The sequence below is a fragment of the Lentzea sp. NPDC006480 genome, from assembly GCF_040611995.1.
Lineage (GTDB): Bacteria > Actinomycetota > Actinomycetes > Mycobacteriales > Pseudonocardiaceae > Lentzea.
In genome coordinates, this window is record NZ_JBEXPJ010000058.1 from 1 (window position 1) to 45964 (window position 45964).

Here is a 45964-nt window from a genome sequence, read left to right on the forward strand (position 1 = left end):
GTTCTACGACCAGCGCGTCGCCCCCGAGGTCGTCTCCGCCCGGCACTTCGACTCCCCGATGCGGGCAACTCCATCGGGGCGCCGAACGTGCTGATGTCGTCCGGGTGCACGGCCTGCACGACGCGGTTCCCGTGTTCGACCACGAACAAGGCCGACGAGGTCGGGTGCACGTTGAAGGCCTTCTGGCTGTCCGCCAACGGTTTCACCGACCGCTTGGCCAAGGTGCCACCGTCGATCCCGATGACGTAGCCGCTGTCGCTGTCGATCGCGTAACCGGTCCTCATGGACTGCGCACTCCCTAAGTGCCCGTCGGGATGGGAGACCCGAACGGTCGCGGACACGCGCGCAGACACACCGTCCACCAGCGTGAGCGCTCCGATGGCCCGTGAAGTCAACCAGGCCGATCCGGCGAGCATGTGCGGCCGGATCGGCGGGACCACGTGGTGCAGACCGGCCAGCAATAGCAGCCCGGCCGCGGCAGCCCCCGCGGCCGTGGCCGTTGTTCGCCTGGAGGCTCGCCTGGGGAGGCGGAATCGGATGGTCACGTTCGTTGCCGCCTCTTCTCGGCGCGCCTCACATAGAGCGGGACCGGGTCGAACCAGGCCCGCAGCCGCCATAGCCGCCGCCAGCCTGGGTAGAGGTCGCGGCGCAGTGACCGCTCCAGCAGCCAGGCCTGTCCGGGTTCGCAGTCACCGAGGAACTCCGGACCGAAGATCGCCGTGGTGGTGGTCTCGGCCAGCGCTACGACGCTGATGGCGGGTTCACCGAGCGTCTCGACGGCGTTCCCGGCCACCTGCCGAGGTGTCCGTGACAGCACGAAGGGCAGCTTGCGCTCCACGAGCCGGTCGACGGCCTCCTCCCATGCACCGGTGACGAGAGCCGGCCCGGTGCGCGCTCGTCGTCGCACCCACCGGCGACGGAGCTTCTCCGCGGGTATCACCAGGACGGACAGCAGCACGACGGCGGCGAGCACGACCAGCACCAGCCAGAAGCGGTCATCGGACGGAAGCGGCGGAGGCGGAGGCGTCGGCGGAGCGGTCGTGGTCGGGACCGCCTGGTTGTGCCCACTTTCGGGGTTCGGGCTGGGTGTGGGCACCACCACCGGCTGGTCGGGTGTGCTGCGCTGCAAGCGATCGGGGTCGGTTGGGTCGTACGCGACCCAACCGTGGCCCTCGAAGTGGATCTCGGCCCAGGCGTGTGCGTCCCGGGTCGTGACCTCCGGACGCACCCGGTAGCCGACCGCGATCCGGGTCGGGAAGCCCAGAGACCGCGCCATCACCGCGAATGCGGCGACGTGCTGTTCGGCGTCACCCTCGTCGTCGTGGGTCTGGGGCGCGGTGAGGAGCTTGTTGATCGCGGCGTAGGAATGTCCCGGTGGGGCCTCGACGTTGTAAGGCAGCCCGCGGAGATGGCTCTCCAAAGCGGCCAGTTTGCCGACTGGGCTCGGTTCCGAGTCCGTGAGGGCGTGCGCGAGCGATGCGACCGGTGCGGGCAGCCCCGGTGGCAGGTCCGTGTAGGCGTGGTCCGCCTCGGTCGTGCTCGGCCGGGCATCCCGGCTCAGGTCGCGGGCGGACTGGAACTCGCCGACGACGTCGTAGGAGGTTCCTCGCGGCAGAGGTTCCTCGACGATCAACGACCCCGAAGCGGGGCTGAAGCCCGTCGAACCGACCGATCTGGCGAAACGCGTCTCCACCGGCCAACCAGCTACGGGCAGGAACGTGTTCGGCAGACTGTCGACGGTGATCGTCGCCCGCACGGTCCGCGACGGGCCGAGCGACCTGTCGCGCCCCAGCCGCTCCCCCGCGACGAGGAAGTCCTCCCGCGAGGTCCACAACGCACCGTCGAACCGGTCCAGGGCGGCCACCCGGAGGCCGATCAGCCCATCCGCGTCGGTGACGCGTGCGCTGAACAGACGCCGGCGCGGCTCTTCCAGCAGCTGGGCTTTGACCGTCGACAGCGGCGTGATCACCTCGGGGTTCTTCAGCGGCACCGAGTAGAGCGGCCTCGGGTCGGCTCTCCCGGCACCGTCCGCGAGCACACCCGTGACGCCGATCGCGATGCCCACCGAGGTGGCCGACAGCACCAGCGCGACAGTTGCGTAGACGCCTCGTGCGCGGGTGGTCTTGGTGGACCGTAACAAGAGCAGCGTGATCAACAGCCCGCCCAGACCGGCTGTCTCGTACCAGTGCACCTGCTGTCGGCTGGCGACCATGAGCAGACCGAGCACGAACGACAGCATCGGCGGGAGGAGCGGCGCGAGCACAGACTTCGTGCACAGCACCATTATCACGGCGCTGAAGGTCGCGATCCACGTGACGAACAGCAGGCCGACCAGGATCTCGTCGTCGACCGGTGACGGCAGCCCGACCGAGAGCATCCTCGCCCACCCGCCGACGACACCCCAGCCGAGCTCCGAGACGGTCCTGGTGGTCGGGCGCCAGCCGTCGAAGGTCGGGCGGAGAGCAGCGGGCACCGCCGTGACCACGAACCCGAGACAGGCCGCGCCGAGGCGGAGTGCGAGCGACCTCTTGTGCACCAGGCAAGCCGCGCCAGCCGCCACGAGGACTGTTGCTCCCGCAGCGGGAACGAACGCCGTCGTGTCGAAGAAGCTGAGGTACAACAGATCCGACATCGCCACGGCCAGCACGCACACGACCACCTGAACCATTCGCGTCATTGCGGCCGTCCGTTCCACTGCTCGACGAACTCGGCGCTGCTGGGCGCGACGAACGAGATCACGTTGGCGGACGGCGCGCTGATCGACGCGGCGTGATCGTCGTGGAGCTGGATCACGGCCGTGGTCCGGGTCTCAACAGCGGTACCCGTGAGCGCCGCCAGCTCGTCGGCATCGAGCCGCCCGGTCACCACGACCACACCGGCGACCGGGTCTTCGCGGGCGAGCGCCTGTTTCCACGAGACGTCATGCCTGCCGCGGCCGACACCGGCGAGGAAGTCGAGCGCGTCCATCTCAGTCGCGCCGAGCGTGCCGTGCGAATCGGGCGGGATCTGGCCGTCGGTCGTCGTCAGCCAGAGCGACGCTCCAGACCGGACGGCCGCGACGCAGAACGACGCCGCGACGCGAACCGCTTCCTCGAAGCTCACCTCCATGTAGCGGCCGGCGAGAGTGTCGAGGACCACGAGGTAACCCGACTCGTCGGGCATGGTGTTGTGCCGCACCATCAACTGGCCCATCCGCGCCGTCGAGGGCCAGTGGATCAGCCGCCGGTCGTCGCCGGGCACGTATTCGCGCAGGCTGTAAAAGGCGACGCCGTCCCGTTGCGCCGACGTCGCCTCGCCGTCGATGTCGCGCAGCCCGCCGGCTCCGAACAGGGCGAGACCCTGGTGCCGCGGGTGCACGAAGTACCGCTCGGCCGGACCGATGTGCTGGACGCGCCGCACCAGCCGGGCCGGGTCCAGCCGGTCGATCGAAGGCGGCGGCAGCACGTAGACGCCGCGTGACTGGGTCGCTATCTCGTACTCGTAGCGAAGGTACCCGTGCGCCACGAGCCGCCCCAGGTGGAACCGCTGCGGCCGGTCCGCGACCAGCTCGGTCAGCTCGAACTCCGGGCTGGTGCGACCGCTCTCGTTCCACACCTCGAGCTCGCACGTGATCGGCTCGCCCTCCGGCACCCGGCTCGGGGTGATCGACCGCTGCGCCCGGATCCGCGGCCGGGTCAGGACCCGAGCCCAGGCGAACGCGACCAGCGCCGTCGCGGACAGGCCGAGCGCGACGAGCTCCGGGTAGTCGGCGACGATGCCGGGGACGAGGAGGGTCACCGCCGCGATGAGGACGATCCAGCCTGTTCGAGTCGGCTTCATGCGCATCCCGCCTATGCCCGGCGGGGAACGGTGACGGACTCGAGGAACGACTCGACGAGACCGGCTGCGGACTGACCGTCCATTTTGGCTTCCTGCTTCACCAGAATCCGGTGCGCCAGCACGGGAACCGCCACCCGGTGGACGTCGTCCGGCGTCGCGTACTGACGCCCGTTCGACGCGGCGACCACCTGTGCGGCCACGGCAAGAGCGATGACACCGCGCGGGCTGATACCGAGACGCACGCTCTTGTGGCCGCGGGAAACCTCGGCGATGTCGACGAGGTAGCTCGTGAGAGCCGGGGACGCCTGGACCCGCCGGGCGACGCCCATCAGCTCGGCCAGTTCGGCGACGTCCATCACCTCACCAACTGCGCTGGGCTGAGTGCCGGCAACGCCCTGGGCCACGACCTCCATCTCCGCGGCGTGGTCGGGATACCCGACGGCGAGCCTCATCAGGAAGCGGTCGAGCTGGGCCTCGGGCAACATGTACGTGCCCTGGTGCTCGATCGGGTTCTGGGTCGCGACGCAGAAGAACGGCTTGTGCGCGGGGTGCGTCGTCAGGCCGACCGTCACCTCGTTCTCGGCCATGATCTGCAGCAGCGCGGACTGCGTCTTCGGCGACGCGCGGTTGATCTCGTCGCCCAGCAGGACGTTCGTGAAGGCCGGGCCTGGCCTGAACTCGAACTTCCCTTCGCGCTGGTTGTACATGTCCACGCCGGTCACGTCGGACGGCAGGAGATCGGGGGTGAACTGGATCCGGCGGAACGTGCCGCGGATCGACTCGGCGATCGCCTTGGCCAGCGAGGTCTTGGCCACGCCCGGGACGTCCTCGATGAGCAGATGTCCTCCGGCGAACAGGCACGTCAGCGCCAGCTGGACCACGTCGGGTTTGCCGCGGATGAACCGCTCGACGTTGTCCTGCAAGTCCTGGAAGCGGTCGCGAAACCTCGGCATCGGGTTCGACATCGGGAACTCCCCGCGTTGTGACGATGGTGGCTATGAACAAGTGACGCCGCGGCAGCCGGAAGGATTACCGGACGAGGTGTTCCCGCCGCCGTCCGTCACCGTGCCGGGAATGGCCTCGATGCCGAAGTCGGCGTTCCCTCTCGTGATGTTTCCGGTTATCTCGACCGGGCTGCCGGGCGGGGAGTTGATGTGAATCCCGTCGTTGATGCTGTTACCGGCGCTGTCGATTCGCCCGCCGGACCGCTTGCCGTTCGACTCCAGCGTGTTGCCCTCGATCCGCGCGAAGGCGCCGGTGCCCACCACCGACGATTCGAGCGAGATTCCGGCGACCGCATTATCCGTGAACGTGTTCCCGGAAATGGTCATCCCGTCGTCGAACCCGGTGAGCCTGGCGGAGGCGTCCACGCCTATCTGATTTCCCGTGAAAGTGTTCTCAGTTATCCGCACGCCGGTCGTCGACTCGGGCTGGTTAAAAGATATGGCTCGATCACCGTTGCTGAAGCGGTTCTTGGTCACGGTGACGTTACGGCAGGCGTTGAGGATCAACATGGTGCTGGCTTCGAGCGTGTTTCCGGTCATCATCAGCGCATCCGCTTCGCGCATGAAGATCTGAGCCCGGATGAACTTGCTGCCTGTCAGCGATCCGTTGTTCGCGTTGGTGTGATACGAGAGGTTGGAGTCGATGAAGGTCGATCCCGAGACGACCGGAGTGCTCCTGCCGTCGAGGCCGAGGCTGGAGTTTCTGAACTCGGTGTCGGTCACGGTCAGGTTGGACGAGGTCCTGATCAGAATCCCCGCGCGAACCAGTCGGCAGTTCGTGACTTTGATGGTGTCGGTGAGATCGTTCGTGTACACGCCGTCCCCGGCACTGTCAGCGATCGTCAGGGCGATCAACTCGACATCGATCACGTGCAGGAGTTGCAGACCTTTGTTGAAATGTTCGATCGTGCCGTTCCGCACGGTGATGTTGAGCTGGTCGCGAACGTCGATGCCGACGTCCGTGTCCGAGCCGGCGATGGTGTGGCCGTTGAGATTGATGACGATGTCGTTGCCTTTGACGATGAGTCCCGGCCCGGTGCAGTGCAGATCGACGTTGAGCTTGACGTCCGCGGTGACGATGTCGCCACACCGCACGGCAGGCGATGGCGTGACCACGACGAGCGCCCGGTTCTGCGTGTCCTGAAAGCCACCGGTGGTGACCGTCAGCCCTACGTCGTACTTCGCCGCGGACCCGAAGACGTGCTTGAAGGTCGCGGTCGACGCGGTGCTCTCGACCTCCCCGCCGGGGCGGCGGACCGTCCACCCCCACGAGTCGGGAGCCGCGCCGGCCACCTCCGCGGTGAACGTGACCTCCTGCCCCACCTCCGGGGCCTCGGGCGAAGTGGTGATCTTGACGATGCGCGGCGGGCCGGCCGTGGGCTGCCCGACGGGGGCGGGCTCGGAACCGGAGATGCCCCCTGGGCCGGTGCCGCGGCTGACGCTCTCCCTGTTGGTGGCTGGGCTCGGTGACGGGGTCGGGCTGATCGTGGTCCGGCTGGTGTTCGTGACCGTCGCGCTGGTGGTCGGCGACGCGGTCGGCGGCTTCGTCGGGTCGTACTTGTTGATGCGCCTGATGCGCCCCGCGACGTCGATCACGCCGGCTTTCTCACTGCGCGGATCGTTGAAGTACACGATGTCGTCGTGCACGGACAATTCGAAACGTCTGTCGTCGTCGAAGAGGCGCGCGGTGTCGATGACCGTGCTGTTCGACAGATCGACGACGTGGACCGTTCCACTGGTGTGGTCTGGCACGAAAGCGTGATCGAGCGACTCGACCGGAGGTCCTGAATCGGCGTCCGGCTTGCCGAGAACGACGCGCGCGGTGCAGGAATCGGCGGTGAGCGGGCAAATCGCCATCGTGCCACTGGCCCGTTGCACGACGAGCAGTCGCAGGTCGTCGGGCGATCCGCTGACAAGATCGCGATCGCCGATCTGGACGGGGTTTGATCTCACCACCTCGCCGGACACCGGACTCAACACCGTCGCGCTCTGATGTGTCCGGTCAACGAGCACCGGATGCGCACCGGAGAAAGCGAGTTCGATCTTCGCGTCAGCCGGGTAGGTGTTCTGGTGAACCGCGCGGTTCGGCGTCCCGGACGAGATGTCGTACGAGATGAGCGTGCCGGATCCGTCCGCAGCCCAAAGCATGTTGTCGCCACCCGCCAAAGCCGCGACCGGCGCCGGCAGGCTCATCGGTGACCCGATTCTCGTGCTGCTGTCGAGGCTCACCGCTTGGACAAGACCCCGTTCCCGGCTCGCCACGAGCAACCCGCCCGAGGTGAGGTGCACCGCCAACTTCCCGACGCCGTCCGCCATCGGCCTGATCGACGACTTCGCCAGCGTTCCCCCGTCGATTCCGACGATGTACCCGGAAGCCGCGTCGACCGCATATCCGCTGTGCGCGGACTGCACTGCGATGAAGTCACCTGCGGGGCCGGAAACCTCGACGTTCGTGGCAACCCGCGCGGAAACGCCGTCCACGAGCGTCAACATCCCGATCGCCGTCGAAGGCAGCCACGCGGTTCCCGGCAGCATTCGCGGCCGGATCGGCGGAATGACGTGGGTCAATCCGACGATCACCAGTCCGGCGACCAGAACACCGACCGTCAACGCGGCCGTGAGACGTCGGCGAGCGACCTTCGGCCAAATCCTCCTGACCCAGCCCATCGAGACCAGCCGCGAGACGCGCATGACTCATACCCGCAGATCTCTGCGCATGGTCGAGAATCCTCCGGCCTACCGTCATGGTGGCGTTCTAATCAGCCGGTTTATCGCCCTGCCGGACGCCGCGTTACAACTTTCTGGCGGACGGGACGGCACGTTGTTTCGACCACGGCGATTCCATTCAAGATGGCATGAATCAGGCTGGCCGTCGCTTTCGAAGACGGTGGTCATGCGAGGGCTTCCGCGATACGCCTGCCGATCCGGGCGTGGAAATTCGGCTGCTTCAGATACGCCGTGTGCGCCCACGTGGCGCGCGACGGGTAACCGTAGTCATCGGCGCCCGCGAAGATCGGAGCGACGCGGAACGACAGCGGGTCGGCCAGATCCACGACGTTGACCCACTTGCCGATTCCGGGCGGCAGCGGAACTTTCCCGGCCTCCGGGTCGGTGGAACTCTCCCGGAACAGGCTCAGCTCCTCGAACAACCCGACCTGCGAGCCCACCGTCACGAACACGTCCACGCGCAGGTCTGGACGGTAGTGACTGAGCAAGTCGTAGACGATGTTCCCGCCCATGCTGTGCGCGAGCACGATCCGCGGTGCCGCGGCCTCCTCGATCGCCTTGCCCACCAACGAGATCACCTCGCCGGGCTCGTCGCGGGTGCCGCGCAACGCCGTGTACTGCAGCACGTCAGCGAGGAGCAGCGCGGTGTTCGCACTCACCAAGCGCCGGCCGGCACCGACGACCAGAGGCGTGGGGTTGAACCGGCGGGCGGCGGAGACGAGCAGGTCGCGAATCGGACTGCCGGCGCCGAGCGTCTCCCCCTCGGGCGGCCAGACCTCCGCGACCAGGCGGTCCACGAACTCGATGTCGGTGCGCACCTCGTTCAGCCACGGATACCGCACGTTCTCCGGCACATGAGGGTAGAGACTCTCGCGCAGCCCGATGTAGCGCACGAAGTCTTGGGCCTGCGCCAACAGGTTCTCCTGCCGGTACTGTGCATCGATCATCGTGTACAGGGCGTCGAGCGCGTCGGACACCGACTGCCGCGCGATGATCAGCAGCGACGGTGCCTGCTCCACCAGGGCGTCGCGCTCGTCAGCGTCCGGCCCGAGCCGCTCGGTGCCCTTGTGCGGCAAGGACGCCAGGCCCCAGCGCGGCGGCCGGGTCAGACCACCCCAGCACGGCATGACGACTGGCGCCCCGGTGAGCCCGGCGGCGGGCAACAGCACGGTGCGGAACAACACTTCCCGGCGGTGCGCAGCTTCGTCATAGCTGCGGCCGGGGCGGTTTCCGATGCCGTGGACGTACACCAGTGCCATGTCAGCTCCCGTCACCCGTCACACGACGCTGGAACAGCCGTTCGCCTGCTTGATCCAACTCATCACCACCTCGCCGGCCGGACGACTGCCGAGGCTTGTCGCACGGCACGACATCCGCTGTTACAGCGCGGTCACTCCACGCCCTCCAGCAACGCCCGAACTCGTGGTGCCCGACGGTCGCGCAGACCTTCGAAAATCGCCAAGGCGGAAGCCCACGCTTCCCGTGGATCCTCGCCCAGGTCGCGCACCCTCTCGCCCAGCCCTTCCAACGTGCAGGCTTCGTTCCAGTGATCGCCGGCAGCGCGCTGGACGGCCAGCGCTTGTTCGAGGCTGCGGCGGGACGAGGCGAGATCCCCGAGCACGCGCTGCACCACCCCCCTCGTTGCGCAGCGCGGAGCCGACACCGCGCACGTCGCCGAGTTCCTCGAAGAGCTCGCGACACCGCCGGAACGCGTCCAGTGCGTCCCGGTCACGCCTCAGGTCGCGGTAGACCAGACCGAGGTTGCTCAGTGTCCACGCTTCGCCGCCGCGGTCGCCGGTCACGCGCCAAGCCGCGAGCGCACGTTCCGAGAACCGCACGGACTTGTCGTAGCTGCGCATGTCGCGGTAGGCGTCGCCGAGCCGGGTGAGCGACGAGCTGACTCCCCACAAGTCGCCGACGTGTTCGAAGGCGGCGTGCGCCTGGTCGAACAACGCCACCGCGGCGGTGAAGGCGCCCTGGTCGCGCCGGGCGGTGCCGAGGTCGAGCAGCATCAGTGCGGTGCCGAGCTGGTCGTGGCATCGACGGGCGCTCGCTAGGCCCTCCGCCAACATCTCCTCCCACACGCCGAACGACTTGCGCAGGTCGAAGTACGCCCACAGCACTCCCACGAGCCGCCAAGTGAGGTCGGGCATACCGAGAAGGACGTGATCATCCGCGGCGGCTACAACATCTATCCCCGAGAAGTCGAAGAAGTGCTGCTACGGCACCCGGCCGTCGCGCAGGTCGCGGTGATCGGCCTGCCGGATGCCCAGCTCGGCGAGGAGGTCTGCGCGGTCGTGGTGCCGGCAGCCGGGAGCCCGGGCGACGACAAGCTCGCCGTGGAGCTCCTCGCCCACGGACGCGACGAGCTCGCGAGCCACAAGTACCCGAGGCGGATCGACTTCACCGATGAGCTCCCCCTCAGGACGAGCGGCAAGGTGCTCAAGCGGGGACTGGCCGCCCGGCTGCGCGCGGCGTCGCACGACCACTACGTCTGCCGGATGCTGGCCGGACTGGCGGCCGCGCCCGGCCGGATCTGCCTGTGGCGCAAGGACGACCAGCTCACCGCGCGGCAGTTCCGCGAGACGGTGCTCACGGCGGCGGACGTTCTGCGCCGGCAGTTCGCCGGAGACCCGGCGCCGGTCGTCGCGGTGCTGACCGTCACGAACAGCCCGGCGACGATCATCCTGCGCTACGCGGCCAACCTCGCTGGTGCCACCGTGGTCCACCTGCACTCCACGAACGCGGTCGACCCCACCGACCAGCTGGCCGCCGACGCCCGGCGGGAGATCCTCGGCCGAACCGGAGCCACCCTGCTCGCGGTCGACGAGGAGAACGCCGACGCCGGCCGCGAACTGTGCGGCAAGTTGCCCGAGCCACCACGGCTCGCCGCACTCGGCCTGCTCGGCCCCGACGTCCTGGACCTCTCCTCGGGAGACCCGGACGCCTTCGACCTCGACACCGTCCAGGTCGACCCGGACCAGCCCGCCGTCGTGATCTGCACCAGCGGCACCAGCGGCAGGCCGAAAGCCGTCGCGATGCCCTACCGCGTGCGCGCCCTGCACCTGGAGGCCGGTCGCCGGGGGGAGTTCAAGTCGCCGGAACCCCTCGTGTATCTCGCGACGCTGCCGGTGTGCAACTCCAGCGGCGCCGTCGTCGACCTCGCCCTCGCCTCGGGCGACCTGTCGAGCATCACCAACATCACCTACGTTGGCTCCCCCGCTGCCCCGGCCCGGCTGGCCGAGGCGCTGAACGTGTTCGGCCCGGTGCTGACCCAGATCTACGGCACCACCGAGGCCAGCCCGATCAGCGTCCTCGGCCCGGCCGACCACCTCGACCCGCAGTTGCTCGCCACAGCCGGCCGCCCCACCGCCGAAGTGCGCATCCGCTCTCTGGACAGCGACGAGGACGCGCAGCCGGGCGGGATCGGCGAGGTGTGCGTGCGAAGCCCCTCGATCATGCTCGGCTACTGGGGCGAACCGGAGCTGACCGCGGCCACCGCGCGCGACGGCTGGTTGCACACCGGCGACCTCAGCTCACTCGACGCGAACGGCGTGCTGCGGTTGCACGGCCGGATGGGCGAGGTGGTGAAGACCAACGGCATCAAGATCCATCCGAGGGACGTCGAGCACATCCTGCTGATCCACCCGGAGGTCGCCCAGGCCGCGGTGTACTGCGTGGTCGACGACGACCACGTCGAGCACCTGCACGCCGCCGTCGTGATGCGGCCGGACAGCACCGCCGATGCCGGAGCACTCATCCGTCAAGTGGCCGCCGAGCTGTCTGCGAAGCACGTACCGGCTTCGGTGGTGTTCCACGACGTGCTCCCCCTCACCGGTATGGGCAAACTCGACAAGCAGTTGCTGGCAGCACTGCACAATCTTGAGACGTGTTGATCACCGCTGGCAGGCGCTCAAATTTGACCGGCCTCGACCAGTTCGGCCAGCATCATGTCGAGCGCACCGATCGCGAGCGACAGGTGGCCTTCGCCGGTGAGGAGGTGTGCCGTCGCACCCGGCACGTTGCGGGCCAGCCATTCACCGTGTGTGTACGGAACGAACAAGTCTTCGGTGCCGTGCCAGATGAAGGTGGGGACTGTGACGTCGGACACGGCGAAACCCCACAGGCGGACGAAGGCGAGGTCGTCGTCGACCCAGCCGTCGACACCGGGACGCAGTCCCTCAGCGAAGCCGGCGGCCAGATCTGCGGCGTACTCGCCGCTGATGACCGCGCGGTCGACGTCGGGGAGCAGCGTGCGCCACCCTCGCATGATCGCGGCACTGTCGTTGGCGCCAAGGCTTTTGGCGTGGTCTTGCAGCGCCGGACGAAGGTCGTCCTCACCGCGCAGGGCAAGGCCGAACAACTCGGTGTTCAACTCGCCCATACCTGCGACGAAGTCCAGATCGGCCATGCCGCAGGGCGCGAAGCCGGCAATCACGAGTGCGCCTGCCACTCGCTCGGGCAGCAGCGCTGCGGTGGCCAGGCAATGCGGACCGCCGCCGGACCGGCCCGCGACGAGACAGCGCGCGGCGCCGATGTGGTCGAGGATCGCGACGACGTCCGGCACCACATCGGCGATCGAGCGGCCCGGCAGTCTGCTGGACTGACCGTATCCGGCACGCGAGTACCGCACCAGGCGAAGACCGTGCTGGTGAACCGCCTGCTGGAAACCGGTGAACCGGAGCACGGAGCCAGGAGTGCCGTGATGAAAGATCAACGGCATGCCCGACTCCGGTCCAGTGACCTCGATGTGGAGGTTCCGGCCGTCCTGCAGCGCTATGAGGCTCACCTACGCATTGTCCAGCCGAAACTCCCCAACGGGCAGCGGGTGGCGCACGCTCGGCCGGTCGGCTGGCAGTTCCACCGGGAACGGTGTCAACACGACACTCGTATTCGTGCGCGATCACATCGGCAAACCGGCGGGTGCGAAAAAACAGGTTGCGAGGGCGCAACAGCAGGCCCCGCCACTGGCCTGGGTGGAGCGCCTGCAGCGTCAGGTGGGCAACGCGAGTACCACCCTCGCGGTACAGCGGGCGATCGCACGGATGGACGAGGCTGCCTCCCGGTCGCTGACCGATATCTCGCCTGCCGATGCCACGAGACTGGTCGCGGAGCTCGGTGGTTCGCCGACGTCGTTGGCCCAGTTCGGGCCGCGCAGATGTTTGCTGCACCTCATGCAGGAGGTGGCGGCCGGAACGCAGACGGTCACCCGAGAGCAGCTCGACCGGCGCAGTGACCGGTACGCGCCGCTGGTCGTCGTGCGGCCTGACGGGTACTGGGCCAACGCGTTGACGGGGCAGGCGTTGCAGCGCGCCTTTTCGGCCGAACGTGCCGCGAGTCCGCCGTATGAGATCGGCCGGTTCTACTACTCACGCGGCGGCGTCATGTACCGGACGGACGATTCGCTGCAGGCCAGTGGCCAGCCGATCGCCGAGCTCGGACTGGAGCACGACGTGGCCGGAGCGGCGCTCGACGGCGTGGAGGACGCCGCTGTCGCGATGGCACGCGGACTCGTCCAGTTGATCACTCATCCGGTCCGCACCATCGCGGGGCTCGCGAACCTGCCTGCCGCCGTCGCCCAGCTGATCACCCAGAGCCCAGAGTACTGGGAGATGTTCCGGGCGATGCCGCTCAACGACCAGGTGCGCAGCGTCTCCGAGCTGGTCTCGACCCTGGTCCTGATGTACGGCACGGCGGCCGGCTCGGCGACCGCCATCGCCGCGGCCGCAGGTGACGCCGGTGAGGTCGCCATCAACGTGCTTCGCTTGCAGAGCAACGGATCACTCGCCGTCGCGCAGGTCACCGTGCCGGTGGGCACCGTCGCCACGGCCATGTCCGGCGGGCCGGGCGCGATCTACGTGCTGGCGATGGCCAACTCCGCGGCCGGAGGAAGCGGAGGCGGAGGCGGAGGCGGAGGAAACCCGCCCGAGTTCATCGAGGCCGTCAGGGCGCTCGACAAGGGCGACGCCGCGGCGCGGGTCACCGACGTTCAACGGGCGGCGCTCGAATGGAACGCCCGTCAGATCGCTTCCACGACAGGGGTTCCGCTGACCAGCGGACGCATCGCGTGGCGCTCGTTGTGGAACCAGCTGTCCAGGCCGCGATGGCGTTTCCTGGACCAGGTACCGGAGGCCGCACGAACTCTGCGGGACATGGTCAACGGCCTGCCGGACGGTCCGTACGCCGCGGCGGACCCGACGAAGGCGCAACTGGCCGCGAAACTCGCGACCTGGCTACCCTAGCCGTGCTCACCGACGTCCGTGGACGGCAGCGCCACGCCAGGGTCTCCCAGGATCACCAGTGATCGCCGATCCAGGAAACTGAGCCTTGCGCGCAGTGCGTCGTCCGGCTCAGCCCGTCCCCCAAGCACGTCGAGGCGCAGGTCGTGGTGGCTGGCAGCGTCTGCCCCGGCACGGCCGTGGAACTTCTCGAACGCCCAGCCGACGGGCTTCCCGAGCATCAGCTCGTCGTAGAGCGCGGCGATGAGGTCACTGGTCGTGGCGTGCCTGGAGGGCCCGTGCCGGATCGTCCAGTCGAACGTGGGCTCGACGTGACCGATGAACGCCCGCAGCGGTTTCGAAGCGCCCAGCAACGCCGTCGGAAACGACGCGACGACGTCACCGAGGCCTGCCAGGTCGGTCACCATCGTGTCCAGGTCCGAGCCCTGCTCGAACACACCCTCGAACGACGTGCGCGCGCTTGTTCCCGCGCCACAGCACGCATGGGCGTACCAGATCGCCCCGTCGGGTTGCCAGCTCCCGAGCACGCCGGAGGGATCGACCTCGCACTCGTCCGCGTCGACGAGCCAGCCGAGCCGTTCCCGGTCGGGCGCCCCAACCGGTCCGGTGGATCCGTGGCTGGTCGTCACGACCATGCCCGTGCCGTCGGTCAGAGCGCTGGTGAGCGCCCCTCCATTCGCGGCGTCGCCGTTCACGTAGGTCACGTCGATGTCGGCATCGGCCGAGTACTTCTGGTTCACCTCGTCGGCGATCACCCGGCGCATCAGGTGGCTCATGTCCCCTGGCGCGTGATCGGTCGCCCACACCACCGTCTTCGCCCTCGCCGGCACGAGCCGATCCGGGCTCCAGTCGGTCAGCAACGCGGTGACGTAGCGATCGAGCGCCTCGCCGATCAGGGGCAGGCGGCCGACGTACAGGCGGGGATCCAGGTTGAGCGAGTACTGGAGCCGCCAGGGCAGCTTCTCCAGCTCTCCCCACAACATGAGGAACGACGGAATCGCTCCTTCCACGACGCCGCGTGGTGTCCCGCCGATCGGAATCGGCTCAGGTTCCGCGTAACCCTGGTAGTACCGCAGCAGACGATCCTGCCGACCGGGATCCCAGCGCAGGACAGGTGCTTCCCGCTCCGCCACCAGTCGTCGCAGGGGTTCGGGCGCGTCCTTGCCGGCGGCCTTGTCCGACGACGACACCGCGTCGGTGTCGGGCAGCACCAGACCCCAGCCGACCGCCGCGTGCCGCCAGTCCCAGGGCTCGGGTGGGTGCGGAGCGAGCGCGACAACTCGCTGTTCGACGGCACCCACACCCCAACGGTGGGCTCCGAGGCCGAACACGCCTGTCGCCGGCGCACCCCGCCAGCCGTTGCTGAGCACCGTCGTCACCGTCGACTCCTATCGGTAGAGGTGCGATAGAGCCAACGCGCGCAGGCTGTCGGCGCTCTCCTGTGGAATGTTCCTGCTGGCCAGCAAGCTCTCGAACACGCTGAGAGTGATGATCTCCTCCTTCGCTCTGGCATCGCTGATGTCCGTGGTCGGGGCACCACGCAGCTCGAGCCGGGGAGTCGACAGGTACAGCACCGGCATCGTCCATTCCTTCTGCCTGCCCGCGACGTCCGCCGGGGTCCCGTGCATCGCGCTCAGCCGCCGGCGCGGTTCGTGCAGCACGGCAGCCCAGTCCAATGTGGATACTTGCCGTCCGCGTGGCGAGATCCGCGCGAGCTCGGCGAGTGCGACGCGGTACAGGTCGGCGCAGAACTGATCGGCGACCGTCTTGTCGATCATCCGGCGCATGCCGATCACGGCGGGCATCCCCGCGCGAGCGAGTCCCGAAGCGAGCGAGACGGCCTGATGGCCAGGGGTCGCCCCTTCACAGCAGTTCAGCATGACGAGCCAGGGAGCCGGCGAGGGCCCGTTCGACAGCCCTTCGAACGCCGTGACCCCGACCTCGAGCACACCGAGGTCGTTCAACTGGGACACCATCAGTCGCGGCCCGTCCGCGGTGCCGTGGCAGAAGACGTGCAGCAGATGCGGCTGGATCTCCTTCAACCGCACCATCAGCCCGTCCGTGGTGCCCGGCACCGGCTCCGCCGTCCAGCCCGGCTTCGCGGCGGTCGTCATCTCCGCGATGATCCCCGAGCAGTTCGTCAGGACTGTCACCTCGACGCGGAGGCCAGGTGCGGCGTCGCAGGCCTGCCGCAACCCGGTCAGCTGCTTCCTCGGGTCTGCGCCTTCGGCAGCGAGCACAGCGGCGATCCGCACCGTGCGTTCCATCGTGAAAGGTCCTGCGGGCTTCACGGCGTCGGCCGGGATGCGGGCGATCGGCCATCGTGCGTCCAGACCGATGAACGCGCTGACGTGATCGTCCCAGATCGCCTCGAACGGCACCGTTTCCACCGCCGGCTCCGCGCCGAGCTGGAAGTACAGCGGACGTACCGCCTGCCCGTTGGTGGCGAACGTGTCGATCAGGGCTTTTGTGAGCGCAGGCGCCGCAGCGAACTTCGCGCGCAGGAGCTGTCCTGCCGCCAGTACGGCTTGGGGCTCGCTTGCCTCACGCGGCCCCCACGGCACCTGGTCGATCGCGTCGAACACGCTCCGCTCGTCATGGGGGCAATGCCACGAGTCGAGCGCGGCCGAGCCCTGCAGACTGATGAAGACCTGAACCGGGTTGCCCATCTCCTTGAACTCGACGATGACGTTCATGACGGGCCGCCCTCGTTGCGGTTGTCCCGCATGATGTCGTCCACGCGCGACTTCGCCAGTTCAAGACCTGCACGGACGGAGTCGACCTGCGCGACGTCCGAGCGGAACGACAGGTGGGTCTCCCACTGCGCGATCTGGCGCTGTGCGCCGACCATCCAGCCGGGCACGTCCTCGCCCTTGTTCACCAGGTCGGCCAGCTCGGTGCGCACTGGTTCGTAGTTCGCGCGGCGGGTGGGAACCCCGAACCGGCCGGGGTGCATGGTCAGCGCGAGCCCAGTCGTGCTGGGCGGAGGTTGTTGGGGATGGTTGAGCAGCAGTTGGTAGATCTCGCTCAGGCCAGCGTTCGGCGACCGGAGCCGTGCCACGTCGTGCAGTCCGGTGGCCGCGGCGCGCAACGAGGCCACTCTCGTCGCGAGCAGGCGCAATCCGGCGACCGAGTAGTTGTGCGGCACCGCCGTGAACACCACTCCCCACGCGCCGATCGATGTCAGCAGCGCGGCCAGCTGCTGGGGCCACACGAAACTCGCCGTCTTGCGGTCGAAGTCGCGGGTGGGCGACTCGGCACACGCGAACGCCCCTTGGCAGTTCGCCGACAGGTAGCCGTGGCCGATGAGGTGCAGGACGTCCACGCTGGTGTCGCCGAGCGACTCGGCGATCCATTCGGACCAGGGCACCTGCTCGTCCGGGCCCTTCCGCTTCGGACGGTGCACCACCACGTGGGAGCCGAAGTCATGCCGCAGCAGGTGTTCCACGAGTCTGGCTTCGGAGAAGACATGCACGTCAGGCAGCTCACCCGAGTCCGATGTCTCCCGGATCGCCTTCAACGTCCCCTCGACCAGACCGATGGCGTCGAAGGCCGCCTTGACGACCGGCATCGTCACCCACAGCGCGACGCTCGGTGATCGGGGCGACGGGGTCGGGGCTCCCAGTATTCCCGGCATCCGCAGCACGGGCACCCTGAGCGAGGACAACGCGCGCTCCCAGTCGACGGCGGGTAGGAGCGGATGCTCGGTGGAGATGTCGAGCCAGAGCGGCTCCTTGCGCGTGCGGAGGTCGCGGATCGCCGGAGTGGAGTCCAGGAACTCCCACGAGCGCTCGACCTCGTGCAGCAGTTTGTCGAGCCGGCCGCGGGCGAGCGCGGTGGTCGGCATGTCCTTGCTCGCCGACCGTCCGCCAGGACCGCTGAGCTCGCAGGTGACGAAGTCCGAACCGCGTCTCGTCTGCTGACAACCGATGCGCAACCCAGTGAGTCCGTATGTCTGGATGGGTTCCACGGCTCACCCCGCACTGACGATGTTGTAGAGGGCCCAGCACGTCGCGTCCTTCACCACGTCGCCGTGGCCGGTGATGATCTTGTGACTTTCCAGCGCCAGCACCTCGGTGTCGGTGAGTTCATACGAACCGTCGCGAGGCAAGCGAATCGTCTCGTTGCGGACGTCGTCCGACGACGCCGGACCCCAGCCACCCATCGCGGCGAACCTGCTCGGCGGTGTCACCAGCCCGGCCGCGCCGATGTCTTGTTCTCCCATGTCACTGCGGCGCCGCACGGCAAGCTGGAACAACTTGCGCAACGGGGTGTCCTTCTTGGTCCAGGTCACCACGATCGTCAACTCGCTGCGCGCCTTGGCTGCCTGGTAGCCACCAGAGCGATCCAGCCCACGCATCTTGTCGGCAAACGCGAGATAGGACAGCGCCGGCTGCATGAGGAGCATCGACCGCACGCTTCTCGGCAACTCGCCCGCGCACACCGCTGACAGCAACACCTTGCAGCCGTACGAATGACCGATCAGGTGAACGCGCGCGGTCCGCGGTGACGTTCCCAGGATCCGCGCGAGCACCGGGGCGACTCCCTTCGCCCCCACCACCCCGGCTCGGTCCTTCATCAGCAGAACGGTGGCCAGGCGGACGACGTTGCGCGGGTCGAGCATCGAGCCGATGCGTCCCGCCGCGATCGGCTGTGCGTTCGGCACAGGCTCCGCCGGACCTTGCGGACCGCTCACCACCAGCTCCGCGTCGGCCGTTTCGTCCTCGATGGCACGCCACAACTCGATGGTGCTGTCCACGTCGCACGAACCGGGAAGCCCGAGCTCGTCGTCATCCTGGTGGTAAAGCGGGTGCAGCAACTCCGCCAGCCGACGAACCTCGTCCTCGTTCAGCTGATTCCGGCCGGCGAGCGCTTTCAACTCGTCTCGATCTGCGTCGTGCACGACGGCCTCGGCGAGTTCGCGTGCTTCGGTCTCATCGCGTTGGCCCGCCAGCAGCGGGGCGGGGTGCGACGACAGCGCGATGCTCGGCCAGCTGATTCCCACCAGCAAGGGCTTGATGCCCGCGCGTGGCTGACCGTGGGTACGCACCAGATCGCCGTAGGTCGTCATGAACCGTCGATAGAGCCGGGTCGCGTCAGCGAAGTCGTTGTTCCAGCCGTGGCAGAACAGGAAGATGTCGGTGACACTTCTGACGCCTTCAGTCGCCAGGTCCTCGAAGGTCTGTTCAGCCTGCAGCTGACCGTGCTTGTCGAACGGCAACATGTAAACGGGAATTTGCATCTCGCCGTTGACGATGGGATCAAATCTTCCGATCGGCCGTTCTTCCGTCATGACATCGCTCCGCCCCGTTCAACGGCACCCGGTACATGTGCCGGTAGAGCAGTTCAGAATCACACAGCCGGGAGTTACACCAACAGAGCACTTCGACCTTGGACAAACTTCAGCCATATGCGGAGCTTATCGCTGAGCGCCCAGTCGACCAGCAATCCGAAGGCGAACACAACGGCGAGACCGTGGTATAGACCGATCCCAGCGAACGGGGTGGCGAGGCGGGAACGCACTGGCGGCCCCGACAACTCGATCAGCACATCCCCCGTTCGGGGCATGACCCTCTCAGCTCCTCGGTTGGACTGTTTCCAAGCGGTACCAAGAGTTCCCGAAGTGTGCTCGGGTGAGCACCATGACGAGAGGATCCCGTGTCCGAACAGCTTGACCAGCCATCCGTGCTCGACCTGAGCGAAACCGCCGCTCGATTCCGGGAGTGGATGCACGAGAACCTCAGACACGCCGCCGCCTACTTCGGAGTCACCCTTGCCGGGCCGACCCGCCTCGGTTGGATGGACCGATCAATGCGCCCGTACACAAAGCCGGCGAGCAGTTCTGGCTTCGAGTGGTGTCCGAGAACAAGCGGCGGGCGGGCGGCGACTTCTGGAGCGGGAACCTCGACACCAAATGTGTTCACCACGCTGTCCAAGCCGCGGGTTATCGGCGTCTACGGGTGGAGCGGGAGGAGTGACGGCTGCAGCGCGCGGAGTTGATGACCTTAGTTCCAGGCTCACCGTGTTCTTCCACCGCCGTTCTGCGCGCCAGGTCGACCTTTCCGACCAGTGGTGGAAAGAACTCCGCAGCACGATCGAGGCGGCCGGCGGCCTGCACTGGGCGAACCTGATGGGACCGGACTTCGGCCTGCTGGACTGGAAACTGCGGGGCCGCGGCCGGCTGGGACAGACGCGGCAGCGCTGCTGTGCCACATCGTTCTCGTGCCAGAGAGAGCAGAAGAGTGCGCGGCACCTTCGCCCACGTGCTCAACACCGACGCCGGGCAGCTCCCACTGCTCTACGCCTCCGCCCGGCTGCCGCGCCGAATCGACAAGGGCCACCCAGGCCTCACCATTGCGCTCAGGAAGCTGGTCGAGGCGTCCTGTACTCATACTCGCTTGACGGAGTGAGCACTCACTCCGCACTATGGGCGCATGACACCAGCATCCGAAACCCGGCGAAGAGCGCCGAGCATGAGCGCCGAAGACCGGCGCGCCATGATCGTGCACGCCGTGCTGCCGCTCCTGATCGAGCACGGCGCGAACGTCACGAGCAGCCAGATCGCCCGCGCCGCCGGCATCGGCGAGGGCACCATCTTCCGCGCGTTCAAGGACAAGGACGAGCTGTTCGACGCCTGCACGGCCGAGGCGCTGCGGCCCGACCACGTGCTCGACGCGATCGCCGAGATCCCCGTCGACCAGCCGTTGGCGGACCGGCTCGTCGAAGCCGCCGAAGCCCTCGGCGCGCACCTTGAGCGGATGGGCGCGCTGATGGGCGCGCTGCACGCGTCGGGCCGCGTCAAGCACCGCGACCCCGAACAGCGCCTCAAGGACCAGAAGAGCACGTGGAAGGGCGGACGCCGCGAGTCGATGGCCGCCATCCGCGCGGCCATGGTCGAGCTGTTCACACCCGAGAAGGACCGGCTGCGGCTGCCGCCCGAGCAGCTCGCCGCCCTGTTCCTGACCTTGCTGTTCGGCGGCCGCCGGTTGGCGTCCGACGTCGACGCGCCCACCACGCGCCAGGTGGTCGACTTCTTCCTGCACGGCGCCGTGGAGGCTGAGTGATCCCGGGCGGCGGGGGCGGCATGGAGTTCATGCTGGGCCGGCGTGGTCGGCGGCGGCGCGCCACGACGGTGCCGGAGAGCGGGCTCACCGGGCCGGTGGACATTCCCGAACCGAAGCCGGACGACGAACCGAAGGACCTGCGCTCGCGGCTGAAGCGCGCGAGGACGTCCGTGGCGGGCACGGTCCGCGGCCTGCCGAAGGTCGCGAAGCTGACGTGGCAGGCCAGCCCGGTGCTGACCGTCCTGCTGGGACTGATCACGCTGTTGTCCGGCCTGCTGCCGACGGTGACCGCGTACATCGCGAAGCTGCTGCTCGACTCCGTCGTCGCGGCCATCCAGCACACCGGCACCACGGGTGACATCGCGAGAGTCGCGTTGCTCCAGTTCGGCGTGCTGGCCGCGACCGCGCTCAGCAGCGCGCTGACGTCGATCGCGCAGTCGCTGCTGCAGGAACGCATGACGCTGACGATCCGCCACCGGGTGATGGGCCACGCCAGCGACCTGCACCTCGCCTACTTCGAGGGCTCGGCGTCGTACGACATGCTGCGCCAGGCCGCGCAGGAAGCGCCGACCCGGCCGTTGTCGATGATGAACTCCGCGCTGGGGCTGCTGCGGACGCTGATCACGTTCGGCAGCATGGTCGCGCTGCTCGTCTCGATCAGCCCGCTGCTCGCCCTGGTCGCGCTGCTGGCGCCGATCCCGGCGTTCATCTCGCAGTCGAAGTACGGCTCGCGCGCGTTCTGGCTGACCTTCATGATGTCGCCGATCAAGCGGCGGATGGACTACCTGTCCTCGCTGGTCACCACGGACACCTATGCCAAGGAGACGAAGCTGTTCGGGCTCGGCCCGTACTTCGTCGAGCGGTTTTTGCGGCTCGGCACCGTTTCCTATGAGCGGCAACGGAAGCTGACCGTCAACCGCAACATCAGCTCGACGTCCTGGGGGCTGCTGAGCACGCTCGCGGGTTCGGCGATCACGTTGTACATCGCACTGGAAGCGGTCGGCGGACGGCTCACACTGGGAGACCTGGCGCTGTACACGGCCGCGGCGGCGTCGGTGCAGACGTCGGTGTCCGGGCTGTTCACGGCGTTCTCGGGGATGTACGAGAACAACCTCTACCTCGACACGTTGTACAAGTTCCTGGACACCAAGCCGGAGATCACGGCACCGGCGTCGCCCCGGCCGATGCCGTCCACGGTGGAGGGTCACATCGAGTTCGACTCGGTGACCTTCAGCTACCCCGGCGCCGAGGAGCCCGCGCTCGACGACGTCAGCTTCGAGATCCGCCCCGGCGAGACGGTGGCGGTGGTGGGCCGCAACGGCGCGGGCAAGTCGACGTTGTTCAAGCTGCTCTGCCGGCTCTACGACCCGACCGGCGGCCGCATCCTGCTCGACGGCGTGGACATCCGCGAGTACGACCCCGTCGACCTGCGCACGCGGATCAGCGCGATGTTCCAGGACTACGTGACGTACCAGGGCACCGCCGCGGAGAACATCGGCCTCGGCGACCTGACCCGGCTCGAGGACCGGCCGCACATCGAGGACTCGGCCCGCCGCGCCGGCGCGGACGAGCGGATCGAGCGGCTGCCCCAGGGCTACGACAGCCCGCTCGGCCGCTGGTTCGACCAGGGCGTCAGCCTCTCGGGCGGTGAGTGGCAGAAGATCGCGCTGGCCAGGGCGTTCCAGCGGGAGGCACCGCTGCTGGTGCTCGACGAGCCGACGTCCGCGCTGGACGCGCAGGCCGAGCACGACCTGTTCTCGCGTCTGCGGGAGCTGTCGGAGGGCCGCACGACGCTGTACATCTCGCACCGGTTCTCGACGGTGCGGCAGGCGGAGCGGATCTTGTTGCTGGAGCACGGGAAGGTCGCGGAGTACGGGACGCACGAGGAGCTGATGGCGGCCGAGGCCGGGTATGCGGAGTTGTTCACGCTGCAGGCGAAGGCGTACCTGGACGAGGTCCATTAGGGTCCGCGCCCGGAGCCTCGGCAGCGGCTCGCTGTCGGGTACCGGCCCAACGGCCGACCGTCACGCACAAGGAAATCGGCCGGGATGTAGACGTGGCGTGCCCGGCTCCGACGTCTCGGGTGAGGATGGGTCAGCGGGGCCCGATCCGCTACGGCGTTCGAAGGAGCCGACGGTGAAGTACGTGATCATGATCCACTCCAACCCCCAGCCGTGGGGGCATCCGACCTCCAACTACCTGCCCGACTACCAGGACGTGCCGCCGGAGCAGCGGGAGCGGATGAACTCCGAGTTCGAGAAGATGCTCGGCGAGCTGCACGAGAAGGGGGAACTGCTCGGCGGCGAGGCGCTGGGGGCGCCCGAGTCGTCGCGGCTCTACCGGTGGAGCGACGGGAAGCCGCTGCTCACCGATGGGCCCTACTCGGAGGCCAAGGAGCACCTGGCCGGGTTCTTCCTGATCGACGTGGAGGACCACGCGCGTGCCGAGGAGATCGCCGCGCGCTTCTCCGGTCCGGGTGAGACGGTCGAGCTGCGGCCCACCATGTGGGCCGGCGGGCCTGCCTAGTGAGCGTGGTGGAGGACGTGTGGCGGCGTGAGTCGCCGCACGTCCTCGCCGCTCTGCTGCGCAGGTACGGCGATCTCGGCGACTGCGAGGACGCGGCGCAGGAGGCCGCCGAGGCCGCGGCACGGCAGTGGGATCGCGATGGCGTGCCGGACAACCCGCGTGGCTGGCTCATCCGGGTGGCTTCCCGGCGGCTGATCGACAGGTTGCGTGCCGACGGGGCGCGGGCGGGGCGGGAGAAGGCGGTGGCGCAGGCCCGCGACGGCGGGCTCGTGCCACCCGCGGACGACCCGCACCACGACGACGCCGATGACACGCTGCGGTTGCTGCTCCTGTGCTGTCACCCCGGCCTGAGCCGCTCCTCGCAGGTCGCGCTGACCCTGCACGCCGTCGCCGGTCTGGGCACGGCGCAGATCGCCGCCGCGTACCTGGTGCCCGAGCGGACGATGACGCAGCGCCTGACCAGGGCGCGGGCTGCCTTGCGGGCGGCGGGCGCGGTGTTCGAGCTGCCCACCGAAGCCGAGCTGCCCGCACGCGTCGCCGCGGTGCTCGACGTCTGCCACCTCCTGTTCACCGAGGGGCACACGCGCGCCGGTGGTGACGCGCTGGTGGACTCGACGCTCGCCGACGAGGCCATCCGCCTCACCCGGCAGCTGCACCTGGCGATCCCCGACCACGACGAGGTCGCGGGTGCCCTGGCCCTCATGCTGCTCACGCACGCCCGTACGCCCGCGCGCACCGATCGCGGGCAGCTGGTGCCGCTGGCCGAACAGGACCGTTCCCGGTGGGATCGCCAGTACATCGCCGAAGGGGTGCGCATCCTGGAACGGGTGCTGCCTCGCGGGCACGTGGGCAGGTTCCAGCTCCAGGCCGCGGTCGCCGCCGTGCACGCGGAGGCCACCACCTGGGAAGGCACCGACTGGCGGCAGATCTGCCTGCTCTACGGCATGCTCGCGCGGGTGGCGCCCAGCCCGGTCGTCACGCTCAACCAGGCTGTGGCGGTCGGGATGGCGATCGGCGCCGAGGAGGGTCTGGCCCTGATCCGGCCGTTGCTCGACGACCCGGCGATGCGGCGGCACCACCGCACCTACGCCGTGCGCGCGCATCTGCTGGAGATGACCGGCGACGTCGCGGGCGCGATCGACGGCTACCGGCAGGCTGCCCGGCTGACGACGAGCATGCCCGAGCAGCGTTACCTCAACGCGCGGATCCGCGACCTGGAACCGCGCTGATGCCGGTCTCGGTCCGGGACGTGCCCGCGGCCGAGCCTGGTCCGCGTCGCGCCCTCCCCACCCGAGTGGTTCCCGTTCGCGGGTCGCGAGTGGACCCGGGTTCCGGCCCTGAACGGGGTTAGCTTCGGAACCATGCTCAGCGCCTGTCAGAACAGGACCTCGTCATGAAAGCCATCACCGTCAAGGACCAGGCAGCCGGTCTCGACGGCCTGACCCTCACCGACCGCCCGTACCCGCACGCCGCGGAGAACGACGTCATCGTGCGGGTGTGCGCGGCCGGCTTCACGCCCGGCGAACTGGACTGGCCGGGAACGTGGACCGACCGGGCCGGCCGTGACCGGACGCCCAGCGTGCCCGGTCACGAGTTGTCCGGTGTCGTGGCGGAACTCGGCTACGGCACCACCGGGCTCACCGTCGGGCAGCGGGTGTTCGGGCTCGCGGACTGGACCCGGGACGGTTCACTCGCCGAGTTCACCGCGGTCGAGGCCCGCAACCTCGCGCCCCTCCCGGCCGACGTCGAGCACACCGTCGGCGCCGCTCTGCCGATCTCCGGCCTGACCGCGTGGCAGGCTCTGTTCGACCACGGACGGCTCAGGTCCGGGCAGACCGTGCTGATCCACGGCGCGTCGGGCGGCGTGGGGTCGATCGCGGTGCAGCTCGCGCGACGAGCGGGAGCGAGGGGCATCGGCACGGGCCGGGCCGGCAGCCGCGAGGTCGCACTCGGCCTGGGCGCCCACGCGTTCGTCGACCTGGAAAACGAGCGCCTGGAAGACATCGGCGAAGTCGACCTGGCCTTCGACGTGCTCGGCGGCGAGATTCTCGAACGCTCCGCCGGGCTGGTCCGCGCGGGCGGCACCCTGGTCACCATCACCGAGCCCACCGAGGCCAGGCCGCGCGACGGCCGGACGATCTTCTTCGTCGTGGAGGCGGATCGAGCCCGGCTGACCGAGCTGGCGCAGCTCGTCCGAGAGGGAAGCCTGCGGGTTCTGGTCGGATCGCGGTACCCGCTGGACGAAGCGGCGACGGCTTTCGGTGCGGGCCGCGGCGGTGGCGGAAAGTCGATCATCGTGTTCGACCAGGCCAGCCGGTGGCGCCCTTCGGATGGCTGAGAACGTGAACCAGCTGCCGTCGCGGCACAACAGCGGCGCGGTTCGCCGTGGTCAGACCACGTTGTCATCAGCAGGTTTCACTGCAACTCGGCCCAGGCGGAAGCCGGTCCGCGGGCAGCGGCGACGCCGAGAGATCCCGCGCAGCCGACAGATGGTGACGGAACGTCGCAGACCAGCCCGCACAAGATGGAAAGCCTCACCACTTGCCGGTCCGGTCTACACCTCTGCTGACTGACCGATGTCGCGGCGGAGCGCCTGCAGCACCTCGAGCTCACGGTCGATGTCACGCCGCTTGCCCTCGAGCCTGCGCACCTCCTGCGCCAGGAGCACTTCCATGGCGCCGGTCCGTTCCTCCGCGGTCGCCTCCAGGCAGGGCAGCAACTCGCCGATGGTGGCGCTGGACAGTCCCGCGGCCAGCAGGTGCTGGATCATCACGACACGCTCGACCGCGGACCGGTCGAAATCCCGCCAGCCGCCCGCGGTCCGCGCGGAGCGAATGAGCCCTTGGCTCTCGTAGTAGCGCAGGGAGCGGGTGCTGACGCCACTTGCCTCCGACAACTCGCCGATGCGCATTCGCCCAGTCTTGCACTTGACACCGGTGTCAAGTTCGACGCTGACGGGGAGCAATTCCGCACTCGGAAAGGAACTCCCGTGTACTGGCTCCACCTCGCCGTCGCCGTCGCCTTCGAGACGGCCGTGGCGATCTGCGCCGGCAAGGCCCGAGGTTTCGCCCACCGCGGCTGGACCATCGCGACGCTCGTGACCGGCGGGCTCGCCACCTACTTCCTCAGCCGAGCTCTGCTCACCTTCGACGTCGGGGTCGGCTATGCCCTGTGGACGTCGCTCGCGGGCGTCTGCATCACGTTGCTCGGCGCTCTGGTGTTCGGCCAGCGCCTCACCTGGCGAAAGGCCGCCGGCATCGCACTCGTCATCAGCGGAGTCGTCGGCCTGCAGCTGACGGGCGTCGCGTGAACCCGGCAACGGAACGTGACGTGACTTCTCCCGACTCGCGCGCCGCCTGGCTCACCCTGCTCCTGGCCGGAGCCTTCGAGGTCGGGTACGCGCTCTCCGTCGGAGGCAGCCAGGGCTTCACCGTCCTGTCCTGGTCACTCGTGGCCGTCGTCTTCTTCCTGCTCACCCTCTGGGCGCTCAGCCTGGCCCTGCGCGTCATCGAGGTCGGCATCGGGTACGCCGTGTGGGCGGGGATCGGTGCCGTCGGCGCCGCGCTGCTCGGACCGATCTTCTTCGACGAGGCCCTCACTCCCGCCAGAGCCGGGTGGTTGGCGGTGATCATCGCCGGCGTCGTCTGGCTCAAGCTCGCCGACCGTCCCCGACCCAGCTGATACTTTCGCTACGGATCGTTGCGAAAGCCTCTTCCGGAGTTCCGCTACACCTTGTAGCTTTACCGGCCATGTACCTGACGCAGGGCCTGCACCGGGCCGCGCAGCAGACGCCGGACGCGGAGATGACCGCGTGCTCCGGGCGGCGGCGGACGTGCGCGGAGGTGCGGGACCGGGTGGCGCGGCTGGCCGGTGGCTTGCGCTCGCTGGGGGTGAGCGCGGGCGACCGGGTGGCGATGCTGGCGTTGAACTCCGACCGCTACCACGAGTACCTGCTCGCGGTGCCGTGGGCGGACGCCGTGCTGAACCCGGTCAACACGCGGTGGAGCCCGGCCGAGATCGTCTACTCGCTGCGCGACTCCGCGACGACCGTTCTGCTGGTGGACGACGCGTTCGCGCCGATGCTGCCCGTGTTGCGCGCGGAACATCCCGATCTTCGGATCGTCGTGCACACCGGGAACGGGCCCGCACCGGAAGACGTGATCGGGTACGAGGAGTTGATCGCCGGTTCGGCGCCGGCGCCGGACGTGCGGCGCGGCGGGGACGCGTTGGCGGGGTTGTTCTACACCGGTGGCACCACGGGCTTTCCCAAGGGCGTCATGCTCTCCCACGCGAACCTGATGACGTCGGCGCTCGGCCTGGTCGCCAGCGGACGGGCGTTCCGGGCCGGGGCGCGGCTGCTGCACACCGCGCCGATGTTCCACCTCGCCGACCTCGCCACGTGGGGTGCGGTGCTCGCGCTGGGCGGCGGTCACGTGTTCCTGCCGGGATTCGACCCCGCGACCGTGCTCGCGACGCTCGAGCGGGAGCGGGTCACGGACTGCCTGCTCGTGCCGGTGATGATCCAGCAGCTGGCCGATCACCCTTCCGTCGGCGCGCACGACCTGTCCAGCCTGCGAAACGTCCTTTATGGAGCGTCGCCGATTCCGCAGGCCGTGCTCGAACGGGCGATGCGGGCGTTTCCGAACGCGGATTTCGTGCAGGCGTACGGAATGACCGAGCTCGCGCCGGTCGCGACCGTGCTGGGCCCGGCCGACCACCGCGACCCCGCGCTGTCGCGGTCGGCGGGACGGGCCGCGGCGCACGCCGAACTCCGGATCACCGACGCGTTCGGCCACGAGGTGCCGCCGGGCACCGTGGGTGAGATCCAGGTCCGTGGCGGGCACGTGATGCTCGGGTACTGGGACAAGCCTGCGGAGACGGCCGAGGCGTTGCGCGATGGCTGGATGCGCACCGGCGACGCGGGTCACCTCGACGAGAACGGCTACCTGTTCATCGTCGACCGGCTCAAGGACATGATCGTGTCCGGCGGCGAGAACGTGTACTCGTCCGAGGTGGAGAACGCGATCGCGCGCCATCCCGCGGTGGCCTGCTGCGCGGTGATCGGAGTGCCGGACGACGAGTGGGGCGAGCGGGTGCACGCCGTGGTCGTTCTGCGGGACGGCGCGGCGCTCGGCCACGACGAGCTGCGGGCGCATGTCAAGACGATGATCGCGGGCTACAAAGCACCGCGCAGCACCGAGTTCGTCGAGTCGTTGCCGGTGTCGGGCACCGGCAAGGTCCTCAAGCGCGATCTGCGCGCCGCGCACTGGGAAGGGCAGACCCGCCAGGTTCACTGAGCAGAAGGAGCAGCCATGCCCAGCACCACCCGTCCGGCCATGATCGTCCTGGCCGCCCTGGCCGTCACGATCGGCGCGCTGGAGAGCATCCCGTTCCCCGCTTTGCCGCTGCTGCAACGAGAACTCGGCCTCGACCCCGCCCAGGCCGGCCTGCTGTCCACCACGCTGATCATCACGTCCGCGATCACCATGCCGGTCGTCGCGAAGATCGCCGACGACCGCGGTGGCCGGCGGATCCTGCTCGTGCTCACCTGGTGCATCGTCGCCGGGGCCGTGCTGTCGGCGTTCGCCACGACGCTCCCGGTGATCCTGCTGGGCCAGTTCCTGCAGGGACTCGGCGGCGGCATCCTGCCCGTCTCGTTCGTCGTGGCGCGTCAGCTGTTCACGGACTCGACGCCGGTGGCGGTCGGCTGGCTCACCGGCCTGTTCACCGTCGGCACCGGCCTGGGCGTGCTCACGTCCGGGCCGCTCGCGGACGCGTGGTCGCGCCAGTGGATGTTCCTGCTGCCCGCGCTGGTCGTCGCCGCCGTCGCCCTCGTCGCTCCTCTCGTGCTGCCCGGCGGCACTCGCATCCGGACCGCACGACTGGACTGGCTTGGTGGTGTGCTGCTGGCGTTGACGCTCGCGACGCTGATGCTGGCGCTCTACGCCGGTGCGCCGGTGTTGCTCGCACTGGCCCTCGTGTTCGGCGCCGGGTGGGTGCTGGTCGAGCGACGGGCCGCGCATCCGCTGGTCGACCTGAACGTCTTGCGGACACGCGGGGTGTGGACCGCGAGCGTCCTGGCCGGTGCGCTGGGCGCCAGCTACTCGGCGACGTACTTCCTGGTGCCCCAGCTGCTTTCGACGCCGCGCTTCGGTGCCACTCCCAGCGACATCAGCCTGTACCTGTTCCCCACCGTGGTCGTGGCGATCGTGGTCGGGCCGGTGTCCGGGCTGCTCGTGCGCCGGGCCGGTGCCCGCGTGGCCCTGGTGGCCGGTCTGGTCCTCACCGCCGCGGGAACCCTGTTCCTGGCGCTGTGGCACGACCTGCCGTGGCAGATCGTGCTGGGCATGCTGGTGACGCTGGGCCTCGGCGTGGGCACCGCGTCGACCGCGACCTACACCAGCGTGATCGCTTCGGTGCGGGAGGAGAACACCGGCGTCGCCGCGGCGACCTGCGGCATCGCTCGTGCGATCGGTGCGGCGCTGGGCGTCCTGGCCGCGGCGGCGCTGCTCACTTCCTCGCCGTCGGACGACACGTTCCGGCTCGGTTTCCTGCTCGCCGCGGTCGTGGTCCTGCTGCCGCTCGCGCTCGTGGGCGGCGCTCCGGGCTGGGTGCGGCCCAAGCCGGTCACGACAGTTCCGTGATGATCTTCTCGATGCGTCGGGCGCGGGTCTCGGGTTGTTTCGCCGCCGCCACCGCCTCGGCCCGCTGCCGCTGGTTGCTGTAGGAGAGCGCGGTGAAGGCGGAACGGGCGGCGGGGTGCTGGTCGAGTGCCGCCGCGAGGTCCCCTGGCAGCTCGACGTTGCGTTCCGCGAGGTCCAGCTCCAGCGTCACCTCGACGGTGTCGCCGGCGCTCACGCCCGCGGCCTCGCGGTTGGCGGCGCTCAGCGGCAGCATGAAGTCACCGTCGTACACCGCCACCGTGCTGCGACAGGTGTGGGCGCCGATGGTCACCAGCACCCTGGGCTTCTTGCCCTGCCCCAGCGCTGCCACCACGTCCGCGGGGACGGGCAGGCCGGTCGGCGTCTTGCCGTTGAGCTGGATGTGGGTGGTGAAGTTGTGGCGCGTCACGCCTCGGACTTCAGGCGCTCCAGCCGGGCAGGCACGTGCTTGTGCCACGGCGTGCCCGCCCACTCGTCGCGGTCCTCGGCGGCGGTGAGCTCGTTCGGGGCGACGCCGGTGCGCTCCTGGACGGTCAGGCCGAAGCCGTTGGGCAGCGAGATGTGGCCGGACCGCATGGACTCCGTGACGTCCACGAACACCTCGGCGCTGCCCCGCCGGGTGGTGAGCCTGACCTGGTCGCCGGTCGTGACGCCGAGCTGGGACGCGTCGGTGGCGCTGATGCGCAGGCGGCCGTCCGGGTCGCGCCGCCGCCAGCTCGGGTCGCGCATGATCGTGTTGGCCGTGAACGCCCGCCGCTCCCCCGCGGACAGCACGAACGGCCAGTCCGGATCCTGTTGTGGCGCAACCCGGTCACGCAACGCGGCCACCGCGGCGAGCAGGTCCGGCACGTCCAGGTTGATCCGGTCGTTGGGCAGGCGCCCCCACGACGCGTCGTAGTCGTCGTGGGTGATCTCCACGCCGTGGGTGCCGTGGATGATCGCCTCGAAAAGCCGTTCGCCCGCTTCGAGTCCGGTGCCGTAGCCGGCCTTCTCCACACCGGCCGGATTCTTGCGGGCGCACTCGTGGGCGGCCATCCACAGCACGGCGGCCGCGGAGGCGTCGTGCGGCAGGGTCGGGCCCAGCGTGCGGTACAGCAGGACCGAAGCGAGCCGCCGTTTCACCGGATCCGCCAGCGCTGCGAGGAAAGCCTGCGCGAACTCGGCCCGTCCGGCCGCCGCGGCTGCCCGCAGCGGCGCGTAGTCGTCTTCGGACAGCGCCCCCGACGCTTCGACCAGCCGGGCGTGGATCTCCGGTTCGGGCAGCACTCCCTCGGGCACGGGCACGACCGGGTGCCGCAGGTGGAAGATGTTGCGCGGGAAGTCGAAGTTGAAGAACGTGGCCTCGAACTTCTCGAACTGGGTCGGCGCGGGCAGCACGTAGTCGGCCAGGCGCGCGGTCTCCGTCATCGCGACGTCGATGACGACCACGAGTTCCAGCGCCCCCAACGCCTCCCTCATCCGCGCTGAGTCGGCCAGGGAGTGCGCGGGGTTCGCGCTCTCGACCAGCATCGCCCGGTAGCGCGCGGGGTGGTCGGTGAGGATCTCCTCGGCGATCACGTTGCAGGGCACCAGACCGCTGATGATCCGCGCGCCCGCGACCGGGCTGCGCGGCCCTTCCTCGCCGGAGTGGCCGCGGTCCCGGCCGATCGGCACCAGGCTGGAGGGCACGTACTGCGCGCCCGGTTTGCCGAAGTTGCCGGTGAGCAGCCAGACCAGCTTCTCGACGTAGCTCACGAGCGTGGAGTCGCGGTTCATCTGCACGCCGAGGTCTTCGAACACGGCAACGGAGTCGGCGGCGGCGATGCGGGCCGCGACCGTCCGCACGAGCGTTTCGTCGACGTCGGAAACGGCGCAGTAGTCGGCAACCGGCACCTGCTGCAGCACATCCACCACGGCGTCGAGGCCAGACGTGTGCTCGGCGAGCCAGTCCGCGGCGACCAGGTTCTCCTGGACGAGCACGGCGGCGAGCGCGGTCAGCAGGTAGAGATCGGTACCCGGCCGGACCTGGAGGTGGAAGTCCGCCAGCTCCGCCGTCTCGGTGCGCACCGGGTCGATCACGATCATCGACCGGGCCGGGTCCTTGCCGATGTCCTTGAGCACCGAGCGGGCACGCGGGAAGCCGTGCGACTGATAGGGGTTCTTGCCGACGAACAGCGCGACCTCGCAGTGCTCGAAGTCGGCGCGGGTGATGTTGCCGAGCATGCGGGCGTTCACCCAGAACTCGCCGGTCTTCTCCTGGGCGAGCGCGGACGAGCGGTAGCGGGCGCCGAACGCGGCCAGCGTGGCCGGTGAGTACGCGCCGCCGAGGTGGTTACCTTGGCCACCGCCGCCGTAGTAGAAGATCGTCTCCCCGCCGAAGGTGTCCCGGACCTCGCCCAGGCGCGCCGCGATCTCGCTGATCGCGGTGTCCCAGTCGATCTCCTCGAACGTGCCGTCGGCCCGCCGGCGCAAGGGATGCGTGATCCGGCCGGTCTTGCCGTTCTGGTGCAGGTCGAGGCGCAGCGCCTTGTTGCACGTGTAGCCGGCCGAGGCTGGATGGAGCTTGTCGCCGCGGATCTTCTCGAACGTGCGGCCGTCGTCACCGACCAGGATCTCGATCCCGCAGTTGCACTCGCAGAGGATGCAGGCGCTGGGTTGCCACATCGGCAGGCTCCTAGTCAGCTCGTTCGAGAAGGGGCGCGATCTCGATCAGCACGTCGTCGAGCGGGCCCAGGTCGCGGTTCGCGCGGCAGAGGATGACCGCGCCCTCGATCACGGACACGATCAGGGTCGCCAGCCGCTGGGCACGCGGTGCCGGGAAACCACTGGTGGACAGGACATCCGCGAGACTCGTGTGCCACTGGGCGAAGATCTCCCGCACCACCTCACCGGCGTCGGGAACGAGGTCGCGGCTGTCCATCGCCATCGCCGCGACCGGGCAGCCCGCCCGGAAGCCGGTCTTGGTCAGAGCGCGCTTCCAGAAGCGGACGAGACCTTCGACCGTCCGCTGGACGTCACCCTCGGCCGCGGAGTCGCTGACCATGGCGGCGATGTAGTCCCCTGCCTGGCGGACCGCGCCCAGCACGATCTCGTTCCGGCCGCCGGGAAAGTGGTGGTAGACGGACCCCCGGGGCGCCCCGCTGTGCGCCAGCACGGCGTCGACCGTCACGCCGGCCGCGCCACGTTCGCGCAGCAGGAGCACGGCGCTGTCCAGCATCCGTTGCCTGGTGCCCCGCCGGTCAGGTCCGCTCATCACCAACTCCCTCGACTCGGGAGTATGACAGAGACCATAATCCGTGTCACGGCCGAACACGACGAGTGGACCCGCGCACGAATGCCCGAGTCCACTGTGGATGATCGCTAGTCCAGCGCCCGCAGGATGTTCGGCTCCTCTTCCGCCTCCGGGCCGAGCAGGTGTCCGGCCAGGGCCCAGCCTTCCAGGTCGGTCATCTGGTGCGGGATCAGCAGCTCGACGTCCGGTACTTCGGGTTCCATCGCAGTCGTTCCTCCTCGGTCAGGCCACCAGCGCCCGTTCCCGCAGCTCACCGCGGATGGCGCGGGCGAAGATCCGGTAGGTCGTCTCGGTCGGCTCGACGTCCAGGTCCTGCTGGAGGCGGCGCAGGCAGATGTCGTACCAGGTCTGCACCTGGCCGAGCTCGCCTTTGCGGCCGTGCACGACCATCAGCGTCTGGTAGAGCTCCTCCTGGTACGGGTCGACCGCCAGCAGGCGCTGGCACATCCGCACCGCGGCCAGGCGGTCCCCCCTGCGCAACGCGTCGGCGCGCAGGTAGTGCAGCGCCTGCAGGACCAGCGCCTTGCTGCACGCCCGCTGCTCGTCGATCCAGTCACCGGACTCGGTCGCGAGGAAGTCGCCGGGACACAGGTCGACCGCGCGGGAGTAGTGCCGCAGGGCGGTGGCGTGGTCGCCCGCCAGCTCGGCCGCGCGAGCCGTGTCGATCGCGGACGAGAACTCGTCCAGGTCCAGCCACACGTCGTCGGCCTTGAGCAGGTAGCCGTGGTCGCGGTTGACGATTTCCACGGCCGGCTCCGCGGCGTCGGCCGTGGACAGAACCTGACGCACACCGTGCATGGCGACCTTCAGGGAACTGCCCGTCGGCGACCATTCCTGGGCCGGCCAGAGCACCTCGTACAGCTTGTCCTTCGTCACCACGCGGCCGCGGTTCACCAGCAGGTACTGGAAGAGGCTGCGGGCCTTGCCGGCCCGCCAGCGCTCGACCGGACGGCCGCACACGTGCACCGAGAAATCGCCGAAGAATCGCGCAGTGACAGCGGCCTCTGTGGTTTCTCGCAGCATTGGCGTAGCCTTTCCTGCCGACCGGGTTTGGTATTTCCGACCTTATGACTCCCGGTACCCGCCCTCAAGTGGGGTGCACCGGGAACGACGACAATGTGCGGAAGGTCGTAGCACCACTACCACCTTGGTCGTAGTGGTAATTGCCGAATTCGTGCCGCGCCGGGCAGCCCCCAGGTCGATAGGCTCGGGACATGTACCTGACTCAGCGGTCCGATGACCGCCGGCTGACCATGCCCACAAACCTGCGCCTGTGTTGGAAGGAAGCCCGTCCGATGGTGCAGGGAATCTTCGCACTGCGATTCTGCTGCGCGGCACTGCTCGCCAATCATCACACAAATGGAGCAGTTTGGGCCAAGGTGGCCGGGGTGCTGGGCTGCTGGGTGGCCGCCACTTGGGCCATCTATCTGCTCAACGGCATCGCGGACGTCGTCGAGGACCGGGAGAACGGGTCGATCCGGCCGATCGCACGGGGAGCGCTCCCAGTGGACCAGGCCAAATCCGTGGTGGTCGCACTGGCCGCCGGCGCGGTCGGTGTCGCCGCGCTGATCTCGCCGATCGTGTGCCTGCTGGTGGTGCTGCACCTGGCGGCCGGCATCGGGTACTCGACCGGACCGCGCCCGCTCAAAGGAAACGTACCGGGATTTCTCGGCGCCGTCGTCGCATTGGGCGGGCTGACTTATCTGTGCGGCTGGTATGCCAGCGGCGCGACCGAGATCGGCGCGCCGCTGCTGCTGTTCGGCGGCGCGATGTCGCTCTGGATGGCATTCGGCGGCGCCACCAAGGATCTTTCCGATGCCGCCGGGGATCGCTTGGCGGGACGGCGCACTCTGCCGGTCGTGCTCGGCGATCGCGCGGCCCGTCTCGCGATGGCGATTGGCGCGAGCGCGGTCGGCTGGGGATTTCTCCTAACCGCGCTCGTTTGGGCACCATCGGTCGTGCCGGTCGCCATCGTCGTGTGCGCGGGTTCCATCGCGCTGGCGATCGTCGTGACCGGCAACATGAGCCGGGGAGAGCGGTTCTGCCGCCGCCGTCCGTACGGAACCTTCATGATTACCCAGTATGCCGCCCATCTAACACTCCTCGTCTCACTGGCCTTCCGGTAACGGAATGCGGTGTTAGTGTCACAGCGGGGCGGACACAACTGAATGTCACGCACGGTAAGAGAGTGGACACGGACCGCTTTTTCGGGGAGGGACAGCGGTGACCGACGGACGATTAGCGGGGTTCCGCGACGAAGTGCGCCGAGAAGTCGTGGACGCATTCGGCGCGAGACTGCGTGCTGATCGAAGTCCACTCATAGCGTTTTCCGATGTTCGCGAGCAGCTCGACCGGCAGGTGGCCACCGTCCTCGCGGACGTCGAGGCCGCGGTCACCAGCTGCCCCGCGGAGTCACCGCTGCCGCTGACGGCCGAGATCGGCGTCAACCGCGCGCTGCACGCCATCCACCCGGTCGAGTCGGTCAAGGCCGCGACGGCGTTGTTCGAGGTCGCGCTGCCGACGGTGGTGAACGAGCTGCGCCGCACCGGCTACGGCGACACCGAGCTGATCAAGGCGAGCACCGCGCTGCACCGGTCGATCATGTCCCGCATCGCCCAGGGTTCCGTCTCCTACGCGAGCTACCTGCTGAAGAAGGTCACCAGCTCGCACGAGGACGAACGCCACCGCATCGCCCGCGAGCTGCACGACCGGGTCGCGCACGCCGTCGGCAACGCGCTGCAGCACCTGGAGCTGCACGACGCCTACCTGGCGAACGACCCGGCGCGGGCGCAGGCGAAGCTCAAGCTGAGCCAGGACGTGCTGCACGACGCGTTCGACGTGATCCGCCACCTCGCGACCGAGCTGCGCACGTCCGCCGTGCTGGCGGGAGGTCTCCAGGTCGCGCTGTCCGACTACCTCGACGCCCACGCGCCGTTCGGCGTGCTGCACCACGTGACGGTCGAGGGCGACGTGCTGAGGCTGCCCTCCGAGGTCGTCGAGGAGCTGTACCTGGTGCTGCGTGAGGCAGCCCGCAACGCGTTGCTGCACGCCGCACCGCAACGCGTGGGCATCGAGATCTCGGTGGGCGGCAACCAGGTGCGGGCGAGCGTGGGCGACGACGGCTGCGGGTTCGACCTCGCTCAGCTGGACGGCTCGACCGGCGGGATCGGCCTGGAGTCGATGCGGGAACGCGTCGAGCTGCTCGGCGGCACGTTCATCGCGGCGAGCAGCATCGGCGAGGGCACCACGGTCACCGTGACGTTGCCCTGGCTGGACGCCGCATGACCGTGCGCATCGTCCTCGCAGACGACCACACGTTGTTCCGCGAAGGCCTGCGCGAGCTGCTCTCCACCGACCCCGACTTCGACGTCGTGGGTGAGGGTTCCAGCGGCGACGAGGCGATCGCGCTGGCCGAGCGGCACCGCCCGGACGTGGTGCTGCTCGACGTGGAGATGCCCGGTCCCGGCGCGAAGGCGGTGATCCTCGCCCTGCGCGCCACGATGCCTGACCTCAACGTGATCGTCCTGACCATGCACGACAGCCCCGGGGTCGTCCGCGACCTGCTGCAGAGCGGTGCGGCGGCCTACCTGGTCAAGAACATCGCGCGGGATCAGCTCGTCGCCGCCGTGCGTTCCGTGAGCCGCAACCGGGAGAACGTCGTCCTGTCGATCCCGCGCGAGACCATGGACGCGCTGGAACCACCGGCGGAGCGGCCGAGTCCGTTGTCCGCACGGGAGCTCGACGTGCTGCGGCTGGTGGCCAAGGCGATGAGCAACGCTCAGATCGCGGCCGCGCTGTTCATCAGCGAGGGCACCGTCAAGCGCCACCTGACCAACATCTACGGCAAGCTCGACGCCGTCTCCCGGGTCGACGCGATCAAGAAGGCCGCCGCCGCGGACCTGATCACCGGGCTGGAACAGGCGTAGTGGCGCGCATCGTCCGTCCCGCCGCGGCACAGGCGTGGCCGAGTTTCTCCATCAACGCCGGCAGCTCCCCCACCGGCAGGGCCTGCGCGCCGTCGCACAACGCGGAAGCCGGATCGTGGTGGCTCTCCACGATGATCCCGTCGGCACCGGCGGCCGCGGCGGCCAAAGCCAGTGGCACCACCCGATGCGTGGCACCGGCGGCATGGCTCGGGTCCACGATCACCGGCAGGTGCGTGCGCTCCTTCAGCACCGGCACGGCGGCGACGTCGAGCGTGAACCGGTAGCTCGTCTCGAACGTGCGGATCCCGCGTTCGCACAACACCACCTGCTCGTTCCCGCCGTCCAGCAGGTACTCGCAGGCGAGCAGCAGCTCGTCGAGCGTCGCGGCCAGCCCGCGCTTGAGCAGCACCGGCACGCGCGTGCGGCCCGCTTCCCGCAGCAGCGTGTAGTTCTGCATGTTGCGGGCACCGATCTGGATCATGTCGACCGAGGACGCCATGACCTCGATGTCGCGCACGTCCACGCACTCGCTGACCACCGGCAGGCCGGTCACCTCACGTGCCTCGGCGAGCAGCCGCAGTCCGGGCACACCCAGGCCGTGGAACGCGTAGGGCGACGTGCGCGGCTTGAAAGCGCCGGCCCGCAAGGCATCCGCGCCGGCTTCGCGCACCGCGTCGGCGATGGTGAGGAGCTGGCTGCGGTTCTCCACCGAGCACGGTCCGGCGATGACCGTGAAGTCCGGGCCGCCGATCGACGCGTCGCCCAGTGCGACCGGCGTGCAGTCGGGACGGCCGCGCAGCCGGGCGGAGCGGGGGTAGGCGGCGGGCAGCTTGGCGACGTCGAGCACGCACGGTTCGTCCGCCAGCAGCGCGCGGATCGCGTTGTGGTCACCGGACAGCGACAGCAGCTCCGGGGTGTGCACGCGCAGGCCGTTGCCCGCGAACTGCACCAGGTCGATGATCCGGCGCCGGTCCGCGGGCGTGCACGCCTCGCTCAGCATGATGACGATCATGTGGTCAGACCCTTCAGTAGACGGGCGTAGTCGCGCAGCACGCCGTGGGGCGCGCCCTTCGGGTGGTGTGCCTCGATCACGTAGCCGTTGGCGTCCGGCTTCACGTTCACCACCAACGAGAACTTCGACGTGCGGTACTCGGGCTCGACCACCGCCGCGCCGCCCGTGTCGAACACGAACATCACGTCGACCAGCGGTGCCGCGGCCAGGTACTCGGCCGGGAACAGCCGTTCCACGACGTGTTCGAACGGAACGGTGGCGTGCGCGAAGGCCTCCACGGCGGTCGTTCTGGCGCGGCGCACCAGGTCCAGGTCCTCGCCGCGGGTGTTCATGCGCAGCACGACGCGGTTGACGAAGTAGCCGATCGTGCGCTCCTCGTCCGGTGCGCGGCCGGACACCGAGGTGCCGATCGCGACGTCGTGGCTGCCGGAGCGTTCTCCGTGCAGCTTCGCGAAGAGCGCGAACATCGTCATGAACGGGGTGGCCTTCGCCGCCCTGCCCAGCTGGCGCACCTTCCCGGCCACCTCGGCGTCGACATCGACTCGCTCCACTGTGGACTCACGGGACCTGCCGTTGCGCGGTTCCAGCCCGGTCAGCCTGCGCCGCCAGTACGCCATCTCCTGTTCCGCGCGGCGGGACGCGAGCCAGCTGCGTTGCCTGGCGGCGTGCCGGTGGTACGGCAGTCCCGGCTCCGGCAGGTCCTCGCCGCGGTACGCGCGGGTCAGCTCGTCCACGAGCACGCGCATCGACCAGCCGTCGCTCGCGATGTTGTGGACGTTCACCAGCAGCACGTCGTCCGGGAGCAGGCTCATCCGAAGTGGCGGCTCCGAGCCGAGGTGGAACGGTCGCAGGTTGTCCTCCCGCAGCGCCGTCTGCACGTCCGTGTCGACGACTTGCAGTTCGGGACGGGGAGCGTTGACCTGCCACAGGTTTCCGTCGTCCCAGTCGTAGGCGGAGGTGAGGATCTCGTGCCGGTCCAGCACGACGTCGAGCGCGCGCCGCAGCCGGGGCTCGTCCACCGGGCCCGGCAGCCGCAGCGCCCACGGCCAGCTGTACGCCGGGTCGGCGGGATCGGCCTGGTTGAGCCGCCAGAAGCGCTGCTGACCCGGCGTGGTCGCCTTTCTGGCGGCCAGCAGGGCGAGCAGCTCGCGGCGTTCGTCGGACAGAGTCACGCGCAAGACGATGGCGGGCCGCGGTTCGCCGCCGGTTACGTAACCGTCGTCGGATACACCCGCACGATGAACCTGTTGACACCACAGGAGAACCCGGACGCGCCGGTGCGCCTGGTGTGCTTTCCCAACGCAGGCTCCGGCGCCGCGAGCTACCGGGCGTTCGCGCCCCTGCTCGCCCCGGTCGCCGAGCTGACCGTCGTGCGACTGCCGGGACGGGAGGCCCGGATTGCCGAGGAACCCCATCGCAAGCTGTCCGAGCTCGTGCCACAGCTGGCCGGCGAGCTCGCGGAATGCCTCGACGTCGGCACGCGCGGGCTCGCGTTCTTCGGGCACAGCATGGGCGCGCTGATCGCGTTCGAGCTCGCCCGGCACCTGCGCCGCTCCGGTCTCCGGGTGCCCGACCAGATCGTCGCGTCCGGCCGGCCCGCGCCGCACGTGCCGTACCCGCCGGGCTACGAGTTCGTGCACAGCCTGCCGGAACAGCGGCTCGTCCAGCGGTTGCGCGGGTACAGCGGCACGCCGGACGAACTGCTGGCCGATCCGGATCTGCTGGCCATGTTCCTGCCGACGCTGCGGGCCGACTTCGAGGTCGTCGAGACCTACGAGTACTACCCGGAACCTCCGCTGCCGTGCGCCATCTCGGCCTACGGCGGGATGGCCGACGAGGAGGTGCCGGCGGCGACCCTGGCGAGCTGGGCCGAGCACACCGCGGGGGCGTTCCGGCTGCGGCTGTTCGACGGCGGCCACTTCTACCTCGACGAGTCACGTCCCCGTGTCGCGCGTGCGGTGCTCGACGATCTGCGAAGCTGGAGTGCGTGAAAACGATCACCTGGAAGCAGGTGGCCGCGTGGCGTGCCCGGCGGCACGGCCTGCACACGTTGCGCCCGGCCACGGAAGCTCTCGACGTCGCGAGCTCGTTGTGCGGAGTGCACGCGCAGCTGATGTCCTCGGCCGGGCTGACGTTGCACGCGCGGCTGGACGGGTTCTCGGCGGCCGAGGTCGATCGGTTGCTGTGGCAGGACCGGGCGCTGGTCAAGACCTGGAGCATGCGCGGCACCCTGCACCTGCTGCCCGCCGCCGAGTACTCGTTGTGGCAGGCCGGTCTGAACACGTACGAGCACTACCGCAAACCGGTGTGGCTGCGGAACTTCCACATCACCGTCGAGGAACAGGACCGGCTGCTCGACGCCGTGCACGCGGCACTGGACGGTCAGGTCCTCACCCGCGAACGGCTCGCCGACGAGGCCGCGCGGCTCAGCGGAGATCCCGGCATCGGCGACCGGCTCAGGGAGAGCTGGGGCGCGCACCTCAAACCCGCGTCGTTCCAGGGGAAACTGGTGTTCGGCCCCAACGAGGGCCAGAAGGTGAGCTTCGCTCGTCCGGACCAGTGGCTTCCCGCACAGGAGGCACCGGCGGAACCGTTGCGGGAGATCGCTCTCCGGTTCCTGAACGTGCACGGTCCCGCGACGCGCGAGGACTTCGCGCGGTGGTGGGGAGTCACACCCGTCGAGGGCGCGAAGATCCTGGCCGGGATCGAGGCGGAGCAGGCCTCGCTCGACGGCCAGACGTGGTGGGTCGCGGACCTTTCCGGCCTGCTCGACGCCGAACCGGTGCGTGGTGTGCGGCTGCTGCCCGCGTTCGACCAGTACGTCGTGGCCGCGACCCGGCATGCTCAGCACTTCCTGCGCGGTGGTTCGACCGGGCTGATCTACCGGCCGCAGGGGTGGTTGTCCGCGGTGGTGGTCGTGGACGGGATGTTCGCCGGGATCTGGCGGCATCAGCGCAAGGGCAAGCGGCTCGTGGTGGAGGTCGAGCCGTTCAAGGCCTTGTCCGTCAAGGCGCGCAAAGGCGTCGAGGCCGAGGGCGACCGGCTCGCGGATCACCTCGGTGGCATGCCCGAGCTCGTCTGGGGCTAGTACTGGATGTAGCGCTTGACCTCCGCGGCCCGGTCGGGGCTCGCCAGGCGTGACACCAGGTGCAGCGCCATGTCGATGCCCGCGGAGACCCCCGCCGCCGTGATCACGTCACCGTCGTCGACGAACCGGTCGTCCTCGCGGACCTCGATGGTCGGGTCGATGAACTCCAGGAACTCGACGGTCTCCCAGTGCGACGTGGCCGGACGGCCCGCCAGCAGACCGGCCGCCGCGTACACGAGGGAACCCGTGCACACGCTGGTCATGAGCGCGGTCCTGGCCCGCTGGGAGCGCACCCAGTCGAGGTGCTCCTCGTCCTTCACGAGCAGTTCGGTGCCCTCGCCGCCGGGATGGATCAGCACGTCCCACTCGGGCGCGTCGGCGAACGAGTGCTGTGGTGTCAGGACCATGTCCTTCGCGCACGTCACGGCCTTGCCGTCGCGCGAGACCGTGGCCACCCGGTAGCCATCGTCGGGATGGCGGCGGGTCCACGAGGCGAGCACCTCCCACGGGCCCACCACGTCGAGCTCCTCCACGCCGTCGAACAGCAGAATGCCGATGTTCATGCCGCCAGGGTGCGGTCTGCCGGTTACGTAACCGGTCGTTCCTAGCCTCGACTGCATGAGCAGCCCGAAGATCGTCGCCATCCACGGTTCCGAGCGCAACCACGGCAACACCGCCGACGTGCTGGAGTACGTCGGCAAGGTGCTCGCGGCGCGCGGGGTCGAGCTGGAGATCGTCCGGCTCGCCGACCTCCGCATGTCGCCGTGCGGGCCGTGCGGGGACTGCAACTCGCGCACTGTCCCTTGTGAACTCAAGGACGACATCCCGGCCGTCGTGGAACAGATGGCGCGCGCCGACGGGATTCTCTACACCGCCCCGGTGCACGGGTTCGGCACGGGCGCGCTGATGCAGGCGTTCATCGAGCGCTCCGGTGTCGGCTTCATGCGGTTCGACCGGCCGCTCACCAACAAGGTCGGCGGCGTCATCGTCGTCGGCAGGCGCTACAGCCACACCGAGGTCTACCACCACCTCACGGCGAACGTGCTGCTCAACCGCATGATCATGATCGGCAGCGGCTTCCCGGCGATCGTCTACGGCAACCAGCCGGGCGACGTGCTGCACGACGACGAGGGCCTGCAGATGGTCGAGCGCATGGTGAACCGGATGGCCGACCTGATCCACGTGCTGCGCGAGCACCGGGAGCTCACCGGGCGCGACGGTCTCGACACCGAGCTGGCCAACGAGCGCGACGACAAGTGGTTCGCCGCGCGCCATTCCCCGATCGGATGAGCTGATGGACTACCACGAGCTGTGCCGCCGGTACTACGCGGGCGAACTGTCCGAAGTGGACATCGAGGCGTGGCGGCTGGAGCGGCTGGACGTCGTGCTGCGGCACGTGCGGGAGAAGTCCGGCTTCTACCGCCGGCACCTGCCGCACGACGTGCCGTTCACCGAGCTGCCCTTCACCACCAAGGCGGATCTGCGCCGGGAGATGCACGCCGTGCTGAGCGGCGGCGTCGACGAGGCCGCGATCTACTACGAGACCACCGGCACCACCGGCGCGCCGACCCCGTGCCCGCGCAGCGCCAAGGACATCGAGTGGAGCAACCTGCACGTCGAACAGTCGTGGCGGCACATGTTCGCGCGGCACTTCGGCGAGCGCATGCCGGTCGTCGGGCTGATGGGGCCGTCCGAGCTGTACGCGTTCGGGGACACCTTCGGTGATGTCACGCAGAACATGGGCGCCTGCCACGCCAAGATCTGGCCGGAGTCGAGCCGGGTCGGGTTCGCGAAGGCGTTGCGGCTGCTGAAGGAGCTGAACGCCGAGGTGATCGCGTGCGCGCCGACGTTGTGTCTCAACCTCGCGAAAGCCGCGCTGTACCACGGCTATCAGCTCAGCGACTTCAACGTGAAGATGTTCCTGGTGCTCGGTGAGATCTGCACACCCGAGTTCGCCGCGAACGTCAAGTCCATCTGGGGCGCCGACGTGTTGCCCGGCCTGTACGGCTCGCAGGAGGCGTTGGCGATCGCGACCGGATGCGTCGAGAACCGGCTGCACCTGTCGGACCCCAACTACCTGGTCGAGGTGCTCGACCCGGACACGCTCGAACCGGGCCACGACATCGGCGAGCTGTGCCTGACGATGCTGATCGACGGCATCAAGCCGTTGATCCGCTACCGCACGGGTGATCTCGTGCGCGTCGGCGGAACCTGCGGGTGCGGTCTGCCCGGCACGCCGATCGAGGTGATCGGCCGGGTGGACGACCGCATCGCGCTGGGCGGCGGCCAGGTCCAGCCGGCCGAGATCGAGGCCGCGATCCTGCACGGCGTCACCGGCTGCCTCGGCTACCAGGTCGAGATCGACCCCGGCGACCGCGTCACGGTGCGGCTCGACCTGCTCGACGGCGACGAAACCTCGATCCGGCAGGGCATCGTCGAACGGCTGCGGGACAGGTTCGGCGTCGGCGCGGACATCGCGGTCGACGCCGAGCTGGACCCGATCACCAACACCGGCGCGTTCGTGAGCTGGAAGGCCGCGCGCATCAAGGACAACCGCACCGGGCCCGACCGAATCGTCGAGGCCGCCCGCACGGCGGCGGCCCGGCACTCGTACACCACCTGACCTGGAGGCCGCGATGGTGACGACCGAGCGCCGGGCGCTCCCGGCAGCCGACCCGCTGACCACCTACCTCGCCCTCGCCGAACGGTTCGGCACCGACGAGGTCTACCTGCTCGAGTCCCCGTCCGGCCCGGAAACCGACTGCCGCCACGCGGTGGTCGGTTTCGGCGTGCTGCTCACGCTCTCGGTGTACGGCGGCGAAGTGCGGCTCAGCGGTGTCCCCGCCGTCGTCGAGGCCGTGCGGTCCAAGCTCTCGCTGCCCTTCGACGACCTGTGGGAGATGCTGCGCGAGGCGCAGAGCGCGTTCCCGCCTACGCCGGGCTTCGGCTTCCTGTCGTTCTTCGGCTACGACACCGCGCACCACGTCGAGGAGTTGCCCAGAACCATCCCGCGCGACCACGACGAACCGGACGTGTGCGTCGTGCTGCATCAGGGCCGGTTCCGGTTCGACCTCGCGACCGGTGAGGCGGAGCTGCTCGTGCACCACAGCGACCTCTGGCCCGATCTCGACCCGGACGCCGTGCTCGACGCGCTGCGAACCGCTCCCGAGATCCCCGCTCCCCGGCTCCCACCCGCGGACTGCGTCGACGAGACCGACGAGCAGACGTTCCGCGACAACGTGCGCCGGGCGCTCGACCACATCGCGATCGGCGACATCTACCAGGTGCAGATCGGCCACGAACTGCGCATCACCAGCACCCTCGCGCCGATCGACGTCTACCGGAGGCTGCGCGAACGCAACCCGTCGCCGTACATGTACCTGGCGCACTTCGCCGGGCACACGGTGATCGGTGCGAGCCCCGAACTGTTCGTCAGATACACCGGCGGCACCGCCACCATGCGCCCCATCGCGGGCACGATCCCGCTGGACGCCGGACCCGAGGCGGCGGCCCGGCTGCGGGCCGACCCCAAGGAGATCGCCGAGCACGTAATGCTGGTCGACCTGTGCCGCAACGACATCGGCCGGGTGTGCGATCGTGACACGCTCGACGTGCCGGACATGCTCGTCGTCGACCGCTACTCGCACGTGGCACACCTGGTGTCCACCGTGGTCGGGCATGTGTCCGATGTGGACGCTTACGAGGTGGTGCGCGCGTTGTTCCCGGCCGGAACGATGACCGGCGCGCCGAAGATCCGCGCGATGGAGATCATCGAGTCGATCGAGACGAGCCGCCGCGGTCTCTACGCGGGCGCGCTCGGCCTGGTCGACTTCGACGGCACGCTGAACCTCGCGCTGTGCATCCGCAGCCTCACCCACTCCGGGTCCACCTACCGCACCAGGGCTTCCGCGGGAGTGGTGGCGGATTCCGATCCCGGCCAGGAGTGGCGGGAGACGCTGGTCAAGATGAGCGCCGCCTACTGGGCGGTCACCGGAGAGGAGCTCGCCTCGTGAGGACGCTCGTCGTCGACGCCTACGACAGCTTCGTGCACATCATCCGGCAGTACCTCGACACCGTGGACGCGGGACCGGTCGTGGTCCGCTCGAACGAGCTGACGCACGCCGCCGTGACACGCATGCGACCCGACCTCATCGTGCTCGGCCCCGGCCCCGGTCACCCGGCGGCCTCTGGGCACGTCGAACTGGTGCACCGGTTCGCCGACTCGACGCCGATGCTGGGCGTGTGCCTCGGCCACCAGGCCATCGGGCTCGCGCACGGTGCCGACGTCCGGCCGGCGACCCACCTGGTGCACGGCAAGACCAGTCCGGTGCGGCACGACGGCCGCGGGGTGTTCCGCGGCCTGCCCAGCCCGTTCGAAGCCACGCGGTACCACTCGCTCATCGTCGTCGAGGACACCGTGCCGGACGTGCTGGAGGTGACGGCGTGGTCCGAGGACGACGGCTACGTGATGGGCCTGCGGCACCGCACTCTGCCGATCGAGTCCGTGCAGTTCCACCCGGAGAGCGTCACCACCGGCCACGGGTTGCGGCTCCTCGCCAACTTCGTCAGAACCTGGGCGGCGGCGAAAACCGCATGACAGAAGGGGGGGCTCCCGCGGGCGCCGCC

42 protein-coding genes are annotated in these 45964 nt (G+C 69.2%); 21 read left to right on the forward strand and 21 right to left on the reverse strand.

From position 1 onward, the window contains the following. The 7 genes from ABZX92_RS22895 to ABZX92_RS22925 all read right to left on the reverse strand — a co-directional run. The coding region (locus ABZX92_RS22895) for a hypothetical protein (protein WP_355562753.1) at positions 1-284 on the reverse strand (284 nt) is incomplete at its 3' end. Between the two features lie 257 nt (positions 285-541). Next, positions 542-2677, reverse strand: coding sequence for a transglutaminaseTgpA domain-containing protein (locus tag ABZX92_RS22900; protein WP_355562755.1), 2136 nt, complete (start codon positions 2675-2677; stop codon positions 542-544). Further along, positions 2674-3819, reverse strand: coding sequence for a DUF58 domain-containing protein (locus ABZX92_RS22905; RefSeq protein ID WP_355562758.1), 1146 nt, complete (start codon positions 3817-3819; stop codon positions 2674-2676). The genes ABZX92_RS22900 and ABZX92_RS22905 overlap by 4 nt, the downstream gene beginning before the upstream one ends. A gap of 11 nt (positions 3820-3830) precedes the next feature. After that, positions 3831-4784: a MoxR family ATPase gene (locus tag ABZX92_RS22910; RefSeq protein ID WP_355562761.1), complete on the reverse strand. Its 954-nt coding sequence runs from the start codon at positions 4782-4784 to the stop codon at positions 3831-3833. A 30-nt stretch (positions 4785-4814) separates the two neighbouring features. Next, positions 4815-7514 (reverse strand): NosD domain-containing protein, encoded by a 2700-nt coding sequence (locus ABZX92_RS22915; protein WP_355562764.1) that lies wholly within the window; start codon positions 7512-7514, stop codon positions 4815-4817. A gap of 200 nt (positions 7515-7714) precedes the next feature. Next, positions 7715-8809: a hypothetical protein gene (locus ABZX92_RS22920; RefSeq protein WP_355562767.1), complete on the reverse strand. Its 1095-nt coding sequence runs from the start codon at positions 8807-8809 to the stop codon at positions 7715-7717. A 120-nt stretch (positions 8810-8929) separates the two neighbouring features. Continuing rightward, complete coding sequence (locus tag ABZX92_RS22925; RefSeq protein WP_355562769.1) at positions 8930-9703, reverse strand: tetratricopeptide repeat protein; 774 nt, start codon at positions 9701-9703, stop codon at positions 8930-8932. Between the two features lie 12 nt (positions 9704-9715). On the opposite strand from ABZX92_RS22925, the gene ABZX92_RS22930 reads away from it, so the two are divergent. Continuing rightward, entirely contained in the window at positions 9716-11446 is a 1731-nt protein-coding gene (locus ABZX92_RS22930; RefSeq protein ID WP_355562772.1) for an AMP-binding protein, read from the forward strand. Between the two features lie 17 nt (positions 11447-11463). Here ABZX92_RS22930 and ABZX92_RS22935 read toward each other — a convergent pair whose 3' ends face one another. Further along, entirely contained in the window at positions 11464-12339 is an 876-nt protein-coding gene (locus tag ABZX92_RS22935; protein ID WP_355562774.1) for an alpha/beta hydrolase, read from the reverse strand. Positions 12340-12445: 106 nt separating this feature from the next. On the opposite strand from ABZX92_RS22935, the gene ABZX92_RS22940 reads away from it, so the two are divergent. After that, entirely contained in the window at positions 12446-13792 is a 1347-nt protein-coding gene (locus ABZX92_RS22940; protein ID WP_355562776.1) for a hypothetical protein, read from the forward strand. Here the strand turns inward: ABZX92_RS22940 and ABZX92_RS22945 are convergent. The 4 genes from ABZX92_RS22945 to ABZX92_RS22960 are packed head-to-tail and all read right to left on the reverse strand — an operon-like array spanning position 13789 to position 19031. Then, positions 13789-15168 carry a hypothetical protein gene (locus ABZX92_RS22945; RefSeq protein ID WP_355562779.1) on the reverse strand — a complete coding sequence of 460 codons (1380 nt, stop codon included), beginning with the start codon at positions 15166-15168 and terminating at the stop codon, positions 13789-13791. The genes ABZX92_RS22940 and ABZX92_RS22945 overlap by 4 nt on opposite strands. 9 nt (positions 15169-15177) lie before the next feature. Then, entirely contained in the window at positions 15178-16485 is a 1308-nt protein-coding gene (locus ABZX92_RS22950; RefSeq protein ID WP_355562782.1) for a CHAT domain-containing protein, read from the reverse strand. Then, positions 16482-17759, reverse strand: coding sequence for a hypothetical protein (locus ABZX92_RS22955; protein WP_355562785.1), 1278 nt, complete (start codon positions 17757-17759; stop codon positions 16482-16484). Before ABZX92_RS22955 ends, ABZX92_RS22950 begins: the two co-directional genes overlap by 4 nt. A gap of 3 nt (positions 17760-17762) precedes the next feature. After that, positions 17763-19031 carry a hypothetical protein gene (locus ABZX92_RS22960; protein ID WP_355562787.1) on the reverse strand — a complete coding sequence of 423 codons (1269 nt, stop codon included), beginning with the start codon at positions 19029-19031 and terminating at the stop codon, positions 17763-17765. Between the two features lie 1000 nt (positions 19032-20031). Here ABZX92_RS22960 and ABZX92_RS22965 point away from each other — a divergent pair. From ABZX92_RS22965 to ABZX92_RS22990, 6 genes are all read left to right on the forward strand, one after another. Then, positions 20032-20199, forward strand: a complete 168-nt coding sequence (locus ABZX92_RS22965; protein ID WP_355562789.1) for a hypothetical protein — start codon at positions 20032-20034, stop codon at positions 20197-20199. A 63-nt stretch (positions 20200-20262) separates the two neighbouring features. Beyond that, on the forward strand, positions 20263-20853 hold the full coding sequence (locus tag ABZX92_RS22970) for a TetR family transcriptional regulator (protein ID WP_355562792.1): 591 nt from the start codon (positions 20263-20265) through the stop codon (positions 20851-20853). A 20-nt stretch (positions 20854-20873) separates the two neighbouring features. Next, positions 20874-22817: an ABC transporter ATP-binding protein gene (locus tag ABZX92_RS22975; RefSeq protein ID WP_355562794.1), complete on the forward strand. Its 1944-nt coding sequence runs from the start codon at positions 20874-20876 to the stop codon at positions 22815-22817. Positions 22818-22989: 172 nt separating this feature from the next. Further along, positions 22990-23379: a YciI family protein gene (locus tag ABZX92_RS22980; RefSeq protein WP_355562797.1), complete on the forward strand. Its 390-nt coding sequence runs from the start codon at positions 22990-22992 to the stop codon at positions 23377-23379. Between the two features lie 5 nt (positions 23380-23384). Continuing rightward, positions 23385-24608 carry a DUF6596 domain-containing protein gene (locus ABZX92_RS22985; protein ID WP_355562800.1) on the forward strand — a complete coding sequence of 408 codons (1224 nt, stop codon included), beginning with the start codon at positions 23385-23387 and terminating at the stop codon, positions 24606-24608. A gap of 164 nt (positions 24609-24772) precedes the next feature. Continuing rightward, positions 24773-25717 carry an NADP-dependent oxidoreductase gene (locus ABZX92_RS22990; protein ID WP_355562803.1) on the forward strand — a complete coding sequence of 315 codons (945 nt, stop codon included), beginning with the start codon at positions 24773-24775 and terminating at the stop codon, positions 25715-25717. A 216-nt stretch (positions 25718-25933) separates the two neighbouring features. Here the strand turns inward: ABZX92_RS22990 and ABZX92_RS22995 are convergent, their stop codons facing one another. Beyond that, positions 25934-26290, reverse strand: coding sequence for a MerR family transcriptional regulator (locus tag ABZX92_RS22995; RefSeq protein ID WP_355562806.1), 357 nt, complete (start codon positions 26288-26290; stop codon positions 25934-25936). Between the two features lie 78 nt (positions 26291-26368). Between ABZX92_RS22995 and ABZX92_RS23000 the strand changes: the two genes are divergently transcribed. The 4 genes from ABZX92_RS23000 to ABZX92_RS23015 all read left to right on the forward strand — a co-directional run bounded on the left by ABZX92_RS23000 (position 26369) and on the right by ABZX92_RS23015 (position 30023). Beyond that, complete coding sequence (locus ABZX92_RS23000) at positions 26369-26689, forward strand: SMR family transporter (protein WP_355562809.1); 321 nt, start codon at positions 26369-26371, stop codon at positions 26687-26689. 20 nt (positions 26690-26709) lie between these two features. After that, positions 26710-27060: a multidrug efflux SMR transporter gene (locus ABZX92_RS23005; RefSeq protein WP_355562812.1), complete on the forward strand. Its 351-nt coding sequence runs from the start codon at positions 26710-26712 to the stop codon at positions 27058-27060. A gap of 68 nt (positions 27061-27128) precedes the next feature. After that, positions 27129-28676, forward strand: a complete 1548-nt coding sequence (locus ABZX92_RS23010) for a long-chain fatty acid--CoA ligase (RefSeq protein ID WP_355562814.1) — start codon at positions 27129-27131, stop codon at positions 28674-28676. A 15-nt stretch (positions 28677-28691) separates the two neighbouring features. Continuing rightward, on the forward strand, positions 28692-30023 hold the full coding sequence (locus ABZX92_RS23015) for an MFS transporter (RefSeq protein WP_355562816.1): 1332 nt from the start codon (positions 28692-28694) through the stop codon (positions 30021-30023). Here the strand turns inward: ABZX92_RS23015 and ABZX92_RS23020 are convergent. The 5 genes from ABZX92_RS23020 to ABZX92_RS23040 form a co-directional block, all read right to left on the reverse strand. After that, the gene (locus tag ABZX92_RS23020) at positions 30007-30450 is read right to left on the reverse strand and encodes a YdeI/OmpD-associated family protein (protein WP_355562819.1); all 444 of its coding nucleotides are present in this window, start codon (positions 30448-30450) and stop codon (positions 30007-30009) included. The two genes, ABZX92_RS23015 and ABZX92_RS23020, sit on opposite strands and share 17 nt — an antisense overlap. Beyond that, complete coding sequence (locus ABZX92_RS23025; RefSeq protein WP_355562822.1) at positions 30447-32684, reverse strand: molybdopterin-dependent oxidoreductase; 2238 nt, start codon at positions 32682-32684, stop codon at positions 30447-30449. The genes ABZX92_RS23020 and ABZX92_RS23025 overlap by 4 nt, the downstream gene beginning before the upstream one ends. 10 nt (positions 32685-32694) lie before the next feature. Next, a complete protein-coding gene (locus ABZX92_RS23030; protein ID WP_355562825.1) occupies positions 32695-33273 on the reverse strand; it encodes a TetR/AcrR family transcriptional regulator in 579 nt (192 codons plus the stop codon). A gap of 107 nt (positions 33274-33380) precedes the next feature. After that, a complete protein-coding gene (locus ABZX92_RS23035) occupies positions 33381-33515 on the reverse strand; it encodes a hypothetical protein (RefSeq protein WP_355562828.1) in 135 nt (44 codons plus the stop codon). A 19-nt stretch (positions 33516-33534) separates the two neighbouring features. Continuing rightward, the gene (locus tag ABZX92_RS23040; protein WP_355562831.1) at positions 33535-34335 is read right to left on the reverse strand and encodes a BTAD domain-containing putative transcriptional regulator; all 801 of its coding nucleotides are present in this window, start codon (positions 34333-34335) and stop codon (positions 33535-33537) included. Between the two features lie 191 nt (positions 34336-34526). Here ABZX92_RS23040 and ABZX92_RS23045 point away from each other — a divergent pair, with 191 nt between their 5' ends. The 3 genes from ABZX92_RS23045 (at position 34527) to ABZX92_RS23055 (ending at position 37238) form a co-directional block, all read left to right on the forward strand. After that, positions 34527-35438, forward strand: coding sequence for a UbiA family prenyltransferase (locus ABZX92_RS23045; RefSeq protein ID WP_355562833.1), 912 nt, complete (start codon positions 34527-34529; stop codon positions 35436-35438). A gap of 232 nt (positions 35439-35670) precedes the next feature. Then, positions 35671-36597, forward strand: a complete 927-nt coding sequence (locus tag ABZX92_RS23050) for a sensor histidine kinase (RefSeq protein ID WP_355562835.1) — start codon at positions 35671-35673, stop codon at positions 36595-36597. Beyond that, a complete protein-coding gene (locus tag ABZX92_RS23055; RefSeq protein WP_355562838.1) occupies positions 36594-37238 on the forward strand; it encodes a response regulator transcription factor in 645 nt (214 codons plus the stop codon). The genes ABZX92_RS23050 and ABZX92_RS23055 overlap by 4 nt, the downstream gene beginning before the upstream one ends. On the opposite strand, the gene aroF is transcribed toward ABZX92_RS23055, so the two are convergent. Both aroF and ABZX92_RS23065 read right to left on the reverse strand, forming a co-directional pair. Next, positions 37216-38250, reverse strand: a complete 1035-nt coding sequence (gene aroF, locus ABZX92_RS23060; protein WP_355562841.1) for a 3-deoxy-7-phosphoheptulonate synthase — start codon at positions 38248-38250, stop codon at positions 37216-37218. The genes ABZX92_RS23055 and aroF overlap by 23 nt on opposite strands. Beyond that, the gene (locus ABZX92_RS23065; RefSeq protein WP_355562843.1) at positions 38247-39422 is read right to left on the reverse strand and encodes a condensation domain-containing protein; all 1176 of its coding nucleotides are present in this window, start codon (positions 39420-39422) and stop codon (positions 38247-38249) included. Before ABZX92_RS23065 ends, aroF begins: the two co-directional genes overlap by 4 nt. Before the next feature lie 66 nt (positions 39423-39488). On the opposite strand from ABZX92_RS23065, the gene ABZX92_RS23070 reads away from it, so the two are divergent. Beyond that, on the forward strand, positions 39489-40241 hold the full coding sequence (locus ABZX92_RS23070; RefSeq protein ID WP_355562845.1) for an alpha/beta fold hydrolase: 753 nt from the start codon (positions 39489-39491) through the stop codon (positions 40239-40241). Continuing rightward, positions 40238-41338 (forward strand): winged helix DNA-binding domain-containing protein, encoded by a 1101-nt coding sequence (locus tag ABZX92_RS23075; RefSeq protein ID WP_355562847.1) that lies wholly within the window; start codon positions 40238-40240, stop codon positions 41336-41338. The genes ABZX92_RS23070 and ABZX92_RS23075 overlap by 4 nt, the downstream gene beginning before the upstream one ends. On the opposite strand, the gene ABZX92_RS23080 is transcribed toward ABZX92_RS23075, so the two are convergent. Continuing rightward, positions 41335-41901: a DJ-1/PfpI family protein gene (locus tag ABZX92_RS23080; protein ID WP_355562850.1), complete on the reverse strand. Its 567-nt coding sequence runs from the start codon at positions 41899-41901 to the stop codon at positions 41335-41337. The two genes, ABZX92_RS23075 and ABZX92_RS23080, sit on opposite strands and share 4 nt — an antisense overlap. A gap of 55 nt (positions 41902-41956) precedes the next feature. Here ABZX92_RS23080 and ABZX92_RS23085 point away from each other — a divergent pair, with 55 nt between their 5' ends. Genes ABZX92_RS23085 through ABZX92_RS23100 form a run of 4 tightly spaced genes read left to right on the forward strand, consistent with a single transcriptional unit; the run spans position 41957 to position 45935 of the window. Next, complete coding sequence (locus tag ABZX92_RS23085) at positions 41957-42628, forward strand: flavodoxin family protein (RefSeq protein ID WP_355562853.1); 672 nt, start codon at positions 41957-41959, stop codon at positions 42626-42628. 4 nt (positions 42629-42632) lie between these two features. Next, positions 42633-43961 carry an AMP-binding protein gene (locus ABZX92_RS23090; protein WP_355562854.1) on the forward strand — a complete coding sequence of 443 codons (1329 nt, stop codon included), beginning with the start codon at positions 42633-42635 and terminating at the stop codon, positions 43959-43961. A 13-nt stretch (positions 43962-43974) separates the two neighbouring features. Further along, positions 43975-45351 (forward strand): anthranilate synthase component I family protein, encoded by a 1377-nt coding sequence (locus ABZX92_RS23095; RefSeq protein WP_355562856.1) that lies wholly within the window; start codon positions 43975-43977, stop codon positions 45349-45351. Further along, complete coding sequence (locus tag ABZX92_RS23100; protein WP_355562859.1) at positions 45348-45935, forward strand: aminodeoxychorismate/anthranilate synthase component II; 588 nt, start codon at positions 45348-45350, stop codon at positions 45933-45935. Before ABZX92_RS23095 ends, ABZX92_RS23100 begins: the two co-directional genes overlap by 4 nt. The last annotated feature ends 29 nt before the right edge of the window (positions 45936-45964 follow it).

Coding starts and splice junctions, on each gene's coding strand:
- ABZX92_RS23055 (WP_355562838.1), top strand. CDS start 36,594: ATGACCGTGCGCATCGTCCTCGCAGACGACCACACGTTGTTCCGCGAA.
- ABZX92_RS22925 (WP_355562769.1), bottom strand. CDS start 9,703: ATGCCCGACCTCACTTGGCGGCTCGTGGGAGTGCTGTGGGCGTACTTC.
- ABZX92_RS22920 (WP_355562767.1), bottom strand. CDS start 8,809: ATGGCACTGGTGTACGTCCACGGCATCGGAAACCGCCCCGGCCGCAGC.
- aroF (WP_355562841.1), bottom strand. CDS start 38,250: ATGATCGTCATCATGCTGAGCGAGGCGTGCACGCCCGCGGACCGGCGC.
- ABZX92_RS22915 (WP_355562764.1), bottom strand. CDS start 7,514: ATGCGCGTCTCGCGGCTGGTCTCGATGGGCTGGGTCAGGAGGATTTGG.
- ABZX92_RS23085 (WP_355562853.1), top strand. CDS start 41,957: ATGAGCAGCCCGAAGATCGTCGCCATCCACGGTTCCGAGCGCAACCAC.
- ABZX92_RS22900 (WP_355562755.1), bottom strand. CDS start 2,677: ATGACGCGAATGGTTCAGGTGGTCGTGTGCGTGCTGGCCGTGGCGATG.
- ABZX92_RS23045 (WP_355562833.1), top strand. CDS start 34,527: ATGTACCTGACTCAGCGGTCCGATGACCGCCGGCTGACCATGCCCACA.
- ABZX92_RS22990 (WP_355562803.1), top strand. CDS start 24,773: ATGAAAGCCATCACCGTCAAGGACCAGGCAGCCGGTCTCGACGGCCTG.
- ABZX92_RS23025 (WP_355562822.1), bottom strand. CDS start 32,684: ATGTGGCAACCCAGCGCCTGCATCCTCTGCGAGTGCAACTGCGGGATC.
- ABZX92_RS23030 (WP_355562825.1), bottom strand. CDS start 33,273: ATGAGCGGACCTGACCGGCGGGGCACCAGGCAACGGATGCTGGACAGC.
- ABZX92_RS22910 (WP_355562761.1), bottom strand. CDS start 4,784: ATGTCGAACCCGATGCCGAGGTTTCGCGACCGCTTCCAGGACTTGCAG.
- ABZX92_RS22905 (WP_355562758.1), bottom strand. CDS start 3,819: ATGAAGCCGACTCGAACAGGCTGGATCGTCCTCATCGCGGCGGTGACC.
- ABZX92_RS23070 (WP_355562845.1), top strand. CDS start 39,489: ATGAACCTGTTGACACCACAGGAGAACCCGGACGCGCCGGTGCGCCTG.
- ABZX92_RS22975 (WP_355562794.1), top strand. CDS start 20,874: ATGGAGTTCATGCTGGGCCGGCGTGGTCGGCGGCGGCGCGCCACGACG.
- ABZX92_RS22960 (WP_355562787.1), bottom strand. CDS start 19,031: ATGCAAATTCCCGTTTACATGTTGCCGTTCGACAAGCACGGTCAGCTG.
- ABZX92_RS23010 (WP_355562814.1), top strand. CDS start 27,129: ATGTACCTGACGCAGGGCCTGCACCGGGCCGCGCAGCAGACGCCGGAC.
- ABZX92_RS23080 (WP_355562850.1), bottom strand. CDS start 41,901: ATGAACATCGGCATTCTGCTGTTCGACGGCGTGGAGGAGCTCGACGTG.
- ABZX92_RS23040 (WP_355562831.1), bottom strand. CDS start 34,335: ATGCTGCGAGAAACCACAGAGGCCGCTGTCACTGCGCGATTCTTCGGC.
- ABZX92_RS22995 (WP_355562806.1), bottom strand. CDS start 26,290: ATGCGCATCGGCGAGTTGTCGGAGGCAAGTGGCGTCAGCACCCGCTCC.
- ABZX92_RS22970 (WP_355562792.1), top strand. CDS start 20,263: ATGAGCGCCGAAGACCGGCGCGCCATGATCGTGCACGCCGTGCTGCCG.
- ABZX92_RS22950 (WP_355562782.1), bottom strand. CDS start 16,485: ATGAACGTCATCGTCGAGTTCAAGGAGATGGGCAACCCGGTTCAGGTC.
- ABZX92_RS23090 (WP_355562854.1), top strand. CDS start 42,633: ATGGACTACCACGAGCTGTGCCGCCGGTACTACGCGGGCGAACTGTCC.
- ABZX92_RS23015 (WP_355562816.1), top strand. CDS start 28,692: ATGCCCAGCACCACCCGTCCGGCCATGATCGTCCTGGCCGCCCTGGCC.
- ABZX92_RS23035 (WP_355562828.1), bottom strand. CDS start 33,515: ATGGAACCCGAAGTACCGGACGTCGAGCTGCTGATCCCGCACCAGATG.
- ABZX92_RS23095 (WP_355562856.1), top strand. CDS start 43,975: ATGGTGACGACCGAGCGCCGGGCGCTCCCGGCAGCCGACCCGCTGACC.